The organism is Salinisphaera dokdonensis CL-ES53 (assembly GCF_040361215.1).
Taxonomy (GTDB): domain Bacteria; phylum Pseudomonadota; class Gammaproteobacteria; order Nevskiales; family Salinisphaeraceae; genus Salinisphaera; species Salinisphaera dokdonensis.
This window is the reverse complement of sequence record NZ_APND01000005.1, coordinates 1-56,674: the sequence shown is the minus strand read 5'-3', so window position 1 is coordinate 56,674 and position 56,674 is coordinate 1. Positions and strand designations below refer to the sequence as shown.

The following is a 56,674-nucleotide window of genomic DNA, read 5'->3' as shown; positions in this document are numbered from 1 at the left end:
GAATACCCAGCACCCAGCGTGTTTCTTCTGCCTGCGCGTTCAGACGCACGCGGCCTTCCGTCACGCTGCCGTCGAGCGGTCGCCAGATGCCGTAGTAGAACACCGCGATCGTCACCGCGATCGCGCCGACAATCACGGCGACGCGCTCACGGGGGGCGAGGCCTTCGTACCAGCTTCGAAGCTGATTCATGCGGCGTCTCCGCTGACGCTGGCACGGATCTGGACGCCGTCGGCGGCGGCATCCGCGCTTTCCACGTTCAGCACCGCGCCGCGCTGACGGGCAAAGCCGGCACGCAGCGCTTCGAGCGACTGCACGCTCTTGCCGCGCAGGCTCAGATAGAGCGCACCGTCGCGATACTGCAGCGACTGGATAGTCAGGTCACCAGCCTGGCCGGCGACTTCTGCTGTCGCCTGAAGCAACGGAAACATCCCGCCACTACCGCCGGAACCACGTAGTGCCCGGATGTTCTGCTCGGCCTGCACGCGCAGATCGTTGATCGTGCGTACGTTGGGAAATGCCTCGCGAAACGCGGTCTCGCTGGTGGCTTCGAGCGTATCGATACGGTCGTAGAGCTGCCAGCTTTCGATGCCGCGTGCTGCGAGCGCGACCAGCAGCCACGCGGCTGCCAGGCCGGCAGTTAGCCGGAACGGTTGCCACCAGGCCTGCATTGCCGAGGCGCGGGCGAATACGCCCTGACGCAGATTCACCGCGTCGGCGCTTCGCGCGGCCACGAGGAGACTGGCAAGCAGCATGTCGGTGTCTGGGCTGGTTGCGTGCTCGACCTCGGGCGCCGGATCGCTACGCAGTTCGTCGAGCAGGCGCTCGGCGGTGATCTCGCTGCTGACCGCATGCAGGACGATATGCTCGGGCGGCGTAGAGCCGTTGGCCAGGGTCGACCAGAGCGAGCGCTCGCAGGCGAAGCCGTGAAGCGCAGATGTGCGCGTAAGCACGCGCTCGCCGATCACCGCGACTTGCCAGCTGTTCTCGCCGGGGCGGGGTAGCGCGAGCATATCGGGAATGATCTGGACGACGTCCAGTCCGGCATCGCGGCAGGCGTCCAGCGTGGATTGCATGAGCGCACGCTCGATCACGAGTACCGGCGTTTCGCCGTCGGCATCGGCGCGGGCCGCAAGCGCGAAATGCAGGTCGTCAACGCGTGTAACCAGCTGGTCTTCGAGTGCGAAGCTGGCGGCCTGCAGGCGGCGCCGTGCCTGGCGAATCGGCGGTAGCGACACGCGCGTTACGAGGACATCTTCGCCGGGCAGCAGCACGATGGTCTCGCGGCCGTCGGCGGCGATGGCTGCCTCGGTAAGCTCGCCGCGCACGAGCTCTTCCGCTGCGTTCAGCCACGCTGCCTGCTCGCCGTCGAAGTACACGATGAATCGCTCGGACACGAAACTACTACCCCCGGTATTCAGGCCGTTTGTCGATCGCCGATGCAGCGGCATTGAGCCGGGCTCGGCCGTTGGCCCGCGCCCAGTCTACCCTAAGCAAACCGCGTTGAAATAAGGCGTTGAGGCTCACGCGAGGCGCACCGCTCCCGTTCGAGTCGAGGCCTGCGCGGTCGCGCCTCGCGCGGCCAGTGCACACTGCGGTATCGAACGGCGTTGCTTGCATGGGCTAGTCCACGTTCGTGCTGTGCCGGAGCGTGCGTACGGCGCCGTTGTCTGCACGCTCCAGAACACTGAAGAACTGGATCTGCGCCCGATCGACCGTAATCTGGCCGGTCGCGAGGAAATAATTGGTGGTCACGCTGAGCTGCTCCGCATCGATCTGGCGCCCGGCCAGTGCCGGGTCCTGCAGGAACGCCTCGACCGACTCCCAGGGCTCGTCGGCGCGCGACTCGAGCAGCGCTTCGCCGGTGCCGGGCGGCAGTTCCGGCGCAATGGTGGTCAGAACCGCGGCGGGCGCTGTGTTGACATTGATGCGCGTGACTTCGGGCAGCGCGCAGATATAGGGTTCGAGCGCTGCATACAAGGCAGGCGTCATGCCTTTGACCATTCGCAGTTCGCTGGCGCTGGACATCTCGATGTTGCCGGCGCGATACGCCGGGTCGAGGCCGAGGTAATAATCGTCTTCGGCGCCGTCGGGCACGGTGGGATTGATATCCGGGTCGATCCAGTCGCGTGTCGATGCTGCCACGGTGCGCGCGGTGATCTGATCCGTGTTGCCGACCAGCTCGACCAGGCGCTGCAACTGCTCCAGAGCGCCGTCGACATCGTTGCCGGATAGATTGTTGAGATTGAAACGCCCCTGCAGATCCAGCACCTGCCCCTGCAGGGCACCGCCGTCCAGCGGCAGGTAGTCGACGGGCTGGGCCCAGGGCTCGTCGAGACTGTCGATATCGGTGAATTCCGCGTCCTGACGCAGCAGCTTGCCGAGCCAGTTCTCGATGCCCACGGCGTACCACCAGGCCTGCTCGGACTGCCAAATGTTGCCGCTGCGATGCAGGGCCAGATTCATCTGCGAGAGCATGCCGGCGCCAATGATCGTGACCAGCGCCACGATCAGCATTGCCGTAAGCAGCGCAACGCCGCCTTGTTTACGAACGGGCCGGATCACTTTTCGGCCCCCGGCACCATGAACACCAAGCGAAGGTCGCCCCATTCGGGCGTGGTAACGCGTAGCTCGATCGCCAGCGGCGGCGCATAGCGCAAAGTCTGTTGGGCGCTGCCGGTCGTGGGATCAACATTGGGAACGGCCCCCGGCGCGGCATCCGTGGGCCAGCGATCCTGCCATTCGCGGTCGCCGTCGAGAAAACGCCATTCCAGGTTGGAAACATCCTCGAGCAGGGTGGCTTCGACCGGCGCGCTGTCCTGCGCCTGGTCGAGTACGCGCCAGTAGGCACGCACGAGATTGTCATCCTCGTCGATACGATAAGCCACGCGCTGGAGACTGCTGCGGATATCACCCAACGGATTGCGCCAGCCGTTGCGGGTGAACTGTATGCCGAGGTCCGGGCTGCCGCTGATGGCGGGTTGGCTGTCGCCGAAGCTGTCGCGCACGGGCCGGTCGACGATCTGTTCGATATCGTTTCGCATGCGCCAGACCGACATCTGCAGCGTCTTGCTGCGATCGAGCGCCGCGGTAACCGATTCACGCACAGAGATCACCGAAGACAGACCGCCGTAGGCCATGGCGGCCATCACGACGAACACGGCGATCGCGATCAGCAACTCGATGAGTGTGAAGCCAGCCTGGCGTTGCGTGGCCATCAGAAGCTCGAACCGTAGTCGGCGGCATCGTCGGCGGTCGCTTCAGCCTGACCGTCGCCGGGTGCGTTGACGGGATCGACATGCTGGGTGACGAAGCCGCTGAGCAGGGCGGTGGAATCCGCTTCCGGTTCTCCGCTGTTGTTGTCGATGCGATAGACGCGCAAGTCGACCCGGCGTACGTCGGGATCCGGGGATTCGGAAATCTCCGCGACCCAGCGCCAATCCCGCTCGCCCATTTCGGTATCACCGTCATCGGTGCCGGTATCGGGCCACTGTTCGGCGATCTGGTATTCGACCAACTGGTTGCGGGCCACCCACTGGGCAAGGGTGCGGTCGTGGATATAACGGGCGTAGTCCGCGTAGCGCGCGCCACCGGAAATGAATGCGCCGAGTGCGAGCGCAAGAATCGCGGTCGCCACGAGCACCTCGACCAGCGTGAATCCGCGCTGGCGAGTCATCGCCGGCCCTCGATACGCTCGCGTTCCAGCGTGCCGGCCGCATCGCCTACCAGACGATAGCGGTGCTCGACATCCGGGCTGAACAGCTCCAGTTCGAAGGGAATCATTTCGCCGCTGGAGAGGAAAACCGCCTCGGGTCGTACGACGTCCTGCTCGTCTTCATCCTCATCGGCGCTGACGAGTTGGGGCGCGTCTTCATCGCGCGCGATGAGTGCGAGCACCAGCTCGCCACCCAGTTCACGCGGGCGCAGTGGCGTATCCGGACCGGCAAGCGGCTGCCAGCCGTCGTCGCCGAGACGTAAAAAGCGATAGCCGCCGCGGGTGATGTCCAGGCCGATCTCGCGGCCGTAGAGCACCGCGTCATCCGCCGCCGTGGTGATGAGTGCTTCTAGACGACGCGCTTCCTTGTCGAGCTGATCGGCGTTCCCGGTCGGGTTGATCGACAACGACACGAACGCCATCACCACGCCGATAATCAATGCAACGACCAGAACCTCGATAAGAGTAAACCCGGTCTGCTGGCGAGAACCTAGCCGCGGTGGACGCACGTCGGACACGCGGCGCCGGGGCTAGCTGTCGAGAGCCCAGTTACCGATGTCCGCATCGCTTTCTTCGCCACCAGGGCGGCCATCGCGGCCCAGCGTGTAGACATCGATCTCGCCGTGCTCGCCGGGGTTGCGATAGTGGTATACGTCGCCCCACGGATCGGTCGGAATACGATCGAGATAACCACCGGATTTCCAGTTGCGGGGCTCGGGCTGGGTGGTCGGTTTGTCGACCAGCGCGGCGAGACCCTGCTCGGTGCTCGGGTAGCGGAAGTTATCCAGGCGGTAGAGCTTGAGCGCGCTTTCGACCGCACGAATATCCTGGCGCGCCTTGGCGACACGGGCTTCATCCGGGCGCGAGATAATCTGTGGCACGACCAGTGCGGCCAGAATGCCGAGGATCACCACCACGACCATGATCTCGATCAGCGTGAAGCCACGCTGTGCACGCGCCATTTTGGGTTCGAGGCCCTTTCGGATCATGTCGTTGTCTCCTGATGATGAAGTGTTATAGCCAGTGTACGCGGCGTGCGTCTCGCGAGAATGCCGCGGCTTCCGCTTATTTGACCAGCTGGTTGAGATTGAAGACCGGCTGAAGAATCGCAAGCACAATGATCAGTACGAGTCCGCCCATCAACAGGATGACGGCGGGCCCGAGAATGCCCATCACGCCTTGGCGCAGGGTTTCGACCTCGCGTTCCTGATGGTCGGCAGCGCGGCCCAGCATCATTTCCAGTTCGCCGGAAATTTCGCCGTTGGCAATCATGTGCAGGGTGATCGGCGGGAAAAGCCGTTCCCGGCCCAGCGCACGATGGATGGCGTCGCCTTCGCGTACCCGGGCCGCCGCGCGCTTGATCGCGTCGCGCATGGGCAGATTGGTGACCACGTCAGCGCCGATGGTCATGGCGTCGAGCGCCGGTACGCCGCTACTCGCGAGAATGGATAGCGTTCGCGTGAACCGGGCCGTGTTCACGCCACGAACGAAACGACCGACCAGCGGCATCTGCAGGATGCGCGACTGCACCGCGCGCTTGAACGCGGGTCGACGCATGGCATAGATGAAGGCGATCACCGTCGCGGCGATGATTAGCGCGAGCAGCCAGCCCCAGTAGCGCAGGAAATCGCTGACCGAGATCAGGCCGGTCGTGAGTGCGGGCAGCTCGGCGTCCACGCTATCGAATACCGCGACCAGGTCGGGCACGACGGTTGTCAGCAGGGCGATCACGATGCCAATGGCCACTACACTCAGGAAAGCGGGATAGATCAGCGCGGCCATGATCTTCTGGCGCATCGACTGTTGATCCTCGACGTAATCCGCCAGCCCGGTTAGCACCTCGTCGATACGGCCGGACTGTTCGCCGGCGGACGCGGTCGCACGATAGAGCTCGTCGAAGCTGTTGGGGAAATGCCCCAGCGCATCGGCAAAGGTATGGCCTTCGACCACCTGCGAGCGCACGCCGACGATGATGCGCTGGACCTTGTCGCTGTCGGTCTGTTCGGCGACCGCCTTCAGCGCTTCCTCCATCGGCAACCCGGCATGGGTGAGGGTGGCCAGCTGGCGGGTGAACAGCGACAGCTCGGTCACGCTGATGCCGCGCGAGAACGAGAACCCGCGGGCGCGACCGCTCTTGCGATCGGCAACTTCGTGGACTTCGATCGGGGTCAGGCCCTGGTCGCGCAGCTGGGCACGAATGGCGCGCGCGGCGTCGCCCTCGAGCACGCCTTTCTTTTCGCGCCCACGCGGGTCGAGCGCGGTGTATTCGAAGGCGCCCACGCCTAGAACCTAACCTTCACGGGTCACGCGCAACACTTCCTCGAGTGTGGTGTTGCCCGCCAGTACATTGGCGACGCCGTCGGCACGGATGCTCGGCGTGGTCTTGCGGGCGTGGCGTTCCAGCGCCTGTTCGGAGACCTGTTCATGGATGAGATTGCGCATTTCATCGTCCACCACGACCAGCTCATACACGCCGGTACGCCCGCGAAAGCCGGACTGATTGCAAGTTTCGCAGCCGGCCGGCTTGTGCAGTATGGGCGGATCTTCCGGGTCGGCGTGTAGCAACTCGCATTCGCGCCGGTTGGCGACATACGACTCGCGGCAGTCCTTGCACAGCGTGCGCACGAGGCGCTGCGCCATGATGCCGATCAGGCTCGACGACAGCAGAAACGGCTCGACGCCCATGTCGCGCAGACGCGCGATCGCGCCGACCGCCGTGTTGGTATGCAGAGTCGAGAACACCAGATGGCCGGTCAGTGAGGCCTGGACGGCGATTTCGGCAGTCTCGAGATCGCGGATTTCGCCGATCATGACAACATCCGGATCCTGACGCAGGATGGCGCGCAGGCCGCGGGCGAAGCTCATGTCGACCTTCGAGTTGACCTGTGTCTGGCCGATGCCGTCGAGGTAGTACTCGATCGGATCCTCGACGGTCATGATGTTGCGGGTGCGGTCGTTGATCCGCGTCAGTCCCGCATAAAGCGTGGTGGTCTTGCCCGAGCCGGTCGGGCCGGTAACGAGCATGATGCCGTGCGGCTTATGGATCAGCTCGTCGATGCCCTTGAGCGTTTCCTCGGGCATACCCAGCTGAGGCAGATCGAGACGCCCGGCCTGCTTGTCGAGCAGACGCAAGACCACGCGTTCGCCGTTGCCGGACGGAATCGTCGACACACGCACGTCCACCGGGCGGCCGGCGATACGCACCGAGATACGGCCGTCCTGCGGGACGCGCTTTTCGGCGATATCGAGCTTGGCCATGACCTTCACGCGCGAGATCAGGCGCGGGGCGAGCTGGCGGGGCGGGCTGAGCACTTCGCGCAGTACGCCGTCGACACGAAACCGCACCGTCAGGCGTGATTCGAAGGGCTCGATATGGATATCGGAGGCGTTCTCCTTGATCGCTTCGGTCAGCAGCGCGTTGATCAGGCGGATGATAGGCGCGTCGTCCGAGGATTCCAGCAGATCGGCCGGCTCGGACAGCGCCCGCGCGGCATCCGATAGATCCATATCTTCGTCCATGCCTTCAACGATCTGCATCGACTCGTTGGCCTTGCCTTCGTAGTCGTTCTGCAGCAGCGCGTCGAACGAGCCCGCATCGACACGATGCACGGTGAGCGGGCGCTTGCAGTAGCGCCGAACCTCGGAAAGCGCGACCTGATTAACCGGCGCGCGCACTGTCACTTCCACCGCGCCGTCGCGCTCTGCGCCGAGCATGATGCCGTGGCGTTTGGCGAAGGCGAACGGAAGGCGATCGATGCCGCTCGGCCCGGCAACGGGCGCCGGCGCGGCCGTATCGTTCAGGATCGGTTCCAGGCTGAGCGTTTCGAGGCTGTCGCTCATGGTTGGCTCCTGCCCGCGGGCTAGAACTGGTCGCCGCGACGCTTGCCGCTTCGTACATCAGGGTCGCTATCGCGCTGCGTGCTTTCGTCGTTGCTTACGCCGGAATCCTCTGAAAAGGAGTCGCTGTCGTCATACTGATTGATCGGCGGCAGCTGCGGACGCTGCTCTTCACCCATGAGCGGAATACTGGTCTCGGCCTGCTGCTCCTGCAGCGAACGGATGTAGTTGTACTTCTTGCGCGTGTAGTAATCGGCTTCGCCGCCGCCGCGAAGAATCGTCGGCCGGATGAAGTTCAGCAGATTACGCTTGTTCTTCTGCACGTTGCGGAAGGTGAACAGCGCGCCGAGCAGCGGAATGTCACCAAGAAGGGGCACTTTCTGTTCGGATTCCGTGACCTGGTCATCGATCAGACCACCGAGCACGAGGATCTGGCCGTTCTCGACCTCGACTGAAGTGGTCAGCGTGCGATTGTTGGTGATCAGATCGACCGCGCCGGTCTGGCTCGAGCCCTGCGCAATGCTGGAAATTTCCTGATCGATCGTGAGCTGGATCGTATCGCCCGCGCTGATCTGCGGCGTGAACGCCAGTGTCAGACCGACGTCCTTGCGTTCGATGGTCTGGAAAGGATTGGTCAGCCCGTTCGTGCCGCCGCCGGTCGTGCCACTGGTGAAGTTGCCGGTGACGAACGGTACTTCCTGGCCCACCTTGATCTCGGCTTCCTCGTTATCGCGGGTGATCAGCGACGGCGTGGACAGCACGTTCGTGTTCGTATTGCCGGAGAGGGCATTCACCAGCACGGCGAAACCGGTGCCGCTGCCGTCAACGTCCCCCAGGGCGACGTTCAGGCCCTGCTGAATGAGGCTGAGCGGCGTGCCGTCCATCGCCAGAGAAGGCACGGCGTTCAGCGTGTCCTGGTCGAGAATGCTGGCGGCAGCCGGCCCGTTGTTGTTGAACGCGGCGACGTTTACGCCGAGCTGACGCGAACGCGAAAGGCTGATTTCGGCAATGATCGCCTCGACGAGCACTTGGCCGCGGCGGATATCGAGCTGTTCGATGACCTGCTTGATCTGGCGCATGGTATCGGCCGGGGCCGTGACAACCAGTGCGTTCGAGCCGGGTTCGGCAATGACACTCACGCCGTTGGCGCCGCCGCCGGGGCGACGTGCCGCGCCGGCGCTGCCATTGCCACCGCCCGAGCTCGCGCCGCCGGAGGTAGCGCCGGAGCCTTCGGCGTAGTTCTGTAGTACCGGCGCGATCGCTTCGGCGTCCGCGTAGTCGAGATAGACGACCTGGGTACCGCCGGTCTGTTCGGTTTCCGTATCCAGATCGGCAATGATCGCGCGTAGACGCAGGCGTTCCTGCCGACCCCCGCTGATGATCACGCTGTTGGTGCGCTCATCCGGGATGATGCTGAAATTGCCGGCAGCCGCATTACCGCTCGCGCCGGATTTGAGCTGTTCGACCACTTGGGCGACTTCGGACGCGCTTGCGTACTGCAATCGGATGCTTTCGACATCCTGCAAGCCGTTACGGTCGATCTTGGCGACGATGTCGGCCATGCGCTGAGCGTTCGCGGCACGATCCGAGATCACCAGCGTATTGGACGCCGAGTAGGCGGCGAGGTGGCCATACTGCGGTACCAACGGGCGCAGAATCGGCACGAGCTGGTCGGCGGGCACGTTGTCGACGCTGATCACGCGGGTGACGATGTCTTCACGGGTGGCGTTGCCGCTGCGGCGGCCGAAACCGCCATCCTGTTTCGCATTGATCTGCGGGATGATCTTGGTGACTTCGCCCGAGGGCACTGCCGCGAAACCATGCACCTCGAGCACCGACAGGAAGGTCTCGTAGAGCTGGCTCGGCGTCATCGGGTCGGTCGATAGAACCGTCACGTCGCCTTTGACCCGTGGGTCGACCACGAAATTACGCCCGGTGACTTCGCTGACCGTCGCGATCAGCGTCGTGATGTCGGCATCCTTGAGATTCAGCGTGAACGCGTCCCCCTGATCCGAATTACCGTTCTGGGCCGTTGCCGCGGTTGCGGCGAACAGGGAGATTGCGAGCAGGCAGAAAAACCGGCGCAAGGCGATGGCTGTCATTTAGAAATTCACCGTGACGGTACGTTGCTGGCCATCGCGCTGGAGCGTTACAGACGCACTGCTGGCCTCGGCAAGGTTGCTCAGTAGTCGGAGCGACGCAGCCGGGTTGTTCAGCGGTTGCCCGTTGACGGCGGTGACCAGTTCCCCCGGTTCCAGGCCGGCCTTCTCAAAAAGCCCCCGGTCGGCCCCCGGATAAATACGGTACCCGACGAGATTGCCGTTTTGACGCTCCGGCTGCAAGCGAATGTATCGCGAGGCATTTGCCGGATTGGCGAGAATTTTCTGGCGTACGTCACCGAGGTCGCTGGCGAGCTCGCTCGACACGGCTTGGGTGCGTTCTATGCCCTTGAGCGATTTCGCCTGCTTGACGCTCTCCAGGGTCAGCGTCTCGAACCGACCGCTGCGATCGAGAATCACGCGATTCGCGTAGATCGCGTGCAGCTTCACGCCGTTATTGATGGCATCGCCGACGGCATAGCCTTCCTGCGCGGAACGGCCGCTCTTGATCAACGCGCGCGAGCGATTGCCATTGGCCTCCGAGACGATGCCGGTCAATACAAGGTTCAGGCGCGTCTCCGGCGCATTGATGATCTCGCGCTGCTCGGCGGATTCATCGGTGACCGATTGCTCGCCGAACAGATGAGCGCTGGCGATGGTGTCGACATCCACGCTGTCGCGGCTGGTATCGGTGGAGGGCCCGGTAACCGCGGGGGTGAGCTCGTTCGCACCCGCCGGCCAGGCGAGCCAGAACAGCCGCGCGGCCGCGAGGGCAATGAGTATTACCAGCAGGATGTTGGCGATTTCGGGCAGGCGGCCAAGCCAGCGCTGCGCGTCGCGAGAGAGTTCAACGGCCATGGGGCGGAGTCTACCCCACGAAAGCGCCGTTGCGGCCACACTCTCAGCCCGATTGCCGACCGCCTTCGAGTTTGCCGTGTCGCGGGTGCGGGTTAGACTTGCCGAGTTACCGCCCGCCTGTGTTTTTTGCATGTATCTGCGCTATTACGGCCTTGAAGACTATCCGTTCTCGGTGACGCCGGACCCGGCGTTTCTGTATTTGAGCGCGAGTCATCGTGAGGCGCTGGGGCACTTGCTCTACGGCGCAGGCGAGCATGGCGGCTTCGTGGCCCTGATCGGCGAGGTCGGCACCGGCAAGACGACGCTCATTCGCGCGCTCGTCGAAAACGACATGCCGGACCTGGATATTGCACTGTGCTGGAACCCGCATCTCGAGGTGCGCGAGTTCGTGGCCACGATCTGCGACGAACTGGGCGCAGCGTACGATCGGCAGCACGACACGTCGCTCAAGGACCTGGTCGACCGGCTCAACCAGCATCTGCTTGCGACCCATGCGAACAATCGCCGGACGGTGCTGATCATCGACGAAGCGCAAAACCTCAGCCGTGGCGTGCTCGAGCAGCTGCGGCTTTTGACCAACCTGGAGACGCATAAGCACAAGCTGCTGCGGATCATCCTGGTCGGCCAACCTGAGCTCGAGCAGCTTCTCGCCCGCCACGACCTGCGCCAGCTTTCCCAGCGCATCACCGCGCGCTTCAAGCTCACACCGCTCGGCTACGGCGAAACTCGTGCCTACGTCCAGCACCGGCTCAAGCTGGTCGGTGGCTCCCAGCATCTGTTTACCGGTGCCGCCCTGATCGCACTGCGACGTTATACCGGTGGCACACCGCGTTTGATCAATATGGTCTGCGAGCGGGCGCTGATGGGTGGTTACGCACACGCACGCTCGAAGATCGGACCGATGATTGTGTCCCGGGCGGCATTGGAAACCCTGCCCAGGGAGCGGGCCTCACGTTGGCGGCGCGTCGCCTTGCCGGCTGCAAGTCTGGCGGCCATTGCCGTGGTGGGGGCATTGGCCTGGTACCCAGGTATCGAATTGACCCGCGCGGCGGAATGGATGCAGTCGGGCGGCGCCGGGGCGTCGACGCCGGTTGCAGGCGAGGCAGTCGGCGATCCTGCGAACGCCATCGGCGCGGGCGACGATGGACAACCCACATTAGTCGCTGCCGGGGAGGGCGGCGACAGCTATCGCCCCGTTTCGGATGGGGCCGGTAGCGCGCCGGATACGGACGTCAGCAGCGGCAGTGGCGGCACCACGGCCGCGGAGGCGGCCCCGCCGCCGGGTGGGTTGCCCGGCGGCGACGCCGATATCACGCAGTTATTGCGGCTCTGGGGCGTATTTGGCTCGGAAGTACGTACGAACTGCCGCAGCCTGCGGATCGGCGACCTGCGCTGCCTGGCGGATAGCGGCAGCTTCACGGTTATCGAGCGCTACAACCGTCCCGCTCTGCTGACCATCGAGGACGAAGGTCGCACCCGCAAGGTGTTGCTCAGCTCGCTGGATGGTCCGAATGCCACGCTTGTGGGCGCCGATGGCACGCGCCGTATCTCGCGTAACGCGCTCGGCCGTATCTGGACCGGCGAGTTCGAGGTGGTCTGGCGTGCTGATTCGGGCGTCAGTCTGATCCAGCCGGGCGCGGTCGGTTCGGCAGTGGTGTGGCTGCGCAAGCGGCTCGACCGTATTGACGGGCGCAATCCGGAAACCCAGTTGGGCCCCGCATCGCCGGTCTACGACGACGCCTTGCAGCGCCGTCTGCGCAAGTTTCAGGCGGCCAATGGGTTGCAGTCGGATGCGATGGCTGGGCCGCGTACGCAGATGATGCTCAATGGTGCGGTACCGTCGCCGGGGTCGCCTGCATTGAAGGCAGTGGAGGAATAGGGTGTCGTATCTCGTCGATGCTTTGAAGAAGGCCGAGCGGGACCGGCACGAGAATCAGCGTGCCGATCTGCGGTCATTGGCCGAGGGTGGGGCGCCGACCCCGGGGGCTGGTTCGGGCCACGCGCTTCGTTGGCTGGTCGGCTTGCTGGTCGTCTGTAACGCGGCGCTGCTGATCTATCTGTTCGTACCGCCCCGAGTATCGCAGGCGTTCGTGGACACATCACAGGAGACGCCGGATCAGACGGCCCGAGTAGAAGGTAACAAGGCCCCGCGCACGGTCAGCCAGGGCGGAGTGCCCGATCAGCCAGCGGCCGCTGCGTCCCAGAAGTCAACGACCCCATCGCCGGTTGAAATGCCGCGACGCGAGGCCCCAGCAAGTACGCCGCAACACGCACAGGCCTCTGGATCGAGCGATGTCGTGAAGACGCGTGGCGGCGCGCGAACGCCCGATCCGGTGCCGTCGAGCCCGACCTTGCCGCCGAGTAACCGCGAGGGTATATCCGGCTTGCGTTTGTCCGGCGAGCAAGCCCGCGGTGGTGGACGGGTTACCTATTCGCAGACGCCGCTCGACGGCAGCGCGCGCACGAATGAAGCTCAGGCCGGTGGCGAAGTCGGCGGAGGGTCGGCGCCTTCCGTGGCAATCAACGGGCATCTGTACAGCACCGTGCCGGGACGCAGCTTTATACTCGTCAATGGCCGGCGCTATCACGAGGGGCAGCGACTTGCGGAGGGCCCTGCGGTGGAGACGATCGACGCTACGGGGGCCACCCTGAACTATCGCGGCGACCGTTATCACGTGAAGGGGCCGAGTTAGCCCATGAGGGGTGCAATAACGACGCGTCAGAGGTTTTGCGGCGTGCTCGTCTTGGCCGTCGGTATGCTTTTGTCCGGCGCACCGGCGTATGCCGATAGCCTGCGCTGTGGCGGCGCGCTCGTACAGGTCGGCGATACGGCGGCGGCGGTGCGCAACGATTGCGGCGCGCCTGATTTCGTCGATCCGTGGATAGCCGGCAACGGCGTGGCCTATGGTCAGGCGTTTGCTATGGAGGAATGGACCTATAACCGGGGCCCGAGCCGTCTTCTCCAGATCCTCGTCTTCCGCGACGGCACGTTGAAACGCATCCGCGAGGACGGCTATGGCTTTATCGAATCGCGCGGCTCGCCGGCCTGCCGTCCGTCAGACATCGGTCGCGGGATGAGCAAATACCGGCTGCTGCAAGCCTGCGGTGAGCCGATCCAGAAGAGCGGCGGATTCGTCTATAGCACCCGCCAGCGAGCCGGCACCCACGACTACCGCCTGCGCCGGGGCCTCGTACCGGTCTATCGCGAACGCTGGGTCTTCAACTTCGGCGGCAACCGCCTGCTGCGCGAAGTCACGCTGGAGAATGCGATCGTAGTGGAGACTGACACGCTGGAACGTGGTTTCGATCAATGACGGATAAGAGCACGAGGCCGCCCAAGCTCAACGGCGTACTGGAGACGATTCTCTATACCGCTGACATGGCACGCGCCCGATATTTCTTTGAGTCGGTTCTGGGACTGAGTCCACACGTTTCCGATCACCGCTTTACTGCCTATCCGCTTGGTAAAAGCATGCTGCTCCTGTTTCTGCAAGGGAAGACCTGCGAAACGGTAGAGCTGCCTGGTGATATGGGCACGATCCCGCCGCACGACGGTGCGGGCCGCCAGCACATTGCGTTTGGTATAGATGACGAAGCGCTCGAGGACTGGGAGCACCATCTGGCATCGCGCGGGGTAGAAATCGAAGGCCGTACGCGGTGGCCGAAAGGGGCGGTGAGCCTTTACTTTCGCGATCCGGATGATCACCTGCTGGAAGTCGTGACGCCGGGTATCTGGCCTAACTACTGACGGATGGTTGTCGCGGGCACCTCGTTGTAGATTGCGCAATCGCGTGTTGCACGATCTCGGGTACCGCGCCCGTTAGTCGACAGTTACGCGGTTGACCTCCGCGAGGCTGAGCACGCCTGCGCGCATTTTCTGAAGACCGGCTTCGCGGAGGTCGATTACGCCGTCTTTTGTCGCTTGCTTTTCGATATCACCAGCGTTGCCGCCTTCCATGATGATCTGCCCGATGGCGTCGGTGACCGGCATCACCTGGTAGATGCCCACGCGGCCCTTGTAGCCGTTGGTGCAGCTGTCACAGCCGTCGGGTTTAGCCTCATAGAGCTGTAGCGTCTCGATCTCGTCTTCGCGAAAACCTTCGGCAATCAATTCTTCAGGCGGAATCTGGGCGGGTTGCTTGCAGGTCGCGCAGAGTCGCCGCGCAAGCCTTTGCGCAATGATCAGCGAAATTGATGCGGCGATGTTGTAGGCCGGCACGCCCATGTTGACGAGGCGCGTGAGCGTCTGCGGCGCGTCGTTCGTATGCAGCGTGGAGAGAACCATGTGACCAGTCTGTGCGGCCTTGATAGCGATTTCGGCAGTTTCCAGATCACGGATCTCGCCCACCATGATCACATCCGGATCCTGGCGCAGGAAGGCACGCAGGCAACTCGCGAACGTCAGCCCAACCTTCGGGTAGACGTTCACCTGGTTGATCCCCGGTAGGTTGATTTCCGCGGGATCTTCGGCGGTCGAGATGTTCCGGTCGCTGGTGTTGAGCATGTTCAGCGCGGTGTAGAGCGATACCGTCTTGCCGCTGCCGGTCGGGCCCGTAACCAGCACCATGCCGTAGGGGCGGTGGATAGTCTGCTCAAAGAGTTCGCGCTGATCCGGCTCGTAGCCGAGCGCTTCGATGCCCAACTGGGCGCTGGTCGGGTCGAGAATACGCAGCACGATCTTCTCGCCGTGCAGGGTGGGGCAGGTGGATACACGGAAGTCGATCGCCCGGTTCTTGTTCAGGTTGAGCTTGATGCGCCCGTCCTGTGGCACGCGTCGCTCGGCGAGATCGAGGCGTGCCATGACCTTCAGGCGCGCAGATAGACGCATGCCCAGCGCAGCGGGCGGCGATGCGACTTCGCGCAGCACGCCATCCTGGCGCAGGCGAATGCGATATTTTTTTTCGTAGGGCTCGAAGTGAATATCCGAGGCGCCCTTATTGATCGCGTCCAGCATCACCTTGTTCACGAAGCGCACGACGGGCGCATCGTCGGAATCGATACGGCTGCCGTCGCCAGCATCGGCTTCGCCCGCGGTATCCACGGTGAGGTTATCGAGCGAGACATCGTCGAGGCCAGCCATGGCGCTGTCGATGGCGCTGAAGGCCCCCTCGATCGCCTTGGCGAGTTTGTCCTGTTCGACCAGGATCGGCTCGATATTGAGCCCGGTGCTGAACTTGAATTCGTCGAGTGCTTGCAGATCCGTCGGATCCGCGACGGCAACGAACAGGTTGCGGCCCCGCTGGTAGAGCGGCATGACACCGTGTTTGCGGATGAGGGCCTCTGACACCAGCTTGACCGGCGCCTGGCTGAGATCCACGGCGCGCAGGTCCAGCAAAGGCATGGAAAATTCTTCACATGCAGCCTTGGCCAGAACGGCGGCGGAAAGCACGCCGCGTGCCACGACCCGAGCCACGAAAGACTCGCCTTCACGATGTGCCTCGGTCTGGATCTCGAGTGCCTTGTCGGCATCGATCAGGCCGTCCTCGACCAGCTGACGAGCCAGTCCGCCCAGCGTCGGAGCGGCAACTTTCTGATTGTTCGTGGCCATCTATGTCTACCCGTGAGCGTTTTCACGACCGAAAACCGGGGTCGTGTCTGCGTTGTCCGTGCCTGCGTGCCGTACCTGCTTTGGGCGTGGCTTACGCGATGCTACGGATTCTATGGCGTTTGGTAGAAAGGTACCATTGATTCGACTCCAAACACCGATGCCCCAAAGGAAACTGGTATGAAAACGATCTTCGAAGCCCTGCGTGAAAGCCACGATAAACAGCGCCGCCTATTCGAATCGCTCGTGGATACCCATGGCGATACGAGTAAGCGAGAAGGTCTGTTCGCCGCGCTTAAGGCTGAACTCGAGCACCACGCGAATGCGGAGGAGCGTCATTTCTATGTGCCGTTGATGAAATACGACAACACACAGGAAAAGGCCCGGCATAGCGTGGCCGAGCACCACGAAATCGACGAACTCGTGGAAACACTCGAGCAGACCGATTTCAGTTCGCCCAGTTGGCTTGCGAACGCGAAGAAGCTCCAGCATTTGGTCGTCCATCATCTGGACGAGGAGGAGCAGGAAGTCTTTCAGGTGGCAGGAAAGGCCTTGTCCGACGCACAGAAGACGGATCTGGCGGGCAGCTATGACGCCATGATGGCCGAACAGGAAGGTGGCTAGTTTCTGAATCGTTGATTCAAGCGGGGCCGGTCAGGGCGCTGTCCGGCCGTCGCATCGAAGGTCTTCGAGCATCTCGCTGGCGAGATGCGGTGGTGACACTTCTGCTGCTCACTGCCATGTTTGGCATAGCAGACATGACGAACGCCCAACCGGCGGTAGGCCATGCCGAATAAAGCGCAACCCGCTTGAGCCTACATCGCCACGCGTGTAGAGGGCAGGTTCATGAAAAATCGGGAATAAGACGACTAGATGGTCGGGGTAGCAGGATTTGAACCTACGACCTCCACCTCCCGAAGATGGCTGTTGCCTTAATAAAAACAGCAACATACGAAGCATGCGACTGTAATTCTTACCAATTTCTACTCGCGACTACCAACCGCTACCCGTGTTTGGGTCGGTTCGTGCAACCACTACAACCAATCTAGCAGGGTAAGTGGCGGTGCGATAGAGATGACTTCGCTATGAATCGCCGGGTGTGAATCTCCCTACGTAGCCTTGAACCGGCCACGCGTGAGGAACTAGTCGGACTAACTGCGACGCCACCGAATTGTCCGATTTCTACACATAGAAAGAATGAGGCCGATGTGGCCCCGTCAACATACTCGTTACTATGCGTAGGGAAGACAGCCCAGATTCGGTGGTCCCGTTGTGGACTGACGCGCAGCTTGCGCAGTTTTTACAGATCGCTCCGCAAACCATCGCGAATCGCGTTTCTCAGGGCCGGCCGATGCCACCCTACGTGCGAATTGGTGGCGCTCGGCGATGGTTTGAGGGCGAGGTGGTCGCGTGGCTCAAGAGCCGTTAGCTCCGTGGAGTGACTGTAAAGCGAACGTATGGAAAAAGAGTTAGACGGCCTCCTGCTTACGTGCGGTTCGTCTAGCCCATCGATCAATGGCACGTGATTGAGAGAAGGTCGGCTAGTTGTATGAAGACGCGTAATTGACGCTAGCGCTTCTGAGCATGCATCGCTATTAGCTGCGCCAGTACGCGTTTTTTTTTACGCTTTCGCACTTTCACAGTTGCGCGTATCCGCGGTTTGCTAGTGAATCACGGCGTAGTTCGACGCGATCGGCTTGCTTATCGGTAGGGACTGGCAGCGCGTGGCTAACAAACCATGGAACGCGAGTTGCGCATCACGGTCTTCGTGCCGACACTCGGTGGCCTTGAGATGTTTGCCATCATCGGTCGCGACGAATCGGTCAAAGGTCTGCTCAGTGGAGTAGAGTAACTTCCCGTGGAGATGGCCTTTGGCGTGCGGCTGAATCTGCTTCGGTGGCTTGTCGAGCACGTTAGCGGTCTTTATGGAGCCTGTACTGCTGAACGTGAACACTAGCCTCGGGATAGACCTCGGCCAGCGTGGCCTACAAGCCCATCGCGCTGTCGCCGTCGGCCAGCGTCGGCACGACGGCCCGGCCGCGATCACGCAGGCTCAACGGCAATGGTTCTCGGCCTCGGGTGGTCCCCGAGAACGTTCTTCACTCTCCGCCGGGGAAATTCTTGCGGCAAGACCCGTCTCAGCCGGTCGCAACGAATACAAGACGCCGCTCGGCTGCGCGCACATTGACATGGTTGCCGCTCGTCCAGAGATACGCCATCTCGTGGCCGCGCCAGGCGCATTCTTAAAAGATATCTCACTCGTTATCCCAGCCGACTTTTAGGCGCCTGACCGTTGACGCCGACAGGCCCTTGACTGATTCGCCGAACAAAGACGTAAGCGCCTCGTACATCTCGTCGGTCGAAACACCCTAGAGATAGAGTCTAGCTAGCGCCGATTCCAGCCGGCGTGTCTTCTCCGACAACGGCGGCAGCGGTGCTGATCAAAAGCATCGGCCACGCCTAGCGCGATTGCGTGTCTTGGGCAGCACGACCGAGACCGGGACGAAGCCCGCCAGGAAATCACGTGCCTGCTGATAGCTGTTGCGCACCCGGCACGCCAGCTACGCCCGTTCTGTATCGACGCGGTGCGCAATAGTGTTTCCAGGTCGGCCTGTTCAGCCTGATGGGTAACGTACCGGGCGTCATCTCGTATCAGATTGGATAGGGCACCGGCCGGGAGAATTATCGCCTTGTGGTGATACAGCGTTGTTCTTGAAATCAGTGACTTTCCACCGCTGACGCAAATTTCATCAGGTGAGTGCGGCGCCCTTCAATTGTTTATACATCGAACATGAACGTCACGCGTTGCTGAGAACTGAGAACGATATGAAAGACCTCGAATGGCCACTGGTTTGACGAGGGTCAATCCGTTTATGGCGGGCCTTATTTCAGCCTTAAAGGATGCTACGAAATTAGATGGACTTCAGTCGGTGCCACATCGCCAATCGGTTCCGGTGAGCGCCGGTAGTTACCACCAATCGACACATTCCAGCGTAGCGTGCTCGACGCCGGCGCAGCCGCGCTAAAGTCGGCGTTTGGGGGAGTATTACCGTTTTCGACAGGCCGATCACGGTCTCGACCGTTGCGTTGTCGTAAGAGTCGCCGATATGCCCGACAGATAGCGTGAACTGAGCATCGCTCAGAGGTCTGAAATAACGCAGCGAGAGATACTGGATACTGCGTTGCGATGGCGGAGCAACGCGGCCGGATGGCCCGGCGTAAAATAAAAAATGATTTGCTCCAAGGTACAGATTGCGAGCGCGGCAGTACGTTGCGCTCGGATAGATCGGCGGTCGGGCTCGGCTTGTTGGGCCTTGTCAGAGCTATACGTCGACGGTGTGATCGGCCATCGGCGGATGGGCTCGACACCGTAGACACCGCAATAATCGTCGCTAAAGACCACAATGCCGAGCGTCGGAGGCTGGCCTCCGACTGCGCAAAATTGCCGATGCCATACGCACAATCTGGTTGGCGCGTTCCAATCCGCGATTCTCGTGCTCGAGCGCTTTGATGCGCCCACGCGCCTCGGTGGTCTCGCCCTCGCACAGCCCGCGAGCAAGCTCGGCTTGGCGAACCCAGTGGCGTTGCGCAGCCGATCTTATCCGCACTCGAAGGTTTTATAGCGCGCTCCCGGGCTCCCTGTGAATACCGGGTACTCTGTGTCACGGTCCCCAATGGCGGTCTCCTCGATTTGCCTAAGATGCTCAATGGGGCTGATATGCCGCGGGCGCAGACAAATCTATTTTCATCGACAGGGCATGTCCTCGCGCAACTTGGCGGGTCGTGACCGCCGCTGATATCGATACCGATACGTCCATCGATCGTGTGACAGGATGGCGACTTGAATTTGCAGGCCTTGCCCGGCGTATCGTGGGTGTGCCGTGCGCGCTGGGTGAGTGACATGCTGCCGAAGAGGCGCCGATCCACGAACAAGGCAATCGTAGTCTCCAATCCGAGGGACTAGAGACACGTGCTGCAACGTCAACGGTGGCGCGAAATCGGCCACGGCCAGTTGGTTGCGGCGCGCCTTTCACCGACCACGATGATCACCGGCCCGAACGCCACAACGAGGTACTGGAGGATGAACTACGAGGCGCCATAGGCCATGGTTTTCATGTCGTCACGCAACTCGACCGGCTCGCCGGGACTGGTCAGCGGCGTGCTGTAGTTCCGCGCGGAGGGCCCGTGTCACAGCGGCTTCATCAGTCCAACCTCATCCCGGTTGTTCGATTTGAACACGAAGTGCCTAGTGTGCTGACGAATCGCGTCGAGTGCATCGGCAATGGTAGCCGCCTTGACCATCACCGTGCCGCGCAGTCGTCCTTTGTTGCCGAACTCCGACGCGCGTAAATGTTCGCCATGTCGTGCCTTGGGGTGTGAGGTGGTAAGTGCGGGTCGTGCGCCGGCACAGCAGCACGTAATCGGTGAGATTGTTGCCGTAATCATGTGTGCGTTTGCGCGTGGGGTCATCGGCCGGCCCGATGCCGACGACGTAGAGTTGAGGAATGATGACTGCTCGGACATCCAGCACGTGCCCTCGACACATGGGCCGTGGGCGAAGCTTGGCAGCGTTGCGGCCAGACCTGGCACGCCGCGGTGACCCAGAAAACGCATCAGGCTGAGTTTGACGCGAGTGGCGACATCGCTGTTACCGCCGGGGAAGCATCAAGGAGTTACCAGGCTAGTCGTCCGCGCCATTTCGACCGATGCATCATCGGCCCCACTGACGTAGGGCCCAACGTTCGGCGCGGTGTCACTGTGCTCGTTCGTCGTCTGATGGTGCGGATGACGGCACTTCTCGCCGGTCGCCTGGTAGATGCCCCTGCGGTCTACGGCGGTGGCTACAGTCTCGTTGAACACGACGATGTAACACTTCATGTCGATCAATGGGAATGACCGCGCCGCGCGACCGACACGGTCATCCGTCACCTGGGTTGTGCCGGCGTAGCTCATAGGCCCTATTTGGGATAACCAGAAAGCCTTATTTCGCCAATGCCAACGCAGCGAGCGTCCCCCTCACGAAAGCATGACTATGACTTACAGTTCGGCAGAGGGGGGCTTTAAGATTTTTTCCCTCGGTCACATCGGCCCAATTTTGGCGTGATAAAAATGGGTCCGGCTCGGTCGGAACATACCTTGGGCACCCGGCCTATCTGGAGTCCCCGAGACGTCACTGGATGCGAAATTAAAGTCGTTTCGTGATTCATTTTCTGCTCCTCCGGAGTCGATCTAGGGTGCAAATTTTGCTCTCGAACCGGCTTCGCGAACCGCCTCTAAAAGGTATTCGTGACGTCGCCGGATGCGGATTCAGGATGCCGGTTGATGTCCGATTTGTTCCGTCTCGGAGCGTCGACGCGAGTACATAAACTATTGCTCGCTGCGTTGCTCGTGTGGATTATCACGGGGTTATCGAGCATCTAATAGCGACGCCGCAATCGGCGTTATTTCTGGTCTCCCCAGCCCGCCTGCACCGCGGTCTGAGCGCCGCTCATGCCAGCGGTTTGGTCCCATAATTGCTCGCTGCACCGGGCCAGCCACCTTCGCCCTGCGGCCAGTGACATCTCTAATAGGCGCGCACACGCAGGCCATGTGTGAACGCATAGAATCATCTCAAGGTGAGCAAACTTTTTGCGCCCCCTGGGGGCGAGGGAGTCGTCCCAGGCGATTCTAATCTCCGTTTCGAACCGCACCTGTACCCTAAGACTGAGACCCGTTTCCGGCGGGAAATTCTGTGCGGTATCCGGTTATTTGGGCTCACGGTCTGGCCGGTGCCGTGATGCAGGCGGCACACGTTTCGTCGTGCATTACCAGCTGCTTTTTTTGGGGCCACCCCAGTGTCAATGATGGCGTCGGAGACCCTGTAGTGACACATTTGGGCAACGCTCCACCAGTGCCTGGTGGTACGCCGCTAGCCGGCGGCGTGGCAGAGCGGTATCGGGTGTAGAGCCGCGGAATTGCAGGGCGTTCAACATCATTGGCATCGATGCGCTGCAGGCCCCGAGGCGTTGGTTATCCCATTCATGGGGTTATTGCGCCCGCGCAATATGACTACCACGGCGGCCGCAGGAACGGTCAAGCCACGCTGCCATGTCCTGGAACACAGCACGGGCGTTGGCTTTTTTGGGGGACATCCACCCACGTGCTTGAGCATTGTGATTCCATCACGAGCAGTGCCTATTGCGCTGCCCACGCACGCACCTGATAGATGATAAATCGTCTTGTGTCTCCCCGCGTCACGGGAGTTACTAACCGCACACCGGGTACGGTCAGCCCCCTGTAGAACAGGCACTCTCTCCATATCGAGGTGTGTTTTTTCCTCCTGTATAGGGAGGTTTACATTGCATATAACTCCTCATAATCGGTCGAGATATGCACTGGTGAGACGGAGAAAGAGTGCACTGTTGTGAGTCACCAGCCGAGGCTAGCCAAGCCCGGATCGCCCGGGCTTTGGTGCCTGCCCCACGGGGTTCAAACGTGTAGGCCTTAGCGTTTTACTGCCGGCTTTATCGCCCGATCATCACGCACCAACGCCGTACAGAGCACGTGTCCGGCCGTTGATCTAAGGCTCACGAGTGATTGTGGGCTCTTGTTTCGAAGCATACGTTGAGCGGTATGAGGCAGTTGGGCTAGCCCGGATGTCCCAGAGTGCGAAGTATGAGGTCGGAAACCAAGAAAGAGGAAAACCGCATGGGTGAATGGCCGCTTTTAATCGCAACGCTACTTCTGGTGTTGGGCATGCTGCTGTCCCTGTGGGTCGGTACACGTCAACAGCGCGAAGCCCGCGCTCGCCGGAAGGCGCGGGAGGGGCGCGAGGTCGAAATGGTTCGCGAGAATCGGCCGCGCGGCACGTATATACACTGCACAAAGGATAAGGATGATGAGTGACATTGCACGGCCTTAGAGAGTCGTTCGTACGTGACAGCGTCGGGCGGCACACTCTGGGTCCGATATGTGAATAGGAAATACTAAGCATGCGGTGCGTGGTTCTTCTGGCAACAGCCGTCTTGACCCTCGCTTCAATTACGCTTACCGGAGAATAGATCATGACAGGTGTATTGCTCGCGCTTTTCGCCGCAGGGTTCGTGATCCTGGCTGTAGTGCGCAGCGCCCGGAACGATATGAAAAACCGAAAACAAAAAGCGGCTAAAGGACGCCCAATCCTTTTGGATACGGGGCTTGTCGAGGCTGCAGAGCACGATACGAAACCGATGGGCCGGTCTGCCGCCGAGCAGATCGAACGATGGGCTCATATTGGTCGCGTATGGGACCTGCGACCTGATTTCGACTACGAGAATGTCTCTGAAGCGCTTCGAGGGAACATATCGCCGGATCGTCTATCGTCCATCGAGCGCGCGCTTTACGACGCCGAGTTTGGAGAACGAATGAAGTATGCCGGGGGCGGCGAAGGCTAGTTGCAGGCCCGCCGAGCGACGAAAGCAGAGGACTCTTCCGTCTACGGGCCATACCAAGGTACGTAACCGACTGGCGCAAGATCCGATCTTCCTCTAAAACGTGCCTGCCGGCCGAGCACGCTCAAATTCGTTAGGGCTCTCACAGTGCAGCCGATCAGGAAAGTAATGCAGTCGATCTTCGAGTATTGTCTCGCCTCTGTTCCGCCAGCGCGTCATCCGACATGCCGCGGGATTTGCCTGACCTGTTTGTCTCGACAACTACCGCGACCGATTGCGCCGATGACGTAGCTCGTCGCGACGATCTAGGCGTCGGGCGATAGATAAGCCGCCGATGCCGATCCCCAGTAACAGGGCACCAAACAAAACCAGCTGTGTCAGCGCGCTCATCGAGTGCCCAGTTTCGATAAATCGAAACCGGCCTCACGTTGTTGACGTCCGAGCTCGGCAAAGAACTCCTTTTCTTCGGGGCCGGGGGCGCGCATCCGCTGCTCGAACGCCGTATCGAAAATCGAGCGTTCCAATGCGTTGAGTTCATCCGGCGATATCGATCCTGTTAGCGCAAGCTGGACGCGGTCGTAACCAATCTCCTCAAGTTGGTCCAAAAACTGGCCCATGCGCAACCATCGCTCGAGTTGATTCGTCAGAGAGCGATTGGCAGCAGCGGCATCGCGGCGCGCGTCTTCTACAAGCCGTGAGGGCACGATCTCAGCGCTGGCGTGGGCTGGACTGATCCGTCGCGTCGCGAGCCACGCGAGTGTCGCGATGGATGCCACTCTGAATAAGGTAAGTCGAGGGATTCGCATGACAACTCCCGCACCGGTAGGCAAATGGCCCAAACACTGATTGACTGATCTGGATCTACTCTACGCCGGGCACGACAAAAGCGCTGCTGGCGGCGATGCTCAACCGGCAAGTGCAGCCGATGGCATGCACAACCCTCGGGTAAAGGCGGTCGCATTTACTCGATTCGACCCGTTATACAAAATCTGTAATTGGCGGTATAACGAGCGACGCGGCAGCCGAATAGCTCGTAGCGACGTGGGCTTATAGCCTAGTCAGACGGCAAGTGTTGCATGACCCAAGGTCGCCTCGGTCAAGGCCTAGTGCCAGAGCCGCAGACGAGCTTCGATGGGCATGATCCCCTAAGAAAATGCCCCGCTTGCGTCCGAGCTCGCCACAGCCAGCACGCGGTCCATGCGGCCCGATTTGAGCGCATCGAGTGGCGCGGTAGCGCGAAGCCCGGCATGTGGCGTCGTCAGCCATACCCAGATGAAGTTGCCGTGGCCAAGTTCCGCGATAACCTGGCCGAGACCCTCGGGTAGCTGATTGGTGTCATCGAGCTGATCTCTTGGGTACCGATAGCCGTGGCCGCGGTAAGGCACTCCAACCACTTTGCCCGCCCTATGCCAGCGATGAACCGTCGACCCGCTCACGTTGCCAGCCAGTTTTCCAAGACCGCTGGCAGATAAGTAGAAGCGCTCATCCCCGAGCTGCTTCTCGGCCGCCGCCCACTCGGGGTCCTTGCGCCATTCGGCGACGAGCGCGCGATGCCGTTTCTCCTGTCTGGCCTTTTCTTCCGGACTCATGCGTTCAGGGCGGGGGCTGGAGCGCGCAAGCTGTGCGTCGAAATCGAAGCGTGTATCTGGCTTCATATTTTTTACTGTAGCTAAACGCCGCGGTCGTTCTATAAATCCCGTTGCATGCCTCGTCTGCCGTGGCCGCTTAGTCGACAACGCGGAGAAGCCGTGCATCGCCAAAACGCCGGGCCACGTAAACGCGCTTGCGATGCACGCACAGAGGCCCTGACCTAGCGTGCGGACGTTTTCGCGAAGCGTTCAGGTCGCTGGTGCTGATCGACCGCGTATCGAGACAGGGGTTAGTCTTCGAGTCGGCAAACGCAAACCGCGGTGACGCCGATTTCTGCAGGGAAAACAGCGCGTACTTCTTATTCCGACCCGTATTCATGGCGATGAAAAGGTCTTCCATGCTTGAGTCAGTTTCCGTGCTTGCCGGCCTCAATCCCGGCGATGAGGTGCTGGTCCGCCGTCTCAACGGTCGACTACACGTCTTCACGACGATGACGGTCAGCCAAGTGAAAGAGACGTTCCTGATCGCGCGGCAATCCATGCAACAGTCGAAAGTGCCTGGGCGGGGTGTCGTGTGCTTTCGTTTGAGCGACGGCGTCGAGCAAGCCAGCGGCGGTGCGCCGCGACGTGCTTGGCCGCTGGACAGCGACGAGGCGCAACACATCTTGGAAAAGGACCCAAGCGCTCGGCGGCAAATCGAGCGGCAGCGCCGCTAGGGCCGCCGATGTATCGATGGCTCGCCGTTACCGGTCTTGCCGTATTACTGGCGAACGCTGCGTATCCCGCTGAGGCGGACACATCAACAGATGTCGCCCACGTCGTGGCTGACATCCCCGAGCCGGCGTTCGGGGCTCCGGTGCTCATGGTGGGCGAAAGCCACCGGCGCCCAAAATCGCATGCCTTCACGTCGGCTTTGATTCGTCGCGCGCTCCACCACGATCGGTGTGTCACCTTGGCACTTGAGATTCCGGTCGACCAGGCCGACACGTGGCGATCTCTCGCTAACGAGCCCGAAGCAATCGGCTCGATGAGCCTGCCATCGATCCATGACTCACCGAGCTTGCGACGTTTGCTACAGACGACGGCCAGGCTCGCGCATCAGGATTGTCTGAAGCTCAATGCCATCGACTCGATCCCGACCCAGTCAATCGATCATCCGGGTGGCCGCGACTTCGTCATGGCCGAGCACATCGCGGACCTAGTTACCGACGACCGGCTCGTTATCGCGCTGGTCGGCAGCAACCACGCCCCGCGGCATATCGACTGGGATTACGACGCACCCGGTCAGTCGACCACGTTTTATCTAGCCGAGCGTGGCATCGACGCCTACGTGATCCTGCAGGACTGGGTGGAGACGGAGGCGCCCCGGGTGCTGGCGGGGGACGGCGAAGCCGCCGTGTCGGCATACAATCGCCTGCAATGGTTCCGGAGTGTTGTACCGGCGACGACCTTCACACGCTATGCCGACCGTTTGATCCAGTGGCCGGATATCGGCACTTTGGAGTTCGGCGGATCCGAATAGATCTGTGCAAAGCTCAATGGTGCTTGGTTGCCGCACGCCGGGGCGAAATGTCGCGCTTGCTGTCCTCGACATAAAACCCCGGCGGTAACTCCTGGACGAATACTCATAAAGAGCGTTACGGCACTGGCCTTCACCGGGCCCAGGCTAGGCCTGTTCGGATCGCCTATTGGCGTAAATCAACTCTACCAGCACATGACCCCGTTGAGCGGATCGTTCGAAGGGAGAAGCGCGGCGGCTTAGCTATCGAACGTATTCGTGTCATGGCTACACTAGCCGCATGTGTGGACGCTATGGTCGAACCAGCCCGCCGACGGACTTCGCGAGAATCGTGGACGCCGTCGTTTCCGAAAAGACCCTGGGCGACTCGGGATACAACCAACCGCCTGGCACGTTTCAGCTATGCGCCCTGAAGAGTCCCGACACGGGAGAGGTCAAGCTCGGACCCGCGTGGTGGGGATTCATCCCGAACTGGGCGACCGATACCAAGCTTGCGCCGATCAATGCCCGGTCGGAAACGGTCGCGGACAAGAAACTTTTCGCCAAGTCGTTCGCGCACCAGCGCTGCCTGGTCGCTGCCGACTGGTGGTATGAATGGCAGCGCGACGGTGACCGAAAACAGCCCTTCGCGATTCGGCCCGAAAAAGGCGGGCCGTTCTTCTTCGCCGGCCTATGGAGCAAGGCCGCTCGACTGCCCGCTGACCATCCGGCGGCCGGACAAGTGACCTACGCCATTCTGACCGGTGAGCCCAATGACGATATCGCGCATATCCATAACCGGCAGCCGCAGGCCCTAACCTTCGACGCAGCGCGAGCGTGGCTCCACCACTCAAGCAATCAGCACCTGCACGAGATTCTCGCGGACGGTCGGTACCAGGCATATGAAAGTTGGCCCGTGCCAACGCGAGTCGGCAATCCTTCCAACGATGATCTCGCGGTGATCGAAAGGGTCAATCTCTAGCGGCAACCGGGAGGTGTGCATGCGGAATCGCGCACCTCCCATCGACATAGGAGGTTATATCGAGACCGGCGCCAGCGGCCGCCACGCTCGTTTACTTGGCCGGCGGCTCATGCGCAGACGCCGTGCATCGTACGGACGAGCGTCTGCTCTACCCAATCGGTTCCGCTCTCCGTATCGACCAGTGTGATCGGAGCTTCTTCCTCGAACACGGGATTGGGTGTGGTGAGCCAAAAAATCGCACGTTCACGATCGCCGAACACTTCCTCCGCTAAGGCGATGGTCCTGACCAACCGCAAAAGTGCTTCTGACGCTCTTTTCGATAGACGTTGCGACTTACGCTTGGACGCCGACCTGAGAGTGGAGCGCGAAATAACCTGGTCGAATAGTCTTCGCGGAACGCCGCTGGTCTCGCACACGTAGTGCGCGCTCTCGACGAGCAGGCCCTTGAGAACCATGTCCCGAACCATGGCCGGTTGACCAAGCTTTCGGGCTGAGAGTTGAGTAAGGCGTTCTCTGCCCAGCAAATCGATGGCCTGTTCGTTTAGTCGGAGCTCCCTGTATGCGCTCATGACTTACCACCCGTCCTACCGCTCTTATTCTGTATTAGTGGTCTCGGTGTCGCTTTGCACTGTAGAACAAAGTCCGCGTATGCGCTCTTAACTCAAGCGTAAGGCCGAAGCGCTTGAAAAGGCCCGGATCGATAGTCTCAGCGAGCGAATGCGTGTCTGGCAAGAAGCTGCATCCGTTCGCCGGTTCGCTGCAGCGGTTGAGGAAGGTCATGCGTTGGGTGAACTCGCCGATCAATCATCGGACGATCTGATGCAATCGCTTGCATGGGCGCGGGAATACGCAGAAGCGATCGATTCATGCAATCTCCAGGCTTCAGGTGATTGGACTCCAGAACGGTGTGCTACTCAATAGTGGGGGATGGTCGAGCAACGCCGCGCCGCCACCCGAGCGATTGACGCAATATATGCCAGAGGAGGAGTGAATAACCGATGCAAACGCGCATTCGAGTGTTCGTAACTGACTATTTACAACCTATCGTCGTTGCGGACATACTCGGTTCGTGCCGCTGACCGTGGCCAGCTGCCCACCTCGGCGAACCTCATAGGACGGTCTGCACCTTCTCTAATACCCGTCATTGCTAATCCATCGGCTATGCGGCAGTGGGCACCGTCACGGCCTTACGGAGTTCGCAATGATCTATCCTCGTTATCTTTCCGAGCGCAACATGCGCGGCTATCGGCGTGAAGCCAAGTTGCTCGCTCGTGCCGACGTGCTTTCGCACAGTAAGGCGCTAGACGCACTGGCGCGTCGCGACGGCTTTAAAAACTGGTCTGAGATTAATTTCATACGGCGAGCTTCGGAAGCCGCCGAGCAGACCTTGGCCGAGGGCTTCGTAATTGCGATGGATGTGAAGGAGGCGCTCGAATTCGAGAAATCGAAAGGCTTCCTCGAGGACCAACTCATGTGGCACCTCGTATGTTTGAAGCTCGTCGAGGAGTACCTTGCCGAAAAGCGGGCTAGCCCGTCGCCTGCCGTCTTCTATGAGGACCCGGATCTCAAGGGCGAATGGCAGGAAAGCGACTTCGATCAAGATAATGCCTTTGAAAGCATAGGTGGCAACACGACCGTCTTTGCTTATAGCGGTAGAACCCCGGTTCTAACTCCTGAGGCTGCTAGCTTTCTCCTCTGCGATATCTGCTTCTGGCGCCCTGAACAAATGTGGTTCAAAGGCCAGCGATACGACGGGCAATGGATTAACGATCAAGTCTATGGGCCACCGCCGGCCGTTTCTTACGAAACGGTTGAGGTCTCACGAACGGGCTATGATTAAGCCGAAGCCCACGCACGCGGGCTCCTTGTGCTTAGTACGCTCCGGCCCACCCCGAAATGGGGCGGAACTCGACACCGAAGTATGGAACTATTGCTTGTAAGCAATCGCCGCCCATGTCCGCAGGCTGCTCGAAAACCGGTTGAACAAGTTCATGATCCGTCTGTACTCGATTGCTGAAGCAAAGCGGCTGCAGCAGGAGAGGCGGGCTCGCGAACAACGTGCGCGTGCAAAGCAAGGCCGGCTCGCCGAACTTAGGCGCAAGGCGGAGGCTCTTGGAAAGGCACGTGTGAACGACCTCAGCGAACGCATGCGTCTCTGGCCAGAAGCTGACTCTATCCGCCGTTTTGCCGTGACGGTTGAGGAAAGCCATGAATCGAGTGTTCTGTCGATCAGTCGTCAGCCGAGTTGAGACGTTGGCTGGGGCGGCGCGCCCTGGCGCTAGTTGGCCATTCCGGCCTTTGCTCTTACTGGGTATTGCCCGGTATGTCTTCCGGGTTCAAAAGTACGATCTGCTGGGCCTCAGGACTTCGGCTACCTGCATCATTGTCGAGTCGCAGCATTCTTAATAGGTAGAAAACCATCGAGACGCGGACTGTTATCTCAGCGCTACCGTCACGCATCCCGTACTCCCATGCGATAGCGGTCTTCTGTCCGTCAGAGAGTTTTTCATGCGGCCCGATTCGAACGGTGATGGTCTGATGCCATTCGGCATCTGTGGCCGGATCGATCGTTGACGTTTCTTGCGCGCCCGTCGAGACGATGCGAGCGATCACATAGTCGCGGAACATCTCATGCCGATGAGAGTAGGCCCGAACGTGCCAACGCTGACCGTCGTAGCCTAGTGCATGCGGGCTCAACCACCGCGTAGTCGGGCTCGGTCGGTTCATGGATTGATATTCCACCTCGACCATGTGGTTGCGGCGAATCGCCTGTAAGAGCACTCGCAGGATTGTGGGGTCGACGCTGCGTCGTGCCGAGGGTAGTGCCGCGTAGGGCGGCGGCGAGCCAATCCAGCTTGAGCCATCGTGGCCGGTAGTTGTGCCGAGGCCAAGCAACTCCTCCGTATAGGCCTCCGCTCGATCAGAAACCAGTGCCGGCGCGAAATGCTCGCCCCTTACATACCGCTTAGCGTTGCGATCATAGGTCAGGTTGCCCGGTGCGCGCTCTTTGTATTGCTGTATATCGGCCGATGCCTGTTGAGCCGAGATCCCAAAGAAATCGACCAAGTCGGATCGATTCATCTCGCCGTCCCAGAGCAAGCGAAACTCGATAAATGCCAATCGGCGTTCAGGCCCCCAGCGGCCAGCGGTAGGAGGATTAGTACGTTCGTTCAAGTGGCAACCTTTGTTTGTCTAGTTTCTTGATGAATCGAATAACTAGGAGTATATTAAAAATCGCTGAATTCTGTTTTAACGGATGCAGTGGTTAAGTGCGACGCAAGGAGATGAGCAATGGCTGATCGAGAAGTAAAACGTTCCGGCAAGGATCGCGACGGCGATATCACGAAGCTCTGCAATTCAGGGCAGAGCTGGAGTCCGCGTATGAAGCGTGACGCGATCAACGATATCGAGAGCAATACGCACAGCTACTTCGTGCGCTGGAACGGCGGTGATCGAACAGCGATTCGGGTCGTCGACGGTCCGAGCGGCAAGTATTTGCGTACGGATCGCGACAGCACGAGCAAGAACAATCTCGACGATTTACCGGACTGCTAACCAGAGGAAGCAAGCCATGGCTGACAAGAAAGCAAACGTACATGTTGTCCCACACCCCGATGGCGGCTGGGCCACGCGTCGCGCGGGCTCGGAGCGCGTAAGCGGGCGCCACGAGACGCAACAGCAAGCGATCGACGCCGGGCGTCCCGTGGCTAAGCGAGACCACGTGGAATTTCTCGTGCATGGGCGAGATGGCCAGGTTCGCGAGCGCGATAGCTATGGCAACGATCCGTTCCCGCCCAAGGGGTAAGCGTTGGAAGGTCGGTCGAGCGGTGCGTAGATGATATGAAAGTCTTTATCAGTTCAGTGATCACAGGCTTCGAGTCGGTTCGGCACTCGGCGAGAGAGGCAGTGGAAACCCTGCGCCATGAGCCGGTGATGGCGGAAGATTTTGGCGCGCAGCCCTCGTCGCCGCAGATCGCTTGCCTCGGTGGTGTACGTGAGGCCGACGTGGTCATACTTGTGCTCGGCGAGCGTTATGGGCCGTTTCAAGACCAGTCCGGCTTGTCAGCAACCCACGAAGAGTATCGTGAAGCACGGGAAACTAAGCCTGTGCTGGCCTTTGTACAGGAAGGCGTCGAAAGGGAGCTGCGACAGAGGGACTTCATATCGGAAGTCCAGTCATGGGCAAGCGGTCACCTGCGTTTGGGTTTTGACAGGCCGGATGATCTCCGCCAAAAAATCGTACGAGCGTTACATGACTATGAGCTCGCCACAGCGGTCGGCTCGCTTGATCCACAAGAGCTGATCGACTGCGCCATCGCGATGGTGGAGCCGGTTGACCGGCATCGCCTCAGCCCAGCACCGCTACTTTGTCTGTCGGTGGTGCCGGGTCCGGTGCAAACCGTGCTGCGTCCGGTTGAAATCGAAAGCCCGGCCCTGGCAGACGCGTCACACCAACGCGCACTGTTCGGCGAAGAACGGTTACTTGATCGAAAAGCCGGGACCGAGACCCGGGTCGAGCAATCCCGGCTCGTGCTTTCGCAAGAAGCGGGGGGATGCGTATCGATCGATGAAAACGGCGCCATCTCTATACGGGTGCCTCTTGAAGATCCTCGGCGATCGGATGCTGTGTTCGGAGGGCTCCCAGCTCTCATAGAAGAGGTTGTCGAGGAGCGCCTCGCAGCTGCGCTTGCGTATTCGAGTTGGCTACTGGATCACGCGGATCCCACGCAGCGACTTTCGCATGTGGCTGTAGCAACTTTCATAGAGGGGTCTCATGGTATTGCATGGCGCACGCGCGAAGAGCATTCAGCCCGCCCGAATTCGATCACGCATGGTTTTGGTGGCCATAGTCGACGCGAGGCCGTTTCGGTTGACCGATCTAGGCCGGCTCTTCGTCTTCAGGCGGGCCGGATCGTCGAAGACCTACTCGTGTTGAATCGGCGACAATGGAAAAAAGCGCGATAAGGGCGCCGATCGAGCGGATTCGGCTGGCTACAGATACTGAATAAAGACCCAAGGAACGACCATGGCGAGGACGCAGCTATCTCAACGGTACTCGGGACGTGAGAACACTGTTACAAACAACACGATGTTGCTGCTGTCTCGTATCTACAGCTTTTCGCCCTTGCGCCTCGAGAGTCTCCTGAGTGAGCTGTTTGACGGTACCGACATCTCTATCGGCCTCACTTTTCAACAGCAACGAGCTTCGTCGTCACGCTAGTCCGTGCCCGACGCCCGACATTCGCGGACCTCTGCCAAGCCATGACAGTTCTGTTCAGCGAACATGAAACAGAGATGAAGGGCTGGGCGGAGGATTATCAGACCTACTGCGCCGACGAAAATCTCTTCGACACGAGCAAGCATACGATGCGGGTCGTGCCCTGCGGAGACAGATTCGATTTGAACCTGCGCTACGGCGTGTACTTCCACCCTTCCGGCAGGTCCTACAGTCCGCATCGCTATCGGTCTGTATCGAGGCAAGGCGGTACGGGCGCTTACTGACGTGGAAAGCGTATTCGATGTCACTTTCGATCTTGAGAGCGACAGCGTCGACAAGACCTGCGTCGCCGGTGAGTCACCGGATCGATTCGACGACCGTATCAAGATGATCATTCGTTATGGCATCAAGGAGTGCGGCTATAGCAATCTACGTTGGGGCACCACTTCTTCTGTGGCGAACCCCAATCGACATATTTCCAGAAGACATCCAAGTTCGGCACCCAAGGGGCGCGCTTCTTGGATTTAAGCCACTACGTCGAGGACGAGTGCTTCGAAAACGATTATCGTCTGGCGGAAGCCCTCGGCAGAAATCCTGGACCCGACGAGTCACCTCTGGCCAGCCGTGTGGTTCACGGGGCGGTGAGAATTCCGCGCACAACCAGGATTCAGGCCGGCCTATAACGAAATAGCGGGATTACCTATTAGCCGTTAAGAGCAGTTTATATGAGCGAAAAAAATAAAACCGAGCGCGTTATTTTACTCGATGACCCGGAAGGAGAAGATAGCTTTGCTAGTGGGGGACACACTAGATCGGCATCGGCACTAGCGGACACAATAATTGATTTTGAGGGGAACAATCGATCAATTGGGCTGAAGGGTAAATGGGGGGCGGGTAAATCCACTATCGTTAAAATAGCAGAAAAAGAACTTAGGACTCGGAAAACCAAAATAAATTTCGCTGTGTTTACTTTCGATTTATGGGCGAATTATAACGACCATTTCCGAAGGGTTTTTTTGGAGAATTTACTCGATTGGACGGTGGGTAATATTCCACATATGGATCGTTTTGTGGATACTAAACGCGATCAAATTCGTGATAGAAAAATACAAATAAAAACTAGTAATCAAAAGCTTACGGGTTTTTATGGGATGGCGCTGTTTATTTTTTTGCTGGCCCTGCCAGTGATTTATTCATGGTTAAGTCCTTTGGCGATACTTGGCGACCAAAACCAGTTAAATTTCACGCGGCCCTCGCTTTTCGCCATTTATTTATTGGCAGCTATGGCAATATTTGTTTTTATTGCCGTGGTTTACAACTTCTTTTTTCACGAGCCAAAAATCGGTGGGAAATATTGGGCGAGAGCTCACTTTGCGAAAGCGCTCGGCCGTGCTTTGCTCCCGTTTTCTAAGCAATCAGAAACAACGAGTATTACACAAAATATTCGCGAAGAAGATCCGACTAAGTACGAATTTGATCATCACTTCCGCGAGATCGTTTCGGAAATTCAAAAGAATGAAAACCGCCTGATTATTGTTTTCGATAACGTAGATCGGCTACCGCCCGATCTGATTGTAAAGGCCTGGTCTGAAATACGCAGCGTATATGTAACAAGTGAGAGCCATGTTAAAAGGCTCAGAGAAGCAGTAACGGTCATTATTCCGTTCGACGCGAAGCATGTTCTGGAGGCGCATCGACCTACAGATCAAAATGTCACCGAAGGCGATATCGGGCTAAATGACTCAGCAAAGAGGGCAGCGCATAGTTTGGAAAGCCAAGACGTGTTTCGTAAATCGTTTGACGCGGTTTTCACCGTTGCGCCACCTGTATTGTCGGATGCTGCCGCATTTTTTCATGAGAAGATCGGTATAGCGACCAAGGGGTTTGCTGGCGTAGAGGCCGCCCGGAAAATATACCGTATTTTTGATCTTAACCTTCAGGACAAGGGGGTTCCCTCAACTCCTCGGCAACTAGTGGACTTTATTAATTCAGTTACGGCGCTTTGGGTTCAGCGTGCAAGCACCATACCTTTGGAAGCGATCGCTGTTTATGTGGTTCACCAGGAGCAGATTGAGCGTAATCCGGCCAATTTACGGCGCCCGGGCTTGATTGGCCACAGGTATGAGGACCAAGCCAACTGCGCGGATTTACACAGGTATCTGGCCGCGCTTGCTTATAACGTCGAAACTTCCGTCGCTTATCAGGTATTGCTCGATAAAGAGATAGAACGCGCTTTCACTGAATACGATAAAAAAGCGATAGCCAGCCTCGCGGAGTCACCCGGCTTCGATGCGATGCTTCACATCGTCTTCGAAGAGAGCTCTCGGCGGTGGGCAGCTGAATCCGTAACTAGTTTCTCACATGCCGTCGCCGGGCTGACGCTAATTGATATCTCGGAAACCGTTTTAAGAGACAGCGTCCGGCCTCTGATTGAAGCCATATCGAGTTTGGCGCCTCAAGCGCGTTTTCGGCGAGAAACATTCGATTTGGTGTTTAAAGTGGTTCTGTTATGCCGAGATTATGATGTCCCAGGAGTGTTCGTCGGCCTAACTAATTGGCTTCGTCGCTCCTTGCCAGAGGGCACGGATAGGGATTTCAAGGTTGGTGAAAAGTGGGCCTCTGTAGTTCGTACGTTGCTGGACGTAGTTGATCAGCGAGGGGACCAGAGTGTGGAAAAACTGCTTACTAAAATTGACGTTCCTGAAGGGACAACTTTCGTCTTAGGAGCAGCATGCGCATCAGATCTTAACGATATGACCATCAAAAGGATGAATCTTACTTTAGATCATAGTGCGATCGCTGTGCAGCTGGAGACGTACGTTGTCCAAAAGCCCATCGAGTTTTTCCGTATTTGGGGTCAGATAGGCTCGGAAATTGGCGAAGACGTCGTAGACAGGCTTTTTCGAATCTTGGCCGACGATTTAAAGGGAAAACCGCAAGGCGGAAGTCCGAAGCCATTGGCGTACAAGCTAGAGAATTTGGTTATTCTATACGCGGACACCACCGCGAATCGCCAGGAGAGGTTTAGCATTTGCGAAAGCCTTGTTGATGATTATGCTCTATTCAAGCATGCGGTAGAAGTTGAGGAGGAGGAAGGGGACTCGGGTACAGAGACAGCACACGTAGAGGGGTTAGTGTTGTTTCTAGTGACACTCATACACAAGGATCTGCAACTACCGGATAAAAACCTTCAAAATCATCCGTTGGGCGATTTAAATGAGATCAAGCACTGGATTAGTAGGAGAGAGAGTGGTTCTGGCAACGAAGCCGCGCTTGACATGTTTGCGGCGCAGATCATTCTGACCGACACGCTGTCCGAGTACATTCAGGCGGCATCAACAAGAGCACACGAATTGCTTCAACGCGTAGTGATACGCGTGGTGGATCGGAAAGAGGCTGTTCCAACTGTGGATGTGCTAGTGGCGCATTTTGACTTTCTCGTAAGACTATTGAGTACAGAGGCGCTTAAGGGGCTCCTCACTAAGTGTGTAGATCTTTGGCCGAAGGACAATTGGAAACGTCTCGATGTAGCCGCTCTTTCGCCGACTTTCGTTGGTGTCCTAAGTGCTCAGAAGGAAGAGCCGTGGCGGAACGTTCTTGAGGGCGTTGATCGGTGGTTGCGCGAGACGGATGCTGAGCAGTGGGCGGTGGTTTTTGAACGGGAGGACCCGCGCTTGGACCTGTTGAGAGTGAGAGTTGCGCGGGGTGGTCTGACCTTGGCTCCTTCAAAATTCCAGAGGCCTTTGCGAGATCACTTCGTGGAGGTTTTGACCGGGAACGTCGAGCCGAGCGGCGAGTTCGACGTGTTTTTGCGAGCACTCCCCAGTACAACTAGTGAAAGCGTAAAATTAGAAATGCTGGAAAGTCTAAGTGGCAAGCAGGTTTCGCTCGAAGGTCTCAGCCGTGCTTTAACTAGCTATGCTCATACGTTGCGCGAACTGCCCTTGGCGCAGGCGAACAGGGTGGCGATAACGCGGCTTCTTAGTCCATTGATTAGTTTAGATGACCATGAATCATCGAATATAATTCGGGCTTGTGAAGAGGATTGGCGGACGGTCTTGAGTAGTGCAGCCGGTGCCGACGTCGAGCTGATTAATGAGTTGCTTGAGGGGCAGATGACGTCGGAGCAACCCGAGGAAACTCGGGCACGAGCGAAGATGATCGCTGAGCTTTTGGGTCTTGATTTTTCTAATGCGTGAGTAAGTATCAAAGGCGCCGCGGCTATCCCCGATTATTGAGCAGCACGCCGAACGGGCGACCGACCCGAGGTCTAATCGCCGCATTAGACCCGAGAGGGTATCTCCCGTCACTATGCAATCGCGACCCTAATTACATCGCAGCTATGGGGAATAAGTCGGACCGCAGGGAGATACTGAGTTCAGATATGACGCACTAAGTAGACTGGCAATGTATAATTTAGTAAGGCTTATTTCCTAGCTAGTAAACGCAATGTCCGAAAATGCCGACATCCTTCCTCTCGACCAGGAATGGGAGGCCAGCAAGTCCGCACTCATTCGGCGTCTGAAACGCGTCGAGGGGCAAGTTCGCGGCTTGCAGGCTATGCTGGAACGTGATGCCGAATGCGAGGACGTAGCGGTTCAAATGACCGCTGCCCGCAAAGCGCTCGACCGGACCTTCTATAACATGCTGTCCTGCGTAATCGAGCGAGAGCTGTCTTGCCAGAAGCTTGATGCGGCCGATGCGCGCGAGCGTCTTAAGTACGCTACGGAGCTATTGTCACGCTACGGCTAGGTACGAGTTCCCGAAAGAAACCGATCGGCTAGCCACCCGCCCAATAATATGGCGGGGAGAAAGATAGCGGCTTCTCGAAAGTTGAATACCAAGGCGGCCAAGGCCGGTCCGGGGCAATAACCTGCTAGCCCCCAGCCAACTCCAAAGAGGGCGGCGCCCGATAGTAATCGTCGATCGATAGTCAGCGAGCTGGGTCGGTGGAATGTAGACCCGAATAGCGGGCGTATCCGTTTTCCCAAGAAAGCATTCGTAAGGCTGAATACGGCGAGAGCCATGGCCATGACCAGAGCAAGGCTCGGATCCCACCGGCCGACGGGATCCAGAAAAGCGAGCACTTTCTCCGGGTTCACCATTCCAGAAATCGTCAGCCCGATACCAAAGACCAGGCCGGACGCTAGCGTGATCACGTACTGCATCCGCTCAGCCCGTAAAAAGATGTCGCGTGATAACCGCTGTAACCACGCCGCAGATAAAGAAGACAAGGGTGGCAGCAATGGATCGCGTCGAACCGCGCCCAATTCCGCACACGCCGTGGCCGCTGGTGCAGCCTGACCCTAATCGTGTGCCCATGCCAACCAGCACTCCGCCAGCTATGAGCAGAGGCGTCGGAAAGTTCGTGCGTTCCGGCACGGCGTTCGCGCTGAATAGGGCGATTAGTACAGCGCCGCCGACTATGCCAACCAGGAACATACCTCGCCGCATACGGTCGTCCGTGCGACGCCTTACGACACCGTGCAAATGGCCGGAGATTCCAGCAATACGGCCCGTTCCGATCCATAGCAATGCCGCCGCCGCGCCGATAAGCGCACCGCCGGCCGACGCAGTCAGCGGCGTGAAATCAAACACGTCGAACACGAAGTTATTCCGTTAGATCCGGGCGTGGCTTGGGTTTCGGCCAGTGCCAGTCCAGTCCGCGGAGCATGACCTGCCAGTACAAGGCCGGGAAAAATTGGCTTTTGATTGGCCAGTACATTCGCCGCGAGGTCCGCGGATCCAGTGGAAAACTAGAGACCACTTGACCACCGTAGCGGAATTCGGCCAGCATGACCTTGCCATGCGCGACCGTGAGTGGGCACGCCCCGTAACCGTCGTAAGTACGTTTTTTAGCCGATTCCCCCAGGGCCGCGCGCAGTTCAGCGACCACGACTGGGAACTGGCGGCGTACGGCGGCCATGGTCTTCGCATTAGGGGTGTCGGTGCAGTCACCCAAAGCCAGCACATTATCGTAGCGGGTATGCGTGAGCCGGTTCTTATCGACGGTGACCCAGCCGGCGTCGCCCGCGAGTGGACTTCCCTTGATAACGTCCGGCGCAGACTGCGGCGGCACGACGTGAAGCATGTCAAACGCACGCGTTACTGGCCCATCGTCAGTCGAAAAGGTGGCTTCGTGCTTTTCACCGTCCACGGCCACCAGATTGTGTTTGAAATAGGGCGTCGCTCCATACGAAGCAATAACTTTATCGAGCTCCCGCGCATAGGCGGGGACCCCGAACATCGCACCGCCTTGATTATAGAACCCGATCTCCGCCGAAATCCCACGTTTGCGTAGTGTATCGGCGGTCAAGTAAAGCGCTTTCTGCGGCGCGCCGGCGCACTTGATTGGCATAGCCGGCTGCGTAAACAACGCCTTGGCGCCATCGGTCAGCGATTGGGCCAACTCGTGGGTATAGGGTGCGAGGTCGTATCGATAGTTCGAGGTTACGCCGTTGCGCCCCAGTGTCTCGGACAGACCCTGAATGGCTTGCCAGTCGAGTTGGAGGCCTAGTGCCACTACCAAAAAGTCATAGGTGACCGACTCGCCGGAGGCCAACTCGACGCGATTGTCGTCCGGTGCGAACGCGCTGATCGTGGCCCGGATCCAGCGGGCCTTGTCCGGCATAACCTCTGCCTCGCGCCGCTTTGTGTCTTCGGCCTGCATGTCGCCACCACCTACGAGCGTCCAGCCCGGCTGGTAGTAATGCGCGTCGCTCGCCTCGATTACAGCGACATCAAGTTGAGGCGATTGCCTCAGTAGGGCGGCGGCGACTGATAGCCCGGCTGTACCACCGCCCGCGACAACGACGCGATGATGGCTTGTGTTGCTCGACATGATTTACTCCGTCTTGCTACGTATACCCCTAAGGGTATAATAGAACCCGAAGGCATTTGCAAATAACCGATTCTTAGGTTGGTGCAATCCTGGTTTCCACAGATTAGAAGGAAGACAACCATGGCGAGCGGCACTCCGGAAGTCGTCGGATTCTTCGACGAAAAGACTTTCAGCGTTCAGTACGTCTGTGTCGATAAAGTCAGCAAACGCTGTGCGATCATCGACCCGGTACTGAACTACGACGAGAAATCGGCGAGCACGAGCACGGAATCCGCCGATAAGATCGCGGCGTTCGTGCAGTCGCGCGGGCTCACGGTCGACTGGATTCTGGACACACATCCGCATGCGGACCATCTGTCGGCAGCGATCTATCTTCAGGGGCTTTTCGACGCGCCGCGCGCGATCGGCGAGCACGTCATCGACGTCCAAAAGCTCTGGAAGAAGATCTACAACTTCGGTGACGACTTCAAAACTGACGGACACCAGTGGGATCGGCTTTTTGGCGATGGCGACACGTTCACTGTCGGCGAGCTTGAGGCGAGGGTTATGTATTCGCCGGGTCATACCCTGGCCTCGATCACCTACGTGATCGGCGATGCCGCGTTCGTGCACGACACGCTGTTCCAGCCCGACTTCGGTACCGCACGAGCAGATTTCCCAGGCGGCGATGCAGCCACACTCTATCGCTCGATCCAGGCCATTCTTGAGTTGCCGGACGAGACTCGCCTTTTCACCGGTCATGACTACATGCCGGATGGGCGAGAACCGCGCTGGGAGTCCACGGTGGGCGAACAGCGGGAGCGTAACCCGCATCTGCAGAACATGGACGAATCCGCGTATACGGGCTTGCGAAACAAGCGTGATGCGGAACTACCGCTGCCCGCGCTCATGCTCGCCGCGCTTCAGATCAATACGCGGGGAGGGCGCCTCCCTACGCCGGAGAATAACGGCATCGCGTACCTGAAGATCCCAGTGAACGCCTTCTAAAGAGAGCGAGGCAATGCGCAACGTTCCTCACCGAAGAGCCGGCGCCAGTCGCATACCCACTCATTCAGCAGGGGGAGAACGATAGGAGCTCGATTAACATCGGGATAGAGGAAGAAGGCCGCATAAGCGCCGGCGAAGGTTTGAAAAAAAGTGCTCACTGATTGCTATACGTTGTATCTGCAAACGCAAAATGTCCATTGGAACGTAACCCGCCCGCGCTTTCGTGAGTTGCATCTTATGTTCGAGGAGCAGTACACGGAGTTGGCTGCGGCCGTGGACGAGATCGCGGAGCGCATACGCTCGCTCGATCAGGTCGCGCCGGGTACATGACGGCAGTTCTCGAGTTCGAGCTCGATCTCCGAGGCCGAAGACGTGCCCGATGCAGACCGTGTGGTCGAGGTTATAGCTACGGGACATGTGAAGGTCGTGAATATATGCGCGATGCACTGCGACGCGCGCCGCATGCCGACGACGAATCTTCGGTGGCTCTTGTCTCCGATCGTATGCGCGAGCATGAGAAGACGGCTTGGATGTTGCGGCCGATGGTTAGCTAGGGGAGAGCACGAACAGGCTTACTGGGGCACCACCGCATAGCCGCGATTTTGAAAGATCACCAGATCGCTGAGCGCAGACAGCGCGACATCGACGTCATTGTTGACCCATGACTGATCGAACGCATGCTTTGCGAGCGCCTGGCCACATACGTGCAGGGTGACGCCCGCCTTGCTCAGTGCGGCGATCAGCGACGTGTTGGGGTTGGCCTGTCTGAACTGTTTCTTGTATTGCGCGTCGTTCAGAATACCGGGTGTCGCTGGCCCGTGAACCACAACCACGAAGTCGAGCTTTTCAGCGGGCACGCCGGCCGATGCGAACACGTTCACGGCCCGTGCGACGCGTTCCAAGCCCGGGTTCAGCTGGTCGGGGCTCTTCGCTGCTTTGGTCACATCGAATACGGCTTTGTGCTCGGCCTTGACTGAGGGCTGATTGGCTGCTTCGGGGAGCGGTTTGATGCCGCCATAGCTTTCGATGGCCGGATGCCGCCAGTCGCCCCCTGCGGCCACGGCGGGGGCAGCACTAGCCAGTACCAAGCTGAAAGTAATCACAGTCATGCGAAATATCGGGTTCATAACGAACTCCTTTATGCGTAACGGAATGGTTGAAAGAATAGGCTGGGCGTGTCCGATTCCCTGCCCCCAAGCCTTTGGGTCGGTGTCAGCCGGGCATGTGTCGGGTATCGTCGGCAATGGGCAACCCATGCGCCGCGCGCGCAATCCAGACCGGCCAACCGTCGTTCGAGCGTTACGCGGCGCTCAGGCGCTTGAATGGCGGTGCGCTTAGCCGACGCTGTTTCAAGTGCGTCGGCGGCCGTGCGATCATTCATCCGATTACACAACGCCGGAATGGATTTGTGCTGAGCCGTGACCGCCGTTGGCAGGCAGCACGCGTCAGCAGAGGACGCCGTGAGGGCCACGAATGCCGTGGTGAGAGCCACAATCAGGGTTTGGGCCCCAGGACTTTCTCCACGTCCTCGCCGCGTGGCATGCCCTGTTTGAGGCCGACATCGCCGTTGGCCTTGCGATAGAGAATCGTCGGCGTGGCGAAATAACCCAGCGCTTCCATGAGAGTGTTGTTGTCCCGGACCTTGTCGCGAGCAGTGTCCGACATATTCTCGGCGACTTCGATCCCGCCGCTGGCATAGTTGCGCTCCTGACGTTCCAGTGCAGCCTCGGGATCATCGGCGCCGAGGATCGTGGCCGCCTTCGCCACGCTGTCGGCTTTGAGAATACCGACCATGACGTGGCGGATCTGGACGTCACCCGCTTCCACCCAGGGGCGTGCTGTCTGCCAGAACTCGTTGCAGTAAGGGCAGTTCGGATCGGTGATCTCGTAGACGATACGGGGCGCCTCGGCGTCACCATCACGGACCCAAGTGGCGTCTTCCAACTGGTCCCAAGCCTTCTTGTTCTGCGGTCCCGACGATATACGCTCCAGAGGGTCGGCCGTCAGATTGTTGCCCTGTTCGTCGACTAGCGTGCCGAGTACTGCATGCTTGCCGTCCTCCGTTACATAAATCGCCATTGGCCGGCCCTGGACGGTAGCGGCGTATCCGGTCAGCCCGCTTGGGGCATCGAAAGAGCCGAGAATATTCATTCCACGATCCTCCATCGCCGCCACGGGCGCCGGTGAATCGGTGTCTTCATCGGGGGCGGCCCACGCCACTAGCGTGTACATGCCGATGGCGGCAGCAGTAATCGTCAGGATTAGAGATAGGGGTGCGATTCGGGTCATGGTTGTTCCTCGTCATTGTTAGAAGCGATGGATCCCGTGTTGAAGCGTTCGAGAGCAGCGGTGAGCGTCGCGCGCGACAGCTGGCCCAGATGGCTGTCAACCAGTCGCCCTTCGCCGTCGTAGAACAGTGTCGTAGGCAGTGCGGCAGACCCGGCTTGCTTGGCCAGACGTCCGGCCGGGTCGCGCAGCACGTGGTCGATGTGCAGGTCTTGGCTGTCTAGGAAACCCTGGATGGTGGGCGTCGCCTCCGCCTGGTTCGCGAATACGAACAACACATCATCGCGCTCATTCTGAGCGGCCTCGAGGACGGGCATCTCCGCACGGCAGGGCGGACACCAGGTCGCCCATAGATTGACCACCATCGGCCGGCCCTCGGCTTCGGCCTGTAGCGTAGCGAGATCGGTGGCGCGGCCATCCAGCGTCTGCAGCCGTGCCTCGGGCAGGCTCGCCGCCTGCTGTTCGATCAAGGTGAGCGCGCCGCCGGTCAGCCCCCAGGCGAGGCCGCCGGCGACCAGCGCGGCGGCCAGCGGTGCGCGCAGCAGCGGCCGGCGCCAGACCACGAAGCTTGCGTAGGCGGCCATGCCCAGCAGCCCGCCGATCGCATCGAAACCGCCGTCACGAATGTCGAAAATGCCCAGCGGCGCCGGGCGGTATTCGCCGAAATAGCGGATCACGAACACCAGCCGGGCCGCCACCGCGCCGGCCAGCGCCAGGTTGAACAGCGTGTCGGTGATCGGCACTTCACGCCGGCGCGCGGCAACCTTGCCGGCTATCAACGCCGTAATCAGCGCGAAAAGCATCAGGGCATGGGCGACCGAGATCGCCAGCGGGCCGAGGTTGAAGGACAGCATCAGGAATTCTCCAAGTCGTCACGTGCGCGCTCGAGGTGATCGAGGAAGGCCTCGGCGTCCAGCTCGCCGACGATGCGCGCGCTGCGGGCCTCTTCGCCGTCCGGGCCGATCAGCAGCAGGGTGGGTGGGCCGACGACGCCGTAGTGGCCCATCAGCGCGCGGTCGGCGGCGTCGTTGTCGGTCACGTCCGGGCGCAGCAGCTGCACGTCGTCCAGTGCCGCCTGTACGCGGGCGTCGCCGAAGACTTCGGATTCGATCACCTTGCACGAGATACACCAGTCGGCGTAGAAATCCACGACCGTCCAGCGGCCGTTTTCGCCGGCCTTGGCCACTTGCGCATCAAGAGCGTCGAGATCGGCCACGGGCTCAAAACGGGCCATGAAGTCGTCTGTCTGCGCACCGGCTTCGCCGCCCGCGTCGGTCGTGTTCGCGGGCGCGCCGGCAAAGGCCAGCGGCCGCATCGGATCGCTGGCGCCACCGGCGGCGCCGATCACCAGCAGCGCGCCCCAGAGGCCGATCAGAAGGCCGGCTACGCGCGCGATCATCGCTAGCGGTAGCGTCGCCTGGGCGGCGCGCAGCGCGACCTGATAGAGCGTGGTGCCGATGGCGAGCAGCCACGCGCCCCACAGTCCGAGCATCCAGGGGGCGGGCGTCACGCGGGCGACGAACCACAGCGCCATGCCCAGCAGGACGAAACCGAACACCGCCTTCACGCCGTTCATCCACGGCCCCGGGCGTGGCAGGAATCGGGCCCCGAGGCTGCCGGCGAGGACCAGCGGCGCGCCCATGCCCAGGCCGAGCGCGAACAGCGCGCTGCCGCCGATTAGCACGTCGCCGGATTCGGCGATGAACAGCAGCGCCCCGGCCAGCGGCGCGGTCATACACGGGCCGACGATCAGCGCCGATAGTGCGCCCATGACCGCCGCGCCGCCGAGGCTTCCGCCGCGCTGGGCGCTGCTGGCGCGATCCAGCCGGTTACGCAGGGCCGCCGGCAGCTGCAACTCGTAGACGCCGAACATCGCCAGCGCGAGTGCCACAAACACGAGCGCGAATGCGCCCAGCACCCAGGGGGTCTGAAGTGCGGCCTGCAAGTTGGCGCCGGCCAGCGCCGCGGCGACGCCGAGTAGGGCATAGGTCAACGCCATCGGCAGCACATAGGCCAGCGACAGCGTCAGGCCGCGCCGGCCGCGCGCGCCGCTGCCCACGATCAAACTGGTCAGGATTGGAACCATGGGCAGTACGCAGGGTGTGAATACCAGCAGCAGCCCGAGCCCGAAGAACACCAGTAGCACCCAGGCCGTGTTGCTGTCTGACAGCTGCGCGGCCAACGACTGGTCCTCGCCGAGGGCGTCGGATTTCCCAGCTTTGGCTTGCGTCGTCGTAGTGCCGGCGCCTTCGTCGTTCGAGTCCACGGGGGCGGCCGTGCCGCCGCCCAAGTTGTAGTCGGCCAGATCCAGCGTTGCGCGCTGCGGTGGATAGCATAGGCCGGCCTCCGCACAGCCCTGCCAGGTCAGTTCGACGGTTTCAGCGTTACCGGGGTCGACGCGGACCGCGACCGAGTCGTGATATACCTCGGATTTGCCGAAGAATTCGTCCTCGATGGGCTGGCCGTGCGGCATCTCGACGGCGGCCACAGGTGCCGGTTTGCCGGCAAAATCGAATTGATGCCGATACAAATAGTAGCCGTCAGCGATCGTCCAGCTTACGGTCAGCGTGTCGTCCGCGTTGACCGAGACGTCATAAGTAAAGGCCTCGCCCACGGAAAGGAAATCGTTTGACGAAGCCGTACCGGCGGCCAGCGCACTGGGACCGCACAACAAAATCAAGACCACAATGGCCAGCCGACGATACGGAAAAAGAGTCATTCAACGCGCTCCTGTCTTCAATGATGTAGAAGATAAGGGCCACGGTTAAGTCAGGATTAAATAATTCCCCAAGTGAGGAAATGGTCTAGGTAGTGCCCCACGAGCGGGTCGCGAACAGCGCCATCAGGTAAAGAATCGAGTAACCGAAGATACGCGACGCCAACCCACGCTTCGGCGTGTATTTCAGGCGGATCGCATAGATCAGAAACCAGCCCGGATAGGCCGATCGCGCGGATCAGGTACTACGGTCCAGTCATGCGGGTGGCGAACGGCAGCAGCGACACGGTTAACCGTAGCACTTGGGTGCGGATGTACTCGAGGCCGTGGGTGACCGGCAGCATCGGGATATAGATTTATTGGAAGGCGACCGGGTTCAGCGCCAGCATCAGGCCCGAAAGCCACCGATGGTGAACAGCACTACGAAACCGAGCGCGAACAGCATCGGCGTCTCGAAGGTCATCGAGCCACGCCACATGGTTGCAACCCAGTTGAACACTTCACGCCTGTCGGCACGGCGATGAGCATGGTCGCGAACATGAAGAACAGCTCGGCCGAGACCGGCATGCCCACGGTAAACATGTGATGCGCCCACACGATGAAGCTAAGGAACGCAATCGAGGCCACGGCGTAGACCATCGAGTCATGGCCGAACAGCGCCTTGCGCGCGAACGTCGGGATGATGGTCGACACGATGCCGAAGGCCGGCAAAATCATGATGTAGACCTCCGGATGCCCGAAGAACCAGAAGATGTGCTGGAACAAGACCCGGTCACCACCACCCGCGGCATCGAAGAAGGTCGTGCCGAAGAAGTGGTCGGTCAGCAGCATGGTCACTGCACCGGCAAGCACGGGCATGACCGCGATCAGCAGGTAGGCCGTTATCAGCCAGGTCCACACGAACAGCGGCATCTTGAGCAGTGGCATGTCCAGGGCGCGCATGTTCAGTATCGTAACCACGATACCGGGGCCTAGGCAGCGATGTATTCGGGGGAGGGGGGGAAGACGGGTGGGCGTGTCGGATATTGCGTCGACCATAGCGATCTGGGTTCTATGGCAGTATGGTTCTTATCCAACAACGTATACCCGTAAGGGTATTCCAGCAACGATTACGCAACAAACATCTGCCGGCGGTTAATCCTTACTTCATCGGTCTCGGGATAATGCCCATTACGTAAGAAAGAACGACTGAATGCATATACTTTTAATCGAAGACGATGCGCTGGTCGGTGCCGGTATTCGTTCGGCGCTCGAAACCGTTGGGTACACGGTCGATTGGTCGACAAGCGGGGAAGAGGCGCGGTTAGCTCTGAATGCGGTGGCGAGCGATATCGCCATACTCGATCTCGGTTTACCGGATATGGACGGCGTCGCGTTGTTAAGGGATTGGCGCAAGCGCGGTGTCGCCCTCCCGGTGCTAGTCCTGACAGCGCGTGATGGTCTGGCAGATCGTGTGAGCGGGCTGCAAGCGGGTGCAGATGATTATTTACTGAAGCCCTTCGATCTCGATGAACTTATAGCGAGAGTACAGGCACTGCTAAGGCGCGCAGGGGGCCACGCCGGACCGATTGTCGAGCATGGTCCAATCACCCTCGATCCCACGACGCAAACAGTGTATTGCGAGGAGCGGGAGGTTGAACTCACCCGGCGCGAATATGCACTCCTCTCCAAGCTTCTGCATGCCCGGCGATCAATTCTCACAGCTGAGCAACTTAAGGATGCCCTCTACGGTATTGAGGCCGAGGTCGAAAGTAATGCGATCAACGTCCATATCTATCATCTGCGGCGCAAGCTAGGCGCTGGCCTCGTGCGCACGGTGCGGGGCTTGGGTTATCGGTTGGGTAACGCTTCGGACATCGGTAAGCGGAGCACGCCTTGAGTCTACGCTGGCGTCTTTTATTAACGCTGGGCCTGTCCTTTGCGGCGCTGTGGGGGCTCGTTGCCGTCTGGCTATACAGCGACTTGCAGGATCAGGTGCGCGATACGTTGGACCAGCGTCTGGCCGCTTCCGCCCGGATGGTGGCGGGCCTGGTCGCCCAATTACCGGAATCGGCTTGGCAGAATACGGGCGACCCTGTTCTTTCGGTACCGAGCAGCGCTGGCGTAGCGTGTCAGATCAATGCGCCGAGCGGACGCGTTCTGATGCGCACCCACGGCCAATTCGACGATGGCCTTGAGTCGCCGGCACCCGGTTTCACCGACCGCGATATCGACGGCGAACGCTGGCGCTTGTTCACCTACGTTCAGAACGGCGTGCATATCACTACCGCTGACCGACTCGTCGAGCGTAGCGCCCTCCAACGCAACGTGATCGCGGTCGCAGCTGTGCCCTTTGCCGTAGCACTGCTCGGCAGTTTGGTAGTGCTCTGGTTCGGTATAAGACGCGGACTCCGCCCGCTCGAGCGTTTGCGTGGCGAACTATCCCGACGAGCGCCGGATACACTCACGCCAGTCGAAATCGATGATGCGCCCACAGAGCTCCGACCTGCGGTCGATACGCTCAACCAGCTGCTCGTCCGAACCGGCGAGACGCTCGCCCGCGAACAGCGTTTCACCAGCGATGCCGCACACGAACTGCGCACTCCGCTGACGGCAATCAAGACTCATGTTCAGCTTGCCAAGCGGCTTGACGGAGATAAGGCTTACGCCGCGCTCGCGCAGGCCGAGGCCGGTATCGCGCGGCTGCAGCGCACGCTCGAGCAATTGTTACTGCTCGCACGGGTCGAGGCTGGCGAGTCGCATTTCGATATGGAGCAGGCGACGAGTTCGGCGATCGCAACCGCGGCATTGGCTGATCTGCCAAACGGCGGGCGCGTCGGGATTCATGAGAATGGTGTGGCGATACCCGTTGCGGTGCCCAAGGCGTTGGCCACCGCCGCCCTGCGCAATCTGCTCGATAACGCGCTGCGGCATACGCGAGCCGATCGTGAGGTCTCGCTGGCCATTGAGCTCAAAGCGGCGCGCGTGACGTTCGTCGTTTGCGATCAGGGTGACTGGCCTGCCGATCGTGACACGCAACCCCTGACCCAGCGCTTCTGGCGCGGGGCGGCGTCGCGCGCGGGCGCCGGCAGCGGTTTGGGTCTAACCATTGCTGCCGCGATTGCCGAGCGCTTTGCCGGCGAGCTCGTCTTCGAGCCACGTCCCGGCGGCGGCCTGGCGGTGCGTCTGTCTTGGCCTCGAGCTGCACTTTCTGAGGATTGACCTGGCGACGAGGCAATAACCTAATGACCTTGAGGTTCGCACTCCAGCTGAGTACTGCGCTGCTGGCGGGAGCGATTCTGGTCGGGGCATTTGCCCCATTTTCCTTGGGATGGTTCGCGCCGTTGCCGCTCGCGCTCGTCTTCGGAGTCGGCATGACTGTGCGGCCGCTGGCCGCCGCGGCCGCAGGCTATGTGTTTGGGGTCGGCCTGTTCGGTGTCGGGGTGAACTGGATCCATGTTGCGGTCGAGATATTCGGGGCCAGTCCGTTCATCGCTTGGGCCGCCGCGCTTGGGTTGGCCGCGCTACTGGCCGTCTTCCCGGCGACGGCGTTTGGGTTGGCGGCGTGGGCTGGTGCACGCGCGGCGCCTCTGACGAAGCTGGCCCTTTGGCCGGCGCTGTGGACACTCTCCGAGTGGTTGCGAGGGTGGTTGTTAACCGGGTTTGGCTGGCTCCAACTCGGGTACGCTCCGATAAGTTCCGATTGGGTGCAATGGATCGCGCCATTTGTCGGCGTCTTGGGTGTGGGTTCCGTCATCGCCGTGGTCGCGGCCGGCCTAGCAGCGATTACCGTCACCCGCAGGGCCTGGCCTGCGCTGGCGACAGGCGTTTTATGGGTTGGACTTTACGCACTTCCGGGGCCGGCACAGCCGATCGGAACAGATGCTACGGGCGGTTCGATCACGATCCTTCTGGTACAGGGCGATATTGCTCAGACGCGAAAGTGGAGGGCTGACGAGCGTGAGGCGATAATCGATCAATATTGTGCGCTCAGCGCGCCATATTGGGATCGCGCGGATCTTATCGTCTGGCCGGAAACCGCGATTCCCGCCGTGTATGTAAACGGTCGATCGTCGCCCTATGTCGAGCTTGCACACTTAGTGAATCATCACCGGGCTCGACTTATCGCGGGCACGCTGCGTCGGGGCGACGGCGATCTCTACAACAGCATGATCGATATCGGATCGGGCCAAGCGAGCGACAAGCGCCACCTGGTGCCATTCGGCGAGTACGTACCTTTCGGTGAATGGCTGCGTCCACTTCTTGGCGACGCGACGGTGCCGGCCGTTGATTTCGCAGCGGCCCACGCCACGAGCACGCTCCCGGTCGCGGGCGCGCGAGTGGGTCTGCCGATCTGCTACGAGATCGCTTTCGCGCGCGACGTTCGTCCCGCGGCGGCCCCGAGCGGGCTGCTGGTTAATGCCAGCGATGATGTTTGGTTCGGACGGAGTATAGGCCTTTGGCAGAATCGCGAGATCGCACGTATGCGCGCTATCGAAACCGGCCGCCCCGTAGCCCGCGCGACCAATACAGGGCTGACCGCCGTCATCGGCGCCGACGGGTCGTTGAACGCCACGATCGCACCGTTTCGCCCGGGCGTGCTGCAAGCCACGATTAAGCCGCGCGCGGGTATCACACCGTTCGTGCGTTGGGGAAACGGCCCGCTGGTCGGGTTTTGGGCCGGCATTGTCTTAGCTGTCGTAGTTGGCCGGAAGAGATTTCACGTCATCCTGACTTAATCGCGCGCGAGGAAGCTACCTGCAAATGCTGTCGCAAGAGAACTCATGACATACGCCATACGATTCCTGACGTGCCTGCTGTCTGTCTGGGCTATCTCCACCGTGGGGTTGGCCGCCGAGCGCGTGACGCTGCTGCATACCAATGACCTGCATGGGCGTCTGTTGCCGTTTGATGTCGCGCCGGGCAGCGCGACCTCGCAGACGGGTGACCCCGGAAGGGAAGAGGCGCAATTTGATGGCGCTGGCACGATAGGCGGCGTGGCCTGGCTGGCGCAGGCCATAGAAAGCGAGCGCGAGACACGGCCGGACAACACCGTAGTGCTGCTCGACGCTGGGGACACGTTCGGCGACAGCTATATCGGCAACGCGACGCGTGGTGAAGCGATGATCGAAGCGATGAACGCGATCGGCTACGACATGATGGCACTCGGCAATCACGACTTCGACTACGGATTAGAACGCACACAAACGCTCGCCAGAACGGCAGAGTTTCCGATCCGGGGGGCAAATGTTCGCGAGCCTGATGGCACGCCCGTACTTGGCCGACCGTGGCAAGTGTTCAAACGCGGTGGGATACGGGTGGCCGTACTCGCGCTCGGCTACCAAAACACCAACGAGACAGGAAATCCGGACAATTTTTCGACGCTGAAATTCGGCGACGGTATCGCTGCCGCGCGCGAGTATCTACCCCGAATGCGTGCGGCTGCCGACGTAGTCGTCGTGCTTTCGCATCAGGGAACAGCGGTAGATCGTGCGCTGGCGCGTTCGGTCGACGGTATCGACTTAATCGTTGGCGGGCATTCGCACGATCGCATTGCGCCGCCCGAGCGTATCGGCGATACGTTCATCGTCCAGGCAATGGCCGACGGGGCTATGCTTGGTGTGACCGAACTGGTCTTCGACGAGGACGGCCGCCTCGAGGGCGTCGAATCGCGAGCGCAGCCGGTGTGGCATGCGGACTTCGAAGCGGATCCGGCGGTCGCCGAACTCGTGGCTGGGTACGTCGAACCGCATCGCGGGCGTATGGAGGCGGTGCTCAGTCTTGCTGTAGACCGGATCGACCGGCAGTACAAGTCGCCGAGCGCGTTTGACCGGATCGTGGGTGAAGCGATGCGCGATCAAACTGGGACAGACGTTGCGCTTATGCCGGGTGTGGGCTACGGCGTATCGATCTCGCCGGGTCCGGTGACGCGAAAGAAACTCTACACGCTGCTTCCGCATCCCGCGAAGCTCGTCACTCTCGAGCTCACCGGTGCTCAGGTCGGGTCGGTGCTTGAGCAGAGCGCCACCAATCTGGCGCCCGCCGAACCGTTAGACGAGGTGGGCGGCTTGGTGCAAACCGCCGGAATCGGCTACACGATCGATTTCCGCAAGCCAATCGGAGAACGCGTTCACGATATCGTTATCGACGGCCGGTCGCTCCAGCCTAACCGATCCTACACGGTGGCCACGAACACAGGCATGGCGCGCGGTTTGCACCGTTACGCTGCCTTTACGAACGCCGAAAATATGACGATTCACGATCTGACTGTGACCGACGTGATGGCCCAAGCGCTGAAAACACGGAACATTCTGACGGCACCTCCAATGAACGAGGTACGTCTCATTCGGGCCGTGGCTGAGTGAGTAGACAAAGGCTGGCCGGTTCGGCTCCGCTGAGTGGCAGCCTCGCCACAGGCTATCTGCGGTTCCGGGAGAGACAGGGCGGCAGGTTTAAAGCGCACCGGCTAATTGCAAGCACGATAACGTTCCTTGACTAAAACCCGGTTGTTGTTTGGGTCGAGCTAGCCGATGTCGTCACCAAATGGATCAAATCGGCAGAGGCTTTATTCTCGTGCAGCGCGTGACCTGGTATCGCCAAGGTGCAACGTTTGTATCCAACTAGTGCTTATTTGGCGGGGTTTTTACTAGCAAGGCCACGGAAGTGCCAAGTGAGTGGTTTCGGCCCTTGGATATAGCCGGCGTCGAGCGTGTCTATGGAAAAGCCTGCGTCGGTCAGTAACTCGGGTACGTCGCGATCTAGGTGACAACCGCCTGCAATATGCCGCCACGCCGGCGTAAGGCGCTGCTGCCAACGCGCCACTTTCGCCTCCGGCGAGCGGCCGTGTTCGCAGAACAGCATCGTGCCGTTCGGTTTGAGCACGCGGCGCATTTCGCGCAGGGCTAAGGACGGATCGGGAATACTACACAGACTATAAGTCACTAGCACGGTGTCGAAATGGTCGTCTTCGGCCGGTATCTGTTCGGCGCTAACGGCCATTAGCGATACGGATAGGCGCGTTTCGGACAGCCGTCGCCGCGCACGCGGATGCATTTCAGCCGCGGGATCAAGCCCGACGATCGTATCCACGTTCGCTGGGTTGTAGTGGGGCAGGTTACGGCCGGTCCCGATACCGATTTCGAGCACACGCCCGCGCGCCTGAGGAACCAGACGCGCGCGTTCACGCTCTACGGCAGGCAGGCCGCACGCGCAATCAAGCACGTGCGGCAGGATATAGCGGTTGTACAGACCCATGCGGCAGACTCAGTCGAGTTTCTTTTGTATCGCGGCGAACAGGGGCGACTCGGGGTTTAGGCCCGCATCCAAGCCGACCTGAAGCGCTTCGTCCGCGTTTTTACCCTGAAGGTAGCGTGCACGATAGGCCATAAGCCCGCCCACGCGGTTCGAGCTCCCGCAATGCACGATTGCCGGGCGCTGATCCTCTGCGAGTGCTGCGTCAAGCGTGCGCGCACTCGCGTCGTTGATGTCCTCGGGGCCGGCGACAGGAATATGAACGTAATGCATTCCTGCATCGGCTATCAGCGCGGCTTCATCGAACTCATTGAATTCGCCGGCGGGCCGCAGATTGACGACGGTTCGCACACCGCCAGCCAACGCTTCTTTCAGCTGTGCCGCTGACGGCTGGCCGGCTGCGACCACGTTGTTCTCAAGCGGGTGGGCATTGGCTATGTTCGAAGCGTAATCGGTCATGGGGTCTCCTTCGGTTCGAATGCGCGATTGGTCACGGCCGGTTCACCTTGGCGGCCGTTCCCGAGGGTGGGGCATCTTGACCGAGCACGACGCCGTTCACGGTCTGGCCGTACATCGAGTGCTCGCCGTGGTATTGCTCCGCGGTCTCGCTGACCGATCCGGTGAAACGCGGATCCTGCGGGCGCTCTTGGCTGTCGATAAATCGGGCCACATCCCAAGCCTGTTGATCGGATAGCGTCGCCGCGCCCAGCGGCATGTTGGCCTTGATGAAACCGGCGGCGGTGTTCACGCGATGCATGCCCGCGCCCCAGTTGTAGGAGCGCGGTCCCCACAGAGGCGGAAACGCCAGACTGCCGTCCGCTGCTCGCTGACCTTGCCCGTCACTGCCATGACACAGGGCGCAGTGGTCGGCGAACACCTGTTTGCCGCGTGTGAAGCTTGGTGGCTGTTCGGGGGCCTCGAGTTCGGGATAGCCGCGCCCCGGGAGATTCTTGGCAACCGGCGCGCCGCTGGCCAGCCAATAGGCATAGGACTCGAGCGCGACGAGCACCTCGTCACCGCGCGGCGGCGGTGTGCCGTTCATGCTGTAGCGAAAACAGCCTTGGATACGCTCGGCGAAATCGTTGACGTGCTTGTTCTTGCCACGATACGCGGGGTACATCGCCCACGCCGCCCAGAGCGGCGCGGAATCCGGCCGACGGCCTTCGTCTAGATGGCAATTGGCACATTGCAGGTCGTTACCGACGAATTGATCGGCGTGCTGCTGCGTGTCGGTGAAGATGTCGCGGCCTTTACGAACCATGGCGCCGAACTCGTCGTCCGGGATCTCGCTGCGTGCGGGTGGGGCAAAATCGGCAGCCGCACTCGCAGCGCCGGGCTGCGCCGCGCCCGGAAGCGGTTCGCTTCTCTCGGACGGCGTGTTACCCGATACAGCCACGTCCTCAGATTTCGTGGCGCTCTCTGTCGTGTCGTCTTCATCTGCGGAAGCGACGTCGGCAGTTTTTGCCGGTGCTTGCGTCGGCGCGCTCTGATCCCGCGTGCCAACCCAGAAAATGACTGCGGCGAGCATTGCAAACGACACCGCGACCGTTAGAAGCGGAATACGATTACTCATGATCTAGCCCCTTGGCGGGTGCCGGTGATTGCGCAGCGAAGTATTGGGCGACCGGCTTGATATCGGATTCGTCCAACTTAGCTGCGATCGACGCCATCAAGCCCATCGGGCCGCCTGGTCGCTTGCCATTGCGCCAGGCCCGCAACTGACCTGCGAGATAAGCTGCTGGTTGGCCGGCGAGGGCGGGGAAGTGCTCGCCGACACCCACACCCGCCGGGCCATGGCATTGGACACACGCGGGAATATCGCTCGCCCAACGGCCATGTTCCGCGAGCTCGGCGCCAGTATCGGGTGGGTTATCCGATTGTCCTTTGCTTGCCTGCGCGCCTTCTGTTGGAAGCTGGCTGTAATAGGTGGCCATCGCGCTTCGCTGGTCCGTAGACAACGCACTAGCAATCGGCTGCATGACCGCATTCCCGCGCGCGCCACTGGCAAAGGCGTCGAGCTGCGCCTCGAGATAGGGCGCGCCGAGCCCGGCAAGGCGGGGAAAGCCGGCGGCCGCATTGCCTTCGCCATGCGCGCCATGGCAGCTACTACAGGGCGCGATGTTCTCGCCGAGGCCTTGATTCGCTATATCGCTTGGACTTGCCTGTACCCAAGGCGAGACCGATAGAAGCCACACAAGCGCAGAAAGGGTGCATTTACGTATTGCCATTGTTAGAGCCTCCGCTTGGACCATTCCATCGTACCCCTACACGTATCTGTATACTACCGAGGCATAAAGATAGAGCAATTAGTTCTATCGGAATTAATCTGCAGATGGTCGATGAGCGCCATGAGTGTGATCTTCGGAATTCTTGTAGGCCTTGCCCTTGGCCTGACAGGCGGAGGCGGTTCAATTTTCGCAGTGCCGCTATTGGTTTACGGCCTCGGCGAACCGGCGCAGGCTGCGGTAGCGGTATCCCTCGGCGCAGTCGCATTTACCGCGGCGTTTGGCGCAGCAGAGTCCTATTGGCGCGGCTTAATCGAGCTCAGGGCAGGACTCATCTTTGCAGTGGCAGGAGTTGCGACTGCGCCCGTCGGGGTCTATCTGGGCGATCTAGTTGACGAAGCTACGATTACGGCGCTATTCGCTGGCGTGATGATCCTCGTGGCTACAAGGATGTTTCGAAGCGCGCGCCGTGCGGGTGATGACTCGAAAGTCGTACGGGCGAGGCCGGCCGCCGACGCTCATGACGACCCGGGCACCGTTTGTCACTACAGCCGCGATGGTCAACTCCGGCTGAATGCGCCATGTAGCGCAGCGCTTGTAGCCGTCGGAGTTCTCGTCGGTGTCCTCTCCGGCTTTTTCGGCGTGGGTGGCGGCTTTCTAATCGTACCGGCGCTGATCATGATCACCGAAATGGGAATTCACAGAGCGGTCGCGACTTCCCTTTTGGTGATTACGCTTATTGGGTTATCCGGACTCACATCAGCGGTTTTTTCCGGTCGTGATATCGACTGGGCACTGACCGGCTTATTCATACTCGGTGGTGTTATGGGCATGATCGGAGGCCGTACGTTGTCACGGTATATCGCTGGCCCGTCGTTGCAACTGGCTTTTTCGATTGCCATGCTGCTCACAGCGGGTTACATGATCCTCAAAACGTACTCGTGATTTCAGGGATTGCGCTAGACGAATGGCCGGGTTCGGCGTTGGATTCAGTCGATCGAGCCAATAACACGTTGATAGCGCTGGGCCGGATGGCCGTAATCTAGCGTTCTACACCGGCACTCAATGCTGGTTTGCTCGCGTTAAACTGCATCGCCAAAAGCAAATCTGCTGGTTACTCATGCCGACACTTGTGGTCTATACCTGCGCTGCGCTTGCTGAGATCGCCGGCTGCTTCGCGTTCTGGTCTTGGCTCCGATCGGGGAATAGTGCGCTATGGCTTTTTCCGGGCATGGTTTCACTGGCGGCGTTCGCTTGGTTATTAACGCTCAGCCCCGCTGATCAAGCAGGACGCGCTTACGCTGCCTATGGAGGCCTATATATAGTCGCTTCAATCCTTTGGATGTGGGCTATAGAAGGGCACGCGCCAGACGCCTGGGACGCACTGGGCGGAGTGGTTTGTCTTGCCGGCGCAGCGATCATTCTGTGGGCCCCGCATACGACGTGACGCTTGTGCTCGCATCGCATACATCAGGGCAAACTAGGTGAGCCGCTCTTTGCAAGTCTGTATTGGGTGGTGCCCCAACCAAAGACATCGGGTCACGCTAAATACCCAAGACTCGACCGCGAATCCAGCGCTGCGAGGCTCGCCCCGCGCCGAACTGAAAGAGGTAGACGAACAACGGCTCGATCGATCAACCG

General features: G+C 60.1%; 54 protein-coding genes and 2 pseudogenes (1 of these 56 cut by a window edge). 26 read left to right on the top strand and 30 right to left on the bottom strand.

Annotation, left to right across the window (positions count from 1 at the left end; genetic code table 11):
• The 11 genes from SADO_RS14920 to gspC form a co-directional block, all read right to left on the bottom strand.
• Positions 1-190 carry the 5' end (the start) of a type II secretion system protein M gene (locus SADO_RS14920; RefSeq protein WP_353112805.1) on the bottom strand. Its footprint begins 311 nt before the window's first position, so only the first 190 of its 501 coding nucleotides appear in the window; it begins with the start codon at positions 188-190; its stop codon lies off the left edge, out of view.
• Complete coding sequence (gene gspL, locus SADO_RS14915) at positions 187-1,395, bottom strand: type II secretion system protein GspL (protein WP_353112803.1); 1,209 nt, start codon at positions 1,393-1,395, stop codon at positions 187-189. The genes SADO_RS14920 and gspL overlap by 4 nt, the downstream gene beginning before the upstream one ends.
• A 226-nt stretch (positions 1,396-1,621) precedes the next feature.
• Positions 1,622-2,563, bottom strand: a complete 942-nt coding sequence (gene gspK / locus SADO_RS14910) for a type II secretion system minor pseudopilin GspK (RefSeq protein ID WP_353112801.1) — start codon at positions 2,561-2,563, stop codon at positions 1,622-1,624.
• Positions 2,560-3,216: a type II secretion system minor pseudopilin GspJ gene (gspJ, locus tag SADO_RS14905; RefSeq protein ID WP_353112799.1), complete on the bottom strand. Its 657-nt coding sequence runs from the start codon at positions 3,214-3,216 to the stop codon at positions 2,560-2,562. The genes gspK and gspJ overlap by 4 nt, the downstream gene beginning before the upstream one ends.
• Positions 3,216-3,674: a type II secretion system minor pseudopilin GspI gene (gspI, locus tag SADO_RS14900; RefSeq protein WP_353112797.1), complete on the bottom strand. Its 459-nt coding sequence runs from the start codon at positions 3,672-3,674 to the stop codon at positions 3,216-3,218. Before gspI ends, gspJ begins: the two co-directional genes overlap by 1 nt.
• The gene (gspH, locus tag SADO_RS14895; RefSeq protein ID WP_353112795.1) at positions 3,671-4,231 is read right to left on the bottom strand and encodes a type II secretion system minor pseudopilin GspH; all 561 of its coding nucleotides are present in this window, start codon (positions 4,229-4,231) and stop codon (positions 3,671-3,673) included. Before gspH ends, gspI begins: the two co-directional genes overlap by 4 nt.
• Before the next feature lie 12 nt (positions 4,232-4,243).
• Entirely contained in the window at positions 4,244-4,702 is a 459-nt protein-coding gene (gspG, locus tag SADO_RS14890) for a type II secretion system major pseudopilin GspG (protein ID WP_353112793.1), read from the bottom strand.
• A gap of 76 nt (positions 4,703-4,778) precedes the next feature.
• On the bottom strand, positions 4,779-5,993 hold the full coding sequence (gene gspF, locus SADO_RS14885) for a type II secretion system inner membrane protein GspF (protein WP_353112791.1): 1,215 nt from the start codon (positions 5,991-5,993) through the stop codon (positions 4,779-4,781).
• Between the two features lie 9 nt (positions 5,994-6,002).
• Positions 6,003-7,553, bottom strand: coding sequence for a type II secretion system ATPase GspE (gspE, locus tag SADO_RS14880; RefSeq protein ID WP_353112789.1), 1,551 nt, complete (start codon positions 7,551-7,553; stop codon positions 6,003-6,005).
• Between the two features lie 20 nt (positions 7,554-7,573).
• Complete coding sequence (gene gspD / locus SADO_RS14875; RefSeq protein ID WP_353112787.1) at positions 7,574-9,652, bottom strand: type II secretion system secretin GspD; 2,079 nt, start codon at positions 9,650-9,652, stop codon at positions 7,574-7,576.
• Complete coding sequence (gspC, locus tag SADO_RS14870; RefSeq protein ID WP_353112785.1) at positions 9,653-10,639, bottom strand: type II secretion system protein GspC; 987 nt, start codon at positions 10,637-10,639, stop codon at positions 9,653-9,655.
• Between gspC and SADO_RS14865 the strand changes: the two genes are divergently transcribed.
• Genes SADO_RS14865 through SADO_RS14850 form a run of 4 tightly spaced genes read left to right on the top strand, consistent with a single transcriptional unit; the run spans position 10,638 to position 14,255 of the window.
• Entirely contained in the window at positions 10,638-12,386 is a 1,749-nt protein-coding gene (locus SADO_RS14865; RefSeq protein ID WP_353112783.1) for an ExeA family protein, read from the top strand. The two genes, gspC and SADO_RS14865, sit on opposite strands and share 2 nt — an antisense overlap.
• A 1-nt stretch (position 12,387) precedes the next feature.
• A complete protein-coding gene (locus tag SADO_RS14860; protein ID WP_353112781.1) occupies positions 12,388-13,200 on the top strand; it encodes a general secretion pathway protein GspB in 813 nt (270 codons plus the stop codon).
• Positions 13,201-13,242: 42 nt separating this feature from the next.
• Positions 13,243-13,821: a DUF2845 domain-containing protein gene (locus SADO_RS14855; RefSeq protein ID WP_353112779.1), complete on the top strand. Its 579-nt coding sequence runs from the start codon at positions 13,243-13,245 to the stop codon at positions 13,819-13,821.
• A complete protein-coding gene (locus SADO_RS14850; protein ID WP_353112778.1) occupies positions 13,818-14,255 on the top strand; it encodes a VOC family protein in 438 nt (145 codons plus the stop codon). The genes SADO_RS14855 and SADO_RS14850 overlap by 4 nt, the downstream gene beginning before the upstream one ends.
• Before the next feature lie 72 nt (positions 14,256-14,327).
• On the opposite strand, the gene pilB is transcribed toward SADO_RS14850, so the two are convergent.
• Positions 14,328-16,055 carry a type IV-A pilus assembly ATPase PilB gene (pilB, locus tag SADO_RS14845; protein WP_353112776.1) on the bottom strand — a complete coding sequence of 576 codons (1,728 nt, stop codon included), beginning with the start codon at positions 16,053-16,055 and terminating at the stop codon, positions 14,328-14,330.
• A 177-nt stretch (positions 16,056-16,232) separates the two neighbouring features.
• On the opposite strand from pilB, the gene SADO_RS14840 reads away from it, so the two are divergent.
• Complete coding sequence (locus SADO_RS14840) at positions 16,233-16,676, top strand: hemerythrin domain-containing protein (RefSeq protein ID WP_353112775.1); 444 nt, start codon at positions 16,233-16,235, stop codon at positions 16,674-16,676.
• A 1,039-nt stretch (positions 16,677-17,715) separates the two neighbouring features.
• On the opposite strand, the gene SADO_RS14835 is transcribed toward SADO_RS14840, so the two are convergent.
• The gene (locus tag SADO_RS14835; RefSeq protein WP_353112773.1) at positions 17,716-17,964 is read right to left on the bottom strand and encodes a hypothetical protein; all 249 of its coding nucleotides are present in this window, start codon (positions 17,962-17,964) and stop codon (positions 17,716-17,718) included.
• Positions 17,965-20,240: 2,276 nt separating this feature from the next.
• Positions 20,241-20,498, bottom strand: coding sequence for a hypothetical protein (locus SADO_RS14825; protein WP_353112771.1), 258 nt, complete (start codon positions 20,496-20,498; stop codon positions 20,241-20,243).
• 2,597 nt (positions 20,499-23,095) lie between these two features.
• On the opposite strand from SADO_RS14825, the gene SADO_RS14820 reads away from it, so the two are divergent.
• The gene (locus SADO_RS14820) at positions 23,096-23,464 is read left to right on the top strand and encodes a TA system antitoxin ParD family protein (protein WP_353112769.1); all 369 of its coding nucleotides are present in this window, start codon (positions 23,096-23,098) and stop codon (positions 23,462-23,464) included.
• A gap of 383 nt (positions 23,465-23,847) precedes the next feature.
• On the opposite strand, the gene SADO_RS14815 is transcribed toward SADO_RS14820, so the two are convergent.
• Both SADO_RS14815 and SADO_RS14810 read right to left on the bottom strand, forming a co-directional pair.
• Complete coding sequence (locus tag SADO_RS14815; protein ID WP_353112767.1) at positions 23,848-24,267, bottom strand: TA system antitoxin ParD family protein; 420 nt, start codon at positions 24,265-24,267, stop codon at positions 23,848-23,850.
• Positions 24,268-24,606: 339 nt separating this feature from the next.
• Positions 24,607-25,116: a hypothetical protein gene (locus tag SADO_RS14810; protein WP_353112765.1), complete on the bottom strand. Its 510-nt coding sequence runs from the start codon at positions 25,114-25,116 to the stop codon at positions 24,607-24,609.
• Between the two features lie 194 nt (positions 25,117-25,310).
• Between SADO_RS14810 and SADO_RS14805 the strand changes: the two genes are divergently transcribed.
• The 3 genes from SADO_RS14805 (at position 25,311) to SADO_RS14795 (ending at position 27,530) form a co-directional block, all read left to right on the top strand.
• Positions 25,311-25,766, top strand: coding sequence for a hypothetical protein (locus SADO_RS14805; RefSeq protein WP_353112763.1), 456 nt, complete (start codon positions 25,311-25,313; stop codon positions 25,764-25,766).
• Positions 25,767-25,774: 8 nt separating this feature from the next.
• Positions 25,775-26,572: a hypothetical protein gene (locus tag SADO_RS14800; RefSeq protein ID WP_353112761.1), complete on the top strand. Its 798-nt coding sequence runs from the start codon at positions 25,775-25,777 to the stop codon at positions 26,570-26,572.
• Between the two features lie 277 nt (positions 26,573-26,849).
• Positions 26,850-27,530, top strand: coding sequence for an SOS response-associated peptidase (locus tag SADO_RS14795; protein ID WP_353112759.1), 681 nt, complete (start codon positions 26,850-26,852; stop codon positions 27,528-27,530).
• A gap of 107 nt (positions 27,531-27,637) precedes the next feature.
• On the opposite strand, the gene SADO_RS14790 is transcribed toward SADO_RS14795, so the two are convergent.
• Positions 27,638-28,099 (bottom strand): Xre family toxin-antitoxin system antitoxin, encoded by a 462-nt coding sequence (locus SADO_RS14790; RefSeq protein WP_353112757.1) that lies wholly within the window; start codon positions 28,097-28,099, stop codon positions 27,638-27,640.
• Positions 28,100-28,731: 632 nt separating this feature from the next.
• Between SADO_RS14790 and SADO_RS14785 the strand changes: the two genes are divergently transcribed.
• Both SADO_RS14785 and SADO_RS14780 read left to right on the top strand, forming a co-directional pair.
• Positions 28,732-29,370, top strand: a complete 639-nt coding sequence (locus SADO_RS14785; RefSeq protein ID WP_353112755.1) for a hypothetical protein — start codon at positions 28,732-28,734, stop codon at positions 29,368-29,370.
• Between the two features lie 139 nt (positions 29,371-29,509).
• Positions 29,510-29,779: a hypothetical protein gene (locus SADO_RS14780; protein WP_353112753.1), complete on the top strand. Its 270-nt coding sequence runs from the start codon at positions 29,510-29,512 to the stop codon at positions 29,777-29,779.
• A gap of 55 nt (positions 29,780-29,834) precedes the next feature.
• On the opposite strand, the gene SADO_RS14775 is transcribed toward SADO_RS14780, so the two are convergent.
• Positions 29,835-30,704 (bottom strand): helix-turn-helix transcriptional regulator, encoded by an 870-nt coding sequence (locus SADO_RS14775; RefSeq protein ID WP_353112751.1) that lies wholly within the window; start codon positions 30,702-30,704, stop codon positions 29,835-29,837.
• A gap of 117 nt (positions 30,705-30,821) precedes the next feature.
• Between SADO_RS14775 and SADO_RS14770 the strand changes: the two genes are divergently transcribed.
• The 7 genes from SADO_RS14770 to SADO_RS14740 all read left to right on the top strand — a co-directional run bounded on the left by SADO_RS14770 (position 30,822) and on the right by SADO_RS14740 (position 37,500).
• Positions 30,822-31,085, top strand: a complete 264-nt coding sequence (locus SADO_RS14770; protein ID WP_353112749.1) for a DUF3892 domain-containing protein — start codon at positions 30,822-30,824, stop codon at positions 31,083-31,085.
• Between the two features lie 16 nt (positions 31,086-31,101).
• Positions 31,102-31,335 (top strand): DUF2188 domain-containing protein, encoded by a 234-nt coding sequence (locus SADO_RS14765; protein WP_353112747.1) that lies wholly within the window; start codon positions 31,102-31,104, stop codon positions 31,333-31,335.
• Between the two features lie 35 nt (positions 31,336-31,370).
• Positions 31,371-32,495 carry a DUF4062 domain-containing protein gene (locus SADO_RS14760; protein ID WP_353112745.1) on the top strand — a complete coding sequence of 375 codons (1,125 nt, stop codon included), beginning with the start codon at positions 31,371-31,373 and terminating at the stop codon, positions 32,493-32,495.
• A 297-nt stretch (positions 32,496-32,792) separates the two neighbouring features.
• Positions 32,793-33,032 (top strand): hypothetical protein, encoded by a 240-nt coding sequence (locus SADO_RS14755; protein WP_353112743.1) that lies wholly within the window; start codon positions 32,793-32,795, stop codon positions 33,030-33,032.
• Position 33,033: 1 nt separating this feature from the next.
• Positions 33,034-33,276, top strand: a complete 243-nt coding sequence (locus tag SADO_RS14750) for a hypothetical protein (protein WP_353112741.1) — start codon at positions 33,034-33,036, stop codon at positions 33,274-33,276.
• Positions 33,277-33,473: 197 nt separating this feature from the next.
• Positions 33,474-36,947 carry a P-loop NTPase fold protein gene (locus SADO_RS14745; RefSeq protein ID WP_353112739.1) on the top strand — a complete coding sequence of 1,158 codons (3,474 nt, stop codon included), beginning with the start codon at positions 33,474-33,476 and terminating at the stop codon, positions 36,945-36,947.
• 250 nt (positions 36,948-37,197) lie between these two features.
• On the top strand, positions 37,198-37,500 hold the full coding sequence (locus SADO_RS14740) for a metal-sensing transcriptional repressor (protein ID WP_353112737.1): 303 nt from the start codon (positions 37,198-37,200) through the stop codon (positions 37,498-37,500).
• Here the strand turns inward: SADO_RS14740 and SADO_RS14735 are convergent.
• The 3 genes from SADO_RS14735 to SADO_RS14725 are packed head-to-tail and all read right to left on the bottom strand — an operon-like array spanning position 37,497 to position 39,589.
• Positions 37,497-37,916, bottom strand: coding sequence for a DUF6691 family protein (locus SADO_RS14735; protein ID WP_353112735.1), 420 nt, complete (start codon positions 37,914-37,916; stop codon positions 37,497-37,499). The genes SADO_RS14740 and SADO_RS14735 overlap by 4 nt on opposite strands.
• Before the next feature lie 4 nt (positions 37,917-37,920).
• Entirely contained in the window at positions 37,921-38,355 is a 435-nt protein-coding gene (locus SADO_RS14730; protein ID WP_209065012.1) for a YeeE/YedE family protein, read from the bottom strand.
• 4 nt (positions 38,356-38,359) lie between these two features.
• The gene (locus tag SADO_RS14725) at positions 38,360-39,589 is read right to left on the bottom strand and encodes an NAD(P)/FAD-dependent oxidoreductase (RefSeq protein WP_353112733.1); all 1,230 of its coding nucleotides are present in this window, start codon (positions 39,587-39,589) and stop codon (positions 38,360-38,362) included.
• A 120-nt stretch (positions 39,590-39,709) separates the two neighbouring features.
• Here SADO_RS14725 and SADO_RS14720 point away from each other — a divergent pair, with 120 nt between their 5' ends.
• A complete protein-coding gene (locus SADO_RS14720) occupies positions 39,710-40,576 on the top strand; it encodes an MBL fold metallo-hydrolase (RefSeq protein ID WP_353112731.1) in 867 nt (288 codons plus the stop codon).
• 62 nt (positions 40,577-40,638) lie between these two features.
• A pseudogene (locus SADO_RS14715) lies at positions 40,639-41,130 on the top strand (Dps family protein).
• An 18-nt stretch (positions 41,131-41,148) separates the two neighbouring features.
• Here SADO_RS14715 and SADO_RS14710 read toward each other — a convergent pair.
• The 5 genes and pseudogenes from SADO_RS14710 to SADO_RS14690 all read right to left on the bottom strand — a co-directional run.
• Positions 41,149-41,703, bottom strand: a complete 555-nt coding sequence (locus SADO_RS14710; protein WP_353112729.1) for a DsrE family protein — start codon at positions 41,701-41,703, stop codon at positions 41,149-41,151.
• A 367-nt stretch (positions 41,704-42,070) separates the two neighbouring features.
• Positions 42,071-42,865, bottom strand: a complete 795-nt coding sequence (dsbG, locus tag SADO_RS14705) for a thiol:disulfide interchange protein DsbG (RefSeq protein ID WP_353112727.1) — start codon at positions 42,863-42,865, stop codon at positions 42,071-42,073.
• Positions 42,862-43,716 carry a prolipoprotein diacylglyceryl transferase family protein gene (locus SADO_RS14700; protein WP_353112725.1) on the bottom strand — a complete coding sequence of 285 codons (855 nt, stop codon included), beginning with the start codon at positions 43,714-43,716 and terminating at the stop codon, positions 42,862-42,864. Before SADO_RS14700 ends, dsbG begins: the two co-directional genes overlap by 4 nt.
• Complete coding sequence (gene dsbD, locus SADO_RS14695; protein WP_353112723.1) at positions 43,716-45,581, bottom strand: protein-disulfide reductase DsbD; 1,866 nt, start codon at positions 45,579-45,581, stop codon at positions 43,716-43,718. Before dsbD ends, SADO_RS14700 begins: the two co-directional genes overlap by 1 nt.
• A gap of 356 nt (positions 45,582-45,937) precedes the next feature.
• Positions 45,938-46,541, bottom strand: a pseudogene (locus SADO_RS14690) (cbb3-type cytochrome c oxidase subunit I); the annotation flags it as partial.
• Between the two features lie 229 nt (positions 46,542-46,770).
• On the opposite strand from SADO_RS14690, the gene SADO_RS14685 reads away from it, so the two are divergent.
• The 4 genes from SADO_RS14685 to SADO_RS14670 are packed head-to-tail and all read left to right on the top strand — an operon-like array spanning position 46,771 to position 51,922.
• Positions 46,771-47,457 carry a response regulator gene (locus SADO_RS14685; RefSeq protein ID WP_353112721.1) on the top strand — a complete coding sequence of 229 codons (687 nt, stop codon included), beginning with the start codon at positions 46,771-46,773 and terminating at the stop codon, positions 47,455-47,457.
• Positions 47,454-48,779, top strand: a complete 1,326-nt coding sequence (locus SADO_RS14680; protein WP_353112719.1) for a sensor histidine kinase — start codon at positions 47,454-47,456, stop codon at positions 48,777-48,779. The genes SADO_RS14685 and SADO_RS14680 overlap by 4 nt, the downstream gene beginning before the upstream one ends.
• Before the next feature lie 23 nt (positions 48,780-48,802).
• Complete coding sequence (gene lnt, locus SADO_RS14675) at positions 48,803-50,296, top strand: apolipoprotein N-acyltransferase (RefSeq protein ID WP_353112717.1); 1,494 nt, start codon at positions 48,803-48,805, stop codon at positions 50,294-50,296.
• A 45-nt stretch (positions 50,297-50,341) separates the two neighbouring features.
• Positions 50,342-51,922 (top strand): bifunctional metallophosphatase/5'-nucleotidase, encoded by a 1,581-nt coding sequence (locus SADO_RS14670; protein ID WP_353112715.1) that lies wholly within the window; start codon positions 50,342-50,344, stop codon positions 51,920-51,922.
• Between the two features lie 262 nt (positions 51,923-52,184).
• On the opposite strand, the gene SADO_RS14665 is transcribed toward SADO_RS14670, so the two are convergent.
• Genes SADO_RS14665 through SADO_RS14650 form a run of 4 tightly spaced genes read right to left on the bottom strand, consistent with a single transcriptional unit; the run spans position 52,185 to position 55,036 of the window.
• Positions 52,185-52,811 (bottom strand): class I SAM-dependent methyltransferase, encoded by a 627-nt coding sequence (locus SADO_RS14665; RefSeq protein ID WP_353112713.1) that lies wholly within the window; start codon positions 52,809-52,811, stop codon positions 52,185-52,187.
• A gap of 9 nt (positions 52,812-52,820) precedes the next feature.
• Complete coding sequence (locus SADO_RS14660; RefSeq protein WP_353112711.1) at positions 52,821-53,267, bottom strand: protein tyrosine phosphatase family protein; 447 nt, start codon at positions 53,265-53,267, stop codon at positions 52,821-52,823.
• A gap of 31 nt (positions 53,268-53,298) precedes the next feature.
• On the bottom strand, positions 53,299-54,381 hold the full coding sequence (locus SADO_RS14655) for a c-type cytochrome (protein ID WP_353112709.1): 1,083 nt from the start codon (positions 54,379-54,381) through the stop codon (positions 53,299-53,301).
• The gene (locus SADO_RS14650) at positions 54,374-55,036 is read right to left on the bottom strand and encodes a c-type cytochrome (RefSeq protein WP_353112707.1); all 663 of its coding nucleotides are present in this window, start codon (positions 55,034-55,036) and stop codon (positions 54,374-54,376) included. Before SADO_RS14650 ends, SADO_RS14655 begins: the two co-directional genes overlap by 8 nt.
• Positions 55,037-55,156: 120 nt before the next feature.
• Between SADO_RS14650 and SADO_RS14645 the strand changes: the two genes are divergently transcribed.
• Together SADO_RS14645 and SADO_RS14640 are read left to right on the top strand one after the other, a co-directional pair.
• Positions 55,157-55,978 (top strand): sulfite exporter TauE/SafE family protein, encoded by an 822-nt coding sequence (locus SADO_RS14645; protein WP_353112705.1) that lies wholly within the window; start codon positions 55,157-55,159, stop codon positions 55,976-55,978.
• A gap of 175 nt (positions 55,979-56,153) precedes the next feature.
• Positions 56,154-56,480: a YnfA family protein gene (locus tag SADO_RS14640; protein WP_353112703.1), complete on the top strand. Its 327-nt coding sequence runs from the start codon at positions 56,154-56,156 to the stop codon at positions 56,478-56,480.
• Positions 56,481-56,674 lie beyond the last annotated feature (194 nt).

Excerpts from the sequence above, each read along its gene's own strand:
- dsbD (WP_353112723.1), bottom strand. The coding sequence starts at position 45,581 with ATGACTCTTTTTCCGTATCGTCGGCTGGCCATTGTGGTCTTGATTTTG.
- SADO_RS14735 (WP_353112735.1), bottom strand. The coding sequence starts at position 37,916 with ATGCAGTACGTGATCACGCTAGCGTCCGGCCTGGTCTTTGGTATCGGG.
- SADO_RS14670 (WP_353112715.1), top strand. The coding sequence starts at position 50,342 with ATGACATACGCCATACGATTCCTGACGTGCCTGCTGTCTGTCTGGGCT.
- SADO_RS14820 (WP_353112769.1), top strand. The coding sequence starts at position 23,096 with ATGACAGGTGTATTGCTCGCGCTTTTCGCCGCAGGGTTCGTGATCCTG.
- SADO_RS14815 (WP_353112767.1), bottom strand. The coding sequence starts at position 24,267 with ATGCGAATCCCTCGACTTACCTTATTCAGAGTGGCATCCATCGCGACA.
- SADO_RS14840 (WP_353112775.1), top strand. The coding sequence starts at position 16,233 with ATGAAAACGATCTTCGAAGCCCTGCGTGAAAGCCACGATAAACAGCGC.
- SADO_RS14700 (WP_353112725.1), bottom strand. The coding sequence starts at position 43,716 with ATGCTGTCCTTCAACCTCGGCCCGCTGGCGATCTCGGTCGCCCATGCC.
- SADO_RS14865 (WP_353112783.1), top strand. The coding sequence starts at position 10,638 with ATGTATCTGCGCTATTACGGCCTTGAAGACTATCCGTTCTCGGTGACG.
- gspE (WP_353112789.1), bottom strand. The coding sequence starts at position 7,553 with ATGAGCGACAGCCTCGAAACGCTCAGCCTGGAACCGATCCTGAACGAT.
- SADO_RS14810 (WP_353112765.1), bottom strand. The coding sequence starts at position 25,116 with ATGAAGCCAGATACACGCTTCGATTTCGACGCACAGCTTGCGCGCTCC.
- SADO_RS14825 (WP_353112771.1), bottom strand. The coding sequence starts at position 20,498 with ATGATTACGGCAACAATCTCACCGATTACGTGCTGCTGTGCCGGCGCA.
- dsbG (WP_353112727.1), bottom strand. The coding sequence starts at position 42,865 with ATGACCCGAATCGCACCCCTATCTCTAATCCTGACGATTACTGCTGCC.
- SADO_RS14760 (WP_353112745.1), top strand. The coding sequence starts at position 31,371 with ATGAAAGTCTTTATCAGTTCAGTGATCACAGGCTTCGAGTCGGTTCGG.
- SADO_RS14650 (WP_353112707.1), bottom strand. The coding sequence starts at position 55,036 with ATGGCAATACGTAAATGCACCCTTTCTGCGCTTGTGTGGCTTCTATCG.
- SADO_RS14765 (WP_353112747.1), top strand. The coding sequence starts at position 31,102 with ATGGCTGACAAGAAAGCAAACGTACATGTTGTCCCACACCCCGATGGC.
- SADO_RS14795 (WP_353112759.1), top strand. The coding sequence starts at position 26,850 with ATGTGTGGACGCTATGGTCGAACCAGCCCGCCGACGGACTTCGCGAGA.
- gspG (WP_353112793.1), bottom strand. The coding sequence starts at position 4,702 with ATGATCCGAAAGGGCCTCGAACCCAAAATGGCGCGTGCACAGCGTGGC.
- SADO_RS14785 (WP_353112755.1), top strand. The coding sequence starts at position 28,732 with ATGATCTATCCTCGTTATCTTTCCGAGCGCAACATGCGCGGCTATCGG.
- SADO_RS14755 (WP_353112743.1), top strand. The coding sequence starts at position 32,793 with ATGACAGTTCTGTTCAGCGAACATGAAACAGAGATGAAGGGCTGGGCG.
- pilB (WP_353112776.1), bottom strand. The coding sequence starts at position 16,055 with ATGGCCACGAACAATCAGAAAGTTGCCGCTCCGACGCTGGGCGGACTG.
- SADO_RS14725 (WP_353112733.1), bottom strand. The coding sequence starts at position 39,589 with ATGTCGAGCAACACAAGCCATCATCGCGTCGTTGTCGCGGGCGGTGGT.
- SADO_RS14685 (WP_353112721.1), top strand. The coding sequence starts at position 46,771 with ATGCATATACTTTTAATCGAAGACGATGCGCTGGTCGGTGCCGGTATT.
- SADO_RS14660 (WP_353112711.1), bottom strand. The coding sequence starts at position 53,267 with ATGACCGATTACGCTTCGAACATAGCCAATGCCCACCCGCTTGAGAAC.
- SADO_RS14745 (WP_353112739.1), top strand. The coding sequence starts at position 33,474 with ATGAGCGAAAAAAATAAAACCGAGCGCGTTATTTTACTCGATGACCCG.
- gspC (WP_353112785.1), bottom strand. The coding sequence starts at position 10,639 with ATGCAAAAAACACAGGCGGGCGGTAACTCGGCAAGTCTAACCCGCACC.
- gspJ (WP_353112799.1), bottom strand. The coding sequence starts at position 3,216 with ATGGCCACGCAACGCCAGGCTGGCTTCACACTCATCGAGTTGCTGATC.
- SADO_RS14720 (WP_353112731.1), top strand. The coding sequence starts at position 39,710 with ATGGCGAGCGGCACTCCGGAAGTCGTCGGATTCTTCGACGAAAAGACT.
- gspI (WP_353112797.1), bottom strand. The coding sequence starts at position 3,674 with ATGACTCGCCAGCGCGGATTCACGCTGGTCGAGGTGCTCGTGGCGACC.
- SADO_RS14640 (WP_353112703.1), top strand. The coding sequence starts at position 56,154 with ATGCCGACACTTGTGGTCTATACCTGCGCTGCGCTTGCTGAGATCGCC.
- gspD (WP_353112787.1), bottom strand. The coding sequence starts at position 9,652 with ATGACAGCCATCGCCTTGCGCCGGTTTTTCTGCCTGCTCGCAATCTCC.
- lnt (WP_353112717.1), top strand. The coding sequence starts at position 48,803 with ATGACCTTGAGGTTCGCACTCCAGCTGAGTACTGCGCTGCTGGCGGGA.
- SADO_RS14800 (WP_353112761.1), top strand. The coding sequence starts at position 25,775 with ATGTATCGATGGCTCGCCGTTACCGGTCTTGCCGTATTACTGGCGAAC.
- SADO_RS14645 (WP_353112705.1), top strand. The coding sequence starts at position 55,157 with ATGAGTGTGATCTTCGGAATTCTTGTAGGCCTTGCCCTTGGCCTGACA.
- SADO_RS14665 (WP_353112713.1), bottom strand. The coding sequence starts at position 52,811 with ATGGGTCTGTACAACCGCTATATCCTGCCGCACGTGCTTGATTGCGCG.
- SADO_RS14655 (WP_353112709.1), bottom strand. The coding sequence starts at position 54,381 with ATGAGTAATCGTATTCCGCTTCTAACGGTCGCGGTGTCGTTTGCAATG.
- SADO_RS14790 (WP_353112757.1), bottom strand. The coding sequence starts at position 28,099 with ATGAGCGCATACAGGGAGCTCCGACTAAACGAACAGGCCATCGATTTG.
- SADO_RS14770 (WP_353112749.1), top strand. The coding sequence starts at position 30,822 with ATGGCTGATCGAGAAGTAAAACGTTCCGGCAAGGATCGCGACGGCGAT.
- SADO_RS14740 (WP_353112737.1), top strand. The coding sequence starts at position 37,198 with ATGTCCGAAAATGCCGACATCCTTCCTCTCGACCAGGAATGGGAGGCC.
- SADO_RS14850 (WP_353112778.1), top strand. The coding sequence starts at position 13,818 with ATGACGGATAAGAGCACGAGGCCGCCCAAGCTCAACGGCGTACTGGAG.
- SADO_RS14710 (WP_353112729.1), bottom strand. The coding sequence starts at position 41,703 with ATGAACCCGATATTTCGCATGACTGTGATTACTTTCAGCTTGGTACTG.